The organism is Streptomyces sp. NPDC057249, assembly GCF_042669245.1.
Taxonomy (GTDB): Bacteria; Actinomycetota; Actinomycetes; order Streptomycetales; family Streptomycetaceae; genus Streptomyces.
Genome location: NZ_JBHUXS010000005.1, coordinates 332150 through 389820, shown reverse-complemented (window position 1 = coordinate 389820; position 57671 = coordinate 332150). Strand labels below are relative to the sequence as shown.

Here is a 57671-nt window from a genome sequence, read left to right as displayed (position 1 = left end):
CCTCTCGTCCGGGTCGCGCAGGGAGCGCCGCAGCTCCGGCAGCGTGTCCCAGTCCTTCGGGTCGAGCAGGGCCATCGCGGCCGTGGGCTCACCGCCGCGCAGCACGGCCGGGTCCAGATTGGTGCCGACCAGGAACTCCTTGGTCAGGCGCAGGGCGAGCGCCACGTCCGCCTCGCTCATCCCGCCCACCGCCTTCGCCTCCGGCAGCACGATGGCGTCGGCCCCGGAGGCCCACCGCTCGGCGGGCGACCCCCGGAACGGGTGCGCGCGGTCGGGCAGCCCCGCCCGGGCCGCCGGGGCGGCGTCCGGCCGCGCGGTCTCGGCGGGCAGCGGCGAGGCGTCGGCGCGGTGCCCGGGCAGCCGGTCCAGCAGCAGCGCCGGCCGTACGGCGACCAGGGCGACCCCCGCCACCAGCGCCAGTACGGACACCGTGCGCACCGTCCGGAGCCGGCCCCGCCGCCCGTTCAGCTCCTGCCAGGCGGGACCGGTGCGCCAGCCCGGCGGGAGCACCGGCTCCGGCGCCTGCTTCCGCCGCCACAGCCGCCGGTGCCCCGCCCCCGGCCCCTCGCCGGGTCGGTCGCCGGGATGCTCGGGGGGTATGACGGTGCTCATGGGCGGCTCTTCCGCTGGGAGGGGGATTCAGGGTACGGGGCGGCGCGCAGGCCGGGGCAGTCGCCTTCGGCCCCCGGCGCTCAGGTCATCGTCACGGGGCCAGGTCGGCCGGATGTGTTCCCGGGGGCTCCTCGAAGCGGCCGTACGCCTCCAGGCGCGTGCCCGCGCCGCCCAGCCACGTACCGTCGTGGGGCTCGAAGGCGATCGGTACCTCGCTGTCGGTCTCGGCGATGAACGGCATCTCGACGGTGTCCCGGACGAAGGTGTGCAGGAACGCGGCGAAGCCCCCGTCGAAGAAGGCGAGGTCCGACCCGCGGCCCGGACGGCCCGCGACGGTCCAGGAATCCGGGGCGTCCTCGGACGTGACCCAGTACAAGCCGTCACCGCCCGTGGTGAAGCCCCAGGGCAGCCAGCCGCCCGGCTCCGGGAACAACGGCACACGAGGCGCCGCACCGGTGAGCCGGGCGCGCACTCGGGCACCCTCGTGCGCCGCGGAGAGGTGCGCGGCCAGCTCCGTGTTGCTGTTCTCGACGCCGGGCACGCACACGATCAGATAGTCGTCGAAGCCGCCGGGGCCGAACCAGTACACATACTCCTTGTAGTCCGCCGGCAGCCGCGTACCGACAGCAGCTTCGGCGCGGTCCCAGTCCACCTGGAAGCGACGGGGAGCGGTGAGCCCGGCGTCACGGGCCAGGTGCTCGATGCTCACGGTGTGCCTCCAGCGGCGGGTGGAAGGCCGTTCGGCGTGTTGTACACGGTCCAGTGCGAGAAGGACCCCTTATTGCCCAGAGCGTATAGGTCGATGGTCTTGGGCACGGGATTGCCACCGTCGTACTGCGGGATGGAGGCGTAGAAGATCTTCTCCCCCGCGTCGAGCCTCGCGCGCACGGTCTCCTCATAGGTGACCATCACCTCGGAGTTGGCGGCGTTGTACATCTTGACCAGGTTGCGCCGGTCCCGGCCGTTGCCGCCCAGCTGCCTCCCCACGAGGTGTCCACGTGCCCAGCCACGGGCGCCGTCGAGGTGCTGCCAGCCGGCCGGGTTGGTGCGGTCCGTGCCACGGCCTCGTGCGGTGTCGCCGCCCATGATCTCCGTTTCCTTGTTCGGATCGGCCTTCCTGCCCCGCCCTCGGTAGTCGACGGCATCGGCACCCAAGCAGGCGACGGCTCCCGTGGCCCGGTTTCCGTTCGCGGAGTCGAGCGGCATGTAGTAGATGGAGGACGTGTTGCCGCCGCGCATGCAGTTGCCCGGCTGATCGTTCCACCCGGCCAGGAAGTTCTTGAACTCCTCGCGGAACTCCGCGTTGTCCTTAAGGGTCGGGAAGTACTTGAAGTACCTGCGCAGTTCCTTGTCGGTGAGCCCGAGGTCCTTCTGCGCCCGGGTGAAGGCGTCGTCGACGAACTTCTGGTGCTCCTCGTCGACGGCGGCGTCCGCGGTCGGCCGTGCCGTCTCGGTGGACAGCGCGTCCTTGATCAGCTCGTCCCACGGCGGCGGGGGCGGAGGCGGCGGGGGGCCCTGTTCGACGAAGCAGTTCCAGACGCAGGGGCCGGTGCCTCCGACGCCGATGGCTCCGCCGCCGTAGCCGCCGCCGTATCCACTGCCACCGCCGGAGCTGGAACCGTTGCCGTTGCGACTGCCGCGGTTCGCCCGGGCGGCGGCACGGGCCTGCGCCTCCGCCTGCGCCCGGATCGCGCCCGACAGGTTCGGGAACAGGGAGGTGTAGCCTCCCGGACCGCTCTCCGTACGGTGGGTCTTCTGGCTGCCGAACAGGTTGCGGATGCCCCTCCAGAACAGGCCGGCGCCCCGCTTCTCGTTGTCCCAGGACTGCTTCCAGCTACTGCCCTGGGTCCAGCTCGCGCCCTGCGACTGCTTGGCGCCGGTCCCCGCGCCCGTCGCGACGGCCGTCGCCAACAGCGCCACCGAGAAGCCGATCGCGACGCAGACACCGAAGCAGTGTCCGCTCGGGTCCGTGTTGCCCAGCGGGTCACCGCCGCCGTACCCGTACCGGTTCGCGTTGACGGACGGCACCGGGTTCAGCGTCCAGGAGTCGCGGGAGGAGAAGCCGCCGTTCGCCGGGTCGTACCAGCGGGCGTGCATGTTCACCTGCCCGGTGTCCGGGTCGGTGTACTCGCCCTGGTAGCCGAGCGGGGCAGCCGCCCCCGACCGCGCCGTGATCTCGCCGAACGGGGAGTAGCCCGTCGAGCCGCCCACGGCACCCGTGGCCGCGTCCACGGCGGCGGTCACGTCGCCGTGCAGCGCGTCCGACAGCAGCACGCTCGCGTCGGTGCCGTCGGCGGCGGCCGAGGACACCGCCTCGCCCACGGGGTCGCGGAAGACCAGGCCCGCGGCCGTGGCGACGGGGTTGTTGGACTGGTCGGCGTAGGCCAGGCTCTGACCGTCCCGGGTGACCAGACGGCCCAGCGCGTCGTACGCGTACGCCGTGCCGTCCGCGGAGATCATCCGGCCCAGCGCGTCGAACGTCGCCGCGTGCGTACCGCTCCCGTCCGTGCTGCCGGTGCGGGTGCCACGCGCCGAGTACGTGTACGTGGTGTCCCCGGCCGCCAGCAGCCGGTTGCGCTCGTCGTATGTCGCTGTCACGCCGTCCGCGCCGGTGCGGTTGCCCGCCGCGTCCCAGATGTAGTCGGTGACCGTGCCGTTGACACCGGTCCAGCTGGTGATGCGGCCCGCCCAGTCGTAGCCGTAGGACTGGGTGCCCGAGCCGGCCGTTCCCGTTGTCGTCTTCCCGGTGAGGCGGGACGCCTTGTCGTAGGTGTACGCCGTAGACGCGGTCGTGGTGCCGGCCGGGGACTTCACCTCGTCCGAGGCGGGGCGGTCCAGGGCGTCGTAGGCCAGCGAGCGGGTGGCGCCCGTGCCGCCGTACGCCACCGACGTCAGGCGCGAGGCCCTGTCGTATCCGTACGTCACCGTCGACTGCGTCAGGGGGTCGGCGGCCGTCTTCAGCCGGCCGGCGGTGTCGTAGCCGAAGGTGGCCCGGCCCGCCGCGTCCGTGCGGGTGGTGAGGCGGCCCTCCTCGTCGTAGCCGAAGGTCGCCGTGCCGGAGGGGCCGTCCGCCGACAGCAGGCCGCCGCGGTCGTCGTAGCTGTAGGTGTCCGTGCCGCCGGGCGCGCTCGCCGAGGTGAGACGGCCGGCCGCGTCGTAGCCGAAGGTGTCCGGGGTGGTGGCAGCCTCGGCGCCGGAGCCCGTGGCCTCGGTCAGCCGGCCCAGCGCGTCGAACGTGCGCCGCACCGTGACGCCGCCCGGCTGGAGCTCCTTCACCGGCTGGTCGGCCGCGTCGTACGACGTGGTCCAGGTGCGGTCGGCCAGGTCGGGGTGGGCGGTGGTGGACGGCGCCACCACCGACTCCAGCGATCCGTGGCTGGTGAAGTCGTACCAGGTGGTGTTGTTCCGGCCGTCGGTGAGGCGGGTGCGGTGACCGGTCGCGTCGTAGCCGTACGTCGTCGTGACCGACGTGCCGGCATCGACCGGCTCGACCAGCCGTGTCAGACGGCCCAGTGCGTCGAACGTCTGCGTGACCGTGTGGCCCAGCGCGTCCGTCACCCCGGTCGGGTTGCCGTCCGGGTCGTAGGTGGAGCTCGACGTTCGCAGGACGGTGCCCGCGCTGTCCTCGTCCGTGACCCCGGTCGCCCGGCCCGCCGCGTCGTACGTCGTGCGGGTGGTCCGGCCCTGCGGGGTCGTCACCGTCACGGGCAGGCCGGTGGGACCGTAGCCGTAGGCCGTGACGCCGCCCGCGGTGTCCGTGGCGGTGAGCGGGTCGCCCGCCGTGTTGTACGTCCCGGTCGTCGTCAGGCCGGTCGGGCTCTTCGTCGACCTCAGGTTGCCGGCGTCGTCGTAACCGAGGGTCGTGGTGAACGCGCCCTGCGCCGGGCGGCGTTCGATCTTCGTGGCCGTGACCTGGCGGCCGAGGTCGTCGTACGTCGCCTCGGTGCGGGCACCGGTGGGACCGGTGGCCGACAGTTGCTCGCCCAGCAGGTCGTAGGTGAACGTGGAGACCGGGTGGGCGGCGCCGTCCGAGGGGGCCGGCTCTTCCACCCCGGCGAGGTTGCCCAGCTGGTCGTAGGTGTACGTCGTGATCCTGCCGAGGGCGTCGGTCTCGCTCGCCAGGTCGCCCGCCTCGTTGTAACTGCGGGAGACCTTGCTGGTCAGCGCGGTCGTGGCGCCTGCCGGGGTGTAGGACGGCAGGGTGGTGCCGGTCGCGCGGCCCAGGCGGTCGTACGTGGTGTGCGTGACGCGGCCGTCCGGGTCGCGGACATCCGCCGTCTCGCCGAAGGCGTTGTAGCCGACGGTGGTGGTCGGGCGGACGGTCGCCGCCGGGTCCTGCCGGGTCTCGGCGGTCACCGGGGCCGCGCGCGTCCCGGTCGGGCGGCCAAGGGCGTCGTAGCTGTAGTCCGTGGTGTACGCGGCCGGGTCGGCACCGGCGGCGTTGCCGCGCGGGGAGGTCTCCGAGACCGCGAGACCCCGGTCGTCGACCGTGTACGTGGTGACCAGGTCGTCGGCGCCGTTCTCGACGGTCTGCCGGGTGACCGCGCCGGTGACGTCACGCTCGAAGGTGACCCGTTCGGTGCGGGTGCCGCCCGCACCGGTGGACGTCCGGGTGAGCACGTCACCCGCGGCGTCATACGTGTAGGCGGTGCGGCGCGCCAGGCCCGACGGGTCCAGGACCGCCGCGGTGGTGCGGCCGGCGGCGTCGATCTCGTAGGCGGTGGTGACCTTGCCGTTGCCCGTGGTCTCGCCGACCAGGTGGCCCGCCGCGTCGTACGTGCGGTCGCTCAGCACCAGGTCTCGGGTCGAGCCGTCCGGGTCGTGGAAGCCGACCAGGGTCTCCGCGGCCTGGAGCCCGTCGTCGTAGTACGTGGTACGGGTGGTGCGGCCCATCGCGTCGGTGTGCTCGGCCAGGCGGCCTGCCGGGTCGTACGCGTAGGAGTCCAGCACCACGTCCTGCCCGGTGGACGGGTCGTTCGGGTCGCCCGTGTAGCCGGCGAGCGTCATCGTCGCCAGCTGACCGAGCGCGGTGTACGTGTACCGGAACGTGCCCCGGCCGGGCATCGTGCGGCTGGTCTGGTGGCCGTAGGCGTCGTACTCGTACGTCTCCCGGCCGCCCTCGGGCCCGGTGAGGGTGGCGGGCCGGCCGTGGGCGTCGTAGGTGCGCTCGGTGGTGCGGGTGGCGGCGCCGCCGAGGAGGTCGGCCACCGACTCCGTCAGGACCCGGCCGTCCTCGTCGTAGGTGTAGGTGGTGCGCGCCTGCTGGTCGGTGCCGGTGACCTCGTTGGTGGTGACCGGGCCGGTGGCCGTGGTCGGACGGGACTCCCCGTCGTAGACCGTGGTGGTGTTCACCCCGTCCGGGTAGGCGTCCGAGACCACCGTGCTGCCGGTCTCGCGTCCCAGCGCGTCATAGGAGTACGTGTCGGCGACGCCCGCCGGATCGGTCACCCGCGCCAGGTCGCCCGCCGCGGTGTAGGCCCGCTCGGTCACCCCGCCCCGGGCGTCCGTCGTGTCGGCGAGCAGGCCCGCCGGGACCGTGCCGCCGCCCACCGCGGGCTCGGTGCCGTCGGTGAAGGTGGAGGACTCGGTGCGGCCGGAGGGGAAGTCCGGGGTGGCCGGGGTGGTGGTGGAGACCCGGTCGCCGTGGCTGTCGTAGCCGTACGTCGTCTTGTACGTGTCGTCGGTCGCGTTCGCCGAGCGCGCGTCGCGCACCGCGGTGAGCTGGTCGTTGCGGGGGTCGAGCGGGTCGTCGGCGTTGAGGTAGTAGCTGTAGTAGGAGGTGTGGCAGGTGTCTTCGTCGGCGGCGTCCCGGCAGGTGGTCTGGGAGATCTTGTTGCCGCGATCGTCGTTGCCGAAGCGGGTGACGATGCCGTCGGGGCCGGTGGTGGCGGCCAGGAAGCCGCCGGTGTCGTAGGCGAAGGTGCCGGTGTGGCCCGCCGTGTCCTTCTGGCTGATGAGGCGGTTGCCCTGAAGCGGGTCGTAGGTGTACGCGGACGTGCGCTTCTGGGGGTCGGTGACCGTGACGGTGAGGGTGCTGGTCCCGGCGGTGGCGGCCTGGTCGTCGGTGGCGGGCTTGGCGTCGGTCCCGGTCGCCGCGAGGTCGGAGAGCGTGTAGCCGCCTCCGTTCGCGTCGGTGTACGAGGACACCCGGTCGTGCACGGTGTCGTACGCGACCGCCGAGTGCACGCGGCCGCTGGGCAGGGTCACCCCGGTGAGCTGCTGGGCGACCTGGGCGGCGGCGTGGTGCTGGGCGATGGTGCTCGCGCCGAGGGGGCGGCTGTAGACGGCCGCCTCGTCGATGTCGCCGGTGAGGTGGCCGATCGTGCCGGTGGTGGCGGGCCAGCCGTTCCAGTAGCCGGCGCCGAGGTAGACGAAGCGCTGGTCGTACTGGGTGATGTCGCCGCTGAGGCTGCCGGCCTTCTTGCCGTCGAGGTAGAGCGTCTGCGTGTTGCCGGCGGCGGTGAGGGCCGCGTGGTGCCAAGTGCCGTCGTTGACGGTGGTGGCCGAGGTGATGGGGGCGGCCTTGCCGTTCCAGAACTCGCCGCGCAGCTTTCCGTCGGTGCCGACGTAGAGGGCGGGGGTGTTCTTGCCGGTGGTGGCCTCTTCGAGGGTGTGGTCCTGGTAGCTGAGCAGGACGCCGCTGCCGGTGGTGCGGAACCACAGTTCGGCGGTGAGGTACGGGGTGTCGGAGATCAGCTGGTCCGGCAGCTGCACGTAGGACGTGGTGCCGTTGAAGGTGGCGGCGGTGTCGGTGCTGCCCTTGAGCGCGCCGGGGGTGCCGAGCTGGACGTCCTGGTACGTCGCGGCGTGCTCGTCGCGGTCGAGCGGGAGGTCGCTCGCGGCGTCGGTGGCGCCGTCCTTCTCGTCCAGGCGCCAGTACGAGAACGGTCCGGCGTCGTGGACCACGGTGCGGTGGTGCGAGCCGTCGCCGTAGCCGTAGGCGGTGCAGTGCCCGGTGGTGTCCTCGGGCCCGCAGACCTCGGTCAGCCGGTCGCCGTCGTAGGTGTACGTCCAGGTCAGCGGGTCGGCGCCGGTCGCCGGGGCGTCGGTGGTGACCGTCTTGACGTGGCCGCCGGACCAGGTGAGGTGCAGGGCGCGTCCACCGGTCGCGGTGACGGTGGTCAGCTCGCCGGAGGTGTTGTACGTGAGGGTCTGGGCGCGGTCGCGGTAGTCGGTGACCCGGGTGAGGCGCCCGTCGCCGTCGAAGACGTACGAGGTCTGGTCCTTGTCGGTCAGCGTCCAGCCGCCTCCGGTGACGGAGGTGAGGGTGGAGAAGCTGCCGTAAGGGGGTGCGTAGCTGCCGTCGGGGTTCTTGCCGAAGCGGACCTGTCGACCCGTGGGCAGGGTGGCGACGACGTTGCCGGTCCCGTCCCCGTCGGGGGCGATCCGCATGTCGTAGCGGGTGGTCCAGCCGGCCCCGAAGGCGTTGTCGGAGCGCGGGTCGCGGCTGTTGTAGGTGCGGGCCACGGTCAGGCCGGGGCCGGTCGTGGCGACGGTGGCGTCGGTGTCGGTGGTCGTGTAGTTGCCGATGCCGGGGTCGACCTCGCGGCCGTCGCCGGCCGGTCCCTGACCCCCGAGGTGCGAGGTGATCGCGGGCTGCTCGACGGCGGTAGTGAAGGTGTAGAAGGGGCTGAGCGCGGTCGCCAGGCCGTTCTCGCGGGCCTTGACGCGCCAGATGTACTGCTTGCCCCAGGTCAGCTCGGAGGCGGGGACGTTCCAGGTCCGCTTGGCCTGCCAGCCGGAGTTGACGCAGTCCGTGGGCGTGGCCGCCGTGCCCGAGCAGACCTCGAAGTAGTGGTCGATCGCGGCGCCGGCCGGGTAATGGTCGACGGTCTCGGTGTCCATGAACAGCGTCGGGGTGAGGCTGCCGACCTGTCCGCCGGGGTGCGGGTAGACGTCGGTGACGCGAGGGCCGATGTCCTGGGAGGTGACGGTGACGGTGGCGACGGGGACGCTCTCGGTGGAGAACCACTTCTGGTCGCGCAGCCGCTGCACGTCGAAGTTGAGTTTGTACTTGCCCGGAGGGAGCGGGGGTATCCGGGCGCTCAGTGTCGAGTCGTCGCCCGGCGTCAGGCGCTCGTTGAGGCGGGTGAACGCCTTCTGCTCCATGAGGGCGCCGGTGCTGTAGTTGCGGACGCGGGTGCCGAGGCGGACCTCGTTCCAGCCCTGCGGCTCCCAGGTGAAGTCGCCGAGGTTCTTGACGGTGACGTTCACTTCACCGCTCTGGCCGCCGGTCAGCGGGGCGGTCTGGGACCCGACGGTGTACTGCGCGCCGTAGGCGCTGTGGGTGACGCTGAGGTACGGCTTGTTGGCCGAGTTGGCGCTGCCGAAGCGCTTCCAGGGGCCGGAGCTCTCGAAGTCGGCCCAGATCGCGAGGCCGTTGTTGGTGATCGAGCCGTCGACCCAGCCCTGGACGAGGTCGACGCCCTTGTTGCCGAGGTCGATGGTCCGCCACTTCGAGCCGCCGCAGTTCTCGCCGTACGCGAACGAGTCGGTGGCGACCAGGTGGTCCAGGCTCGGCGGGCGGTTGTTCCAGGTGACCGTGGTGGAACTCCACGAGCCGGTGACCTGGTTGACCGTCATCTTCTGGGCGCTGCAGCTGGAGGACCAGACGTTGAACAGGCCCAGGTCGGCGTTGAGGATGTACCGGTTCTTGAGCTTGCTGGTGACGTTGTTGAACCGCATATAGCTGATGGCGCGGTTGGTGCCGCCGTCGTAGCTGCCGATCTTCAGCTCGTCGTCGCCGGCGAAGTTGCTGTCCGGCCAGGAGTCCTGGACGAAGGCGTCACCGTTGCTGTCGATGTCGTCCACGCTCGGGTCGACCTTGACCGGGTAGACGCGCTCCGGCGCGTCGAGCCACGCGTCGTCCAGTTCGACCTTCAGCGACCAGTGGCCGTCCTGCTCGGTGAGGGCGTAGTCGACGTCGCCGGAGAGGGCGGGGCCGCCGGTCTCCGGGTCGTGCGAGGAGTCCTCCATCCAGCCCTTGGGGATGACGGCCTGGGCGGCGCCGTCCGCGTCCTTCAGGAGGACCGCGCCGTGCTCGTCCAGGGAGGGGGTGAGCCCGTCGAGGGCGAGCGGGAACGTCCAGACGTGCGGCGCGTCGGACGAGTCGAGGACGAGGGTCTCCTTGACCGCGCCGTGCGTCGCCTGAAGGGTCACGTCCGCGCCCGGCCGGATACCGGCGTAGTGCGCGGTGTCGCCGTCGACCCGCGCGGTGGTGTCCGACGCGCCGTCGAGCCCGAAGCCGACCGCGTGCTCGCCCTCGTCCAGGGTCAGCCGGGCCAGGGCCGGGTCGTCGCCCTGCGGGGCGAGCGTGAGTCCGGTGTCGTCGGAGGCGGCGGCGAGCCGGTCGCCGTCCGCCTTCGCGGCCTCGGGGGCGCCCTTGGCCTGGTCGGCCGGGACCAGCGAGGTGTCGATGTCCTGCCAGGTCCCGGCGGCGTCCTCGTAGTGCACGGGCTCGGTGTAGACCCGGGTGGTGCGGGTGCCGTCGGGGTTGCCGAACTCCTTGGACGTGGCCGTCCGTTCAGCGGGTATCTCGATGCTCTTGTCCGGGTCGTAGCCGGTCGCGCCGTCCGCGTCGGCGGTCTCGGTTCCCGGTTCGAGGGCGGTCTGCGCCGCCTCCGGCTCGACCGTCGTGAACCCGTTGCCCCCGTCGTGCAGCGGCAGGGCGCCGTCACCGGCCTCCAAGTCCGCCGGGTCCAGGTCGTTGCCGCCGGTGGCGTCGGTGCGGGCGGCGGCGACCTCGTGGTCGCGGCCCGCCGCGGTGCCGGTGCGCTGGGCGGGCGGCTCGGTGTCGGACCAGGGCGCGGCGGCGTCGGCGGCGCGCGCGAACGGCGTCAGGGCGGGGGCCGGCAGCAGAGTCGCGCCGAGCGCCAGGAACACACTGCCGGCCGTCAGGGCGGCGGCGCGCGAGGAACGCCACCGGAGGGGGTGCCGGAAGACCGCATGCGGACGGGGGCGGGGGCGGCTGGGCACGGAACTCCTTCAAACCGAAGACCGACCGCCCACCCATGGGGAGCGATCGGCCGGAAGCAGGGAGCCGGGGCCGGGCGAAGATCAGGGGACCTCGGCGGCGTACACGTTAAGTGATCAACGGACGCCTGAACCATGGCCATGACAACGGATTTATAACGACATGTAGCCCCAAGTCTGTGTCACACACAGCCTCCACGCCTCCTACACAGGTCCAACTACCCATCCCTGCCTGCGACAAACGGACTCGGCCAGCCTCGATTCACTGCCTCGCGCAACCGTCCGACCGTGATCAAGTCGAGATGATCAGCGGGATAGCCTGCGGCGTCGATCGCGCGGACCGCAACCGGACCACACCGTTCCCGCCCTCCGTGTGAGGCGCTCATGGTGCAGGAACCGGCCATGGGAGCGAACTCGGCATGCCCCGGATACGAGTGAAGGACAGTCATGGCCGCAGAGAAGGCAAAGAAGCGTCGGCCCAAGGCGTGGCATGCGGCCGTCGCCCTGCTCGCCTCCGCCGGTGTGGTGGCGACGATCGCCCTCACGGCCGGCTCCGGTCATGCGGCCAAGCCCTACGACTTCAACGGCGACGGCAAGCCGGACCTCGTCATCGGCATGCCCGGCAACACCGTGTCGGGCCACGCGGGGGCGGGTTCGGTCGTCATCGCCAACGGCACCTCCACCGGGCCCTCCCACAGCGCGGTCCGCATCGACCAGGCGTCTCCGGGCGTATCGGGCGACCCGGAAGCCGACGACGCCTTCGGCCAGTCGGTGGCCAGTTGCGACTTCGACAACAACGGCTACGCCGACCTCGTGGTGGCTTCACCGATGGAGGCCCTCGGGGATGTCGAGGGCGCCGGAATGCTGACAGTCCACTACGGCAGCTCCGGCGGGATCTACAACTCCACGACCGAGGTGTTCAGCGAGGACACCGATTCCTACCCAGGTGCCGCCGCCAAGGACGAGATATTCGCCTACTCCCTGGCCACCGGAGACATCAACGACGACGGCTTCTGCGACCTCGCCGTCGGCCAGCCCCTCGACAACGCGGGCGGTCTGGCCAACGCCGGCACCGTGAAGATCATGTTCGGCACATCCACCGGCCTCAACGCCAAGGACACCGTCGCGGTCGACCAGGACACGGCCAACGTTCCCGGCGTCCCCGAGAAGGGGGACCGCTTCGGTGAACAGCTCGCCGTGGCCGACGTCAACGGCGACGGTGTCGGCGACCTGATTTCCGCCACCATCGGCGAGCAGATCTCCGGAAGCTCCGACCGGGGCTCGATCCACATCCTGTACGGCCCGTTCAAGAGCGGCGCCCCGGCAGCCGGCGGATTCGTCGACTCCGGCAGTGTGGACGGCATCGGCGAGTTCGCGGGGAGCGCACTGGCGGTGGGCCACTTCAACGACGACGACTACGCGGATGTCGCCGTCGGCGTGGCCGACGAGCAGGTCGGCGGAAAGGGCGCGGCCGGACGGCTCGCGGTCTTCTACGGGGGCTCCCAGGGCCTGTCCGCCACCAGCCGCGTGAAACTCTTCGACCAGGACTCCCCCGGTATCTCCGGCGCCCCCGAGATGGAGGACTACTTCGCGTCCGGCCTCGCCGCGGGCGACTTCGACGGCGACGGCACGGACGACCTCGTCGTCGGCATGCGCAGTGAGGCGCTCAACTCCGCGTACGGCGCCGGCGCCTCCATGATCCTCTTCGGCAACGCGACCGGAGGCGTCACCACCAAGGGGGCGCTCTGGATCGACCAGGACACCGACAAGGTGCCTGGCGTCATAGCCGCGCACGACCACTTCGGCTGGACGGTAGGCGCCCTGGACACCGATGGCAACGGCCGCGTCGAGCCTCTGGTGGGCGCCCCCGGCAACGCGGCCGGCACCGTCACCGTGCTCAAGGTCCGGCCCGGCACCCTGGAAGCGGCCGCCGCCCTCGGCGAGGGGGATCTCGGCCTCCCGGCCGGCAGCGACGGTGACGCGTTCGGAGCGGCGCTGCCGCACTGACGCGCGCGCGTTAATCGGTCGTACGGACGAGCCCCCGCCCCTACAGTTTCCGGCCGGGCACGACGGACGGTACGGGGGCGGAAGATCATGCGGACGCACTATCCACGGACCCCTCATCTGCCCTGGTCGCCCGGCGCCACCTCCGACGATGTGCGGATGACAGATCTGGCGGCACTCGCCGGGACCGAGGTCGTCGTCACCGAGAAGCTGGACGGCGAGAACACCACGTTGTACGCGGACGGGCTGCACGCCCGTTCGCTGGACTCGGCGCACCATCCGTCGCGGACCTGGGTGAAGGCCCTCCAGGCCCGCGTCGGACCCCGCATCCCGGCAGGGTGGCGGATCTGCGGGGAGAACATGTTCGCCCGGCACTCCCTCGCGTACGACGCCCTGAAGAGCCACTTCTACGGGTTCTCCGTGTGGGACGGCGACCGCTGCCTGGGCTGGGACCGGACCGTGGAGTTCCTGCGCTCCCTGGGCATCCCGACGCCCCCGGTGCTGTGGCGCGGGGTGTTCGACGCGAAGGCGCTGCGCGCGCTGAAGCCGGACACGGGGCGGCAGGAGGGGTACGTCGTGCGCCCGGCCGCGAGCTTCCCGGCCGCGCTGTTCGGCCGCCTCGTCGGCAAGTGGGTGCGGCCGGGCCATGTGGTGACCGATACGCACTGGATGCACGCGGAGGTCGTGGAGAACGGGCTCGCCCCTGCGGCGGCGCTGTGGGCGGTACGGAGCGGGGCGCCGGTGGACGCGGCGGGCCTGGCGGCGGCGGTGGGTGCCGGTCCGGCGGACGGGCCGGGCGCCTCGGAGCACGCGGGTGCGGGCGTGAGCACGGGCGGGCCCGGCGCCGTGGCCATCGGGGAGCAGGCGGGCTCCCCGGAGCACGCCCTCGCCGCCGCCGACGCCCTCGACGCCCTCGGCCGCACCGGCGACGACCGCCTCGCCGGCGTCCTCGCCGCCCTGCTGCACACCACCCGCCGCACCGCTCTCGCCCCGGCCCTCGCGGGCCGCATCGGCATGCCGCTCGCCCGCCGCGTCGCGGACCTCGTCGGGCTGGCCCCCGGGCTGCACCGCCCCTACCCCGACGAGGAGCGGCGCGCCGGGCTGGCCCGGATGGCGCTCGCCGCCGACCTGTCCGTGCTGCACGCGGTGTCCGGGGTGCTGGCGGACACCGCCGAAGCGCGGGAGCAGGTCGAGTGGTCGGCCCTGCACGCGGAGGAGGTGCGGGAGCCGGACGGGCTGGCCGGGGCGTTCACGGATCTCGGGCCGGAGGCCGCCGCGCGCTGCCTGGCGCAGGCCCGCGAGGCGTACGCGGACGGGCGCGTCGCCACCGCCGAGGAGGCGGTCGCCGCGACCTGGCGGTGGCGGTCCGGGGACTTCCCGCGCCTGGTCCAGCTGGCCGGCCCCTCGGGCAGCGGCAAGAGCACCTTCGGCCGGGGCCTGCCGGGGGTCGCCTCGTACCTTTCGCTGGACGACCTGCGCCTGGCCCGGGGCTCGCGCGCCGACCAGAGCGCCAACGGGGACGTGCTGCGGGAGGGCCTGGACCGGCTGGACGCGGCCCTCGTCCCCGGTGCGACGGTGGTCTGGGATGCCACCTCGCTCAACGCGCACCAGCGCTCCCTGGTCCACGCGGTCGCCCGCCGCCGGGACGCCCTGGTCACCCATGCCGTGGCCTGGATCGGCGAGGCGGAACTGGCCGCGCGCAACGGACGCCGGGAGCACCCCGTACCGCCGCAGGTGCTGGCGTCGCAGCTGCACCGGTTCGTGCCCCCGTACCCCGGCCAGGCGCACCGCACCTGGTACATCGGCACCAGCGGAACCGTGGAGGACCGGGCCTGATGCGCACGAGCGAGGAGATCTACCACCGCGTCCGCTGGGACGCCCGCTTCGACCCGGCGCGCTTCGTGCTGGGCGTGGCGCAGCGCGGCCGGGAGCCGAAGCGGGTGCCGCTGGACCGGTTCACACCCGGCGGCGACATCCCCTGGCACCGGGTCCTCTTCTTCGAGGCGGACGGCGAGGTGGTCTGGGACCGGGCCACGGGCACGGACCGCATCGACGCGACGGACGCCGGCCGGATACGGGAGGCGCGCCGCCTGCCTTCCCCGTACTTCACGGCCCGAACCCCGCACGCGTACTCCCCGGCGACGGGCGCCTGGGAACCGGCGCCCACGGGCACGAAGAGCCCGTCCGGCCCGCTGACGGTGCTCACCTGGAACACCCTCTGGGACCGCTACGACAGCGACCGCATCGACACCGCCCGCCGCCGCCCCCTGCTGGCCGAGGCGCTGCGCGCGGCGGACGCGGACGTCATCGCGCTCCAGGAGGTGGAGCCCGCGCTGCTGAAGCTGCTCCTGGGCTGCGAGTGGGTGAGCGCTCACTACACCCTCGCGACCGATCCGACCGGGCACGACGTCCCCGACACCGGCCTGCTGCTGCTCAGCCGTCTGCCGGTGAGCGAGACGGCAGTGCACGTGCTGGGCCCGCACAAGGCGGTCGCGGCGGCGGTCGTGGAAATGGCGGAGGGCCCGGTCACGGTGGCCGTCACGCACCTCAGCAGTGACCACTCCCCCGAGGGCGCTACCCGCCGGGACGCGGAACTGACGGACCTGGCAACGGGGTTGGCGGCGGTGGCGGGCGAACTGATTCTCGTCGGCGACTTCAACGACGGCGGCGACCACCCGCAGACCCGTCTGGCGATGACGGACGCGTGGACGGAGGTGCACGGCCCCGCCGACGACACCCCGACCTTCGACCCGTCGGCCAACCCCCTGGCCGCGATCTCGTCCCTCTCGGGGCGGGTGTCGCGTCTGGACAGGGTGCTGCTGCGGACTGACCGGCTGCGGGCGCGTACGGCGGCCCTGCTCGGGGAAGAGCCCGGGCCGGGTGGGCTGCATGTGTCGGATCACTACGGGGTACGGGTGGGGCTCGGCGCGGCTTCCCGGGCGGCGACCGCCGAAACCGCGCGCTCCACCCCGGAAGCGGCCGCCGTAACCGCCCGCGTCGCCGCCGCCCTCCCCGACGCGCAGGTCCACGTCGTCGGCTCCCGGCGCATGGGCTGCGCGCTCCCCGGCGCCGACCTGGACCTGGTGGCGGCGCTCCCCGACGTCACGGGCGTACGGAACCGGCTCGCCGCCGCCTTCCCGGAGGCGCGGGATCTGCGCGAGGTGACGGGCGCCCGGGTCCCCGGCCTGCGGTGGTACGTGGACGGCCTGCGGGTGGACCTGGTCACCGTGGGAACGGGCCCGCTGCCGCCGGCCGAAGCGGTCGCCCGCCGAGCAGAGTTGGGCGAGGCGGCGGCGGTCGCGCTGAGCGCGGTGAGCGACGCGGAGGCGGTCCTCGCGGCGGCGGAGCCCCACCGGAAGGCGTTCACCGCGCTGGCCCGGCAGGTCAAGGAGTGGGCGGCGGCGAGGGGCCTGGACTCCGCCCCGTGCGGCGGCCTCCCCGGTCTCGCCTGGACGGTGCTCGCGGCGCGTACGGCCCACGAGGGCGGCGGCCTGCGGGACTTCTTCGCGACCTGGGCCGCATGGGACTGGCGCACCCCGGTGGGCCAAGGCCCGGCGACGGGCGACCCGGTCACGGTCTACACCCCGACGCCCCCGGTCCGCTCCTGCACGCCCCAGGTCTCCCCCGCAGGCCGCGACCTGCTCACGGCGGAACTGTTCCGGGCCTGGGAACTCCTGGACACGGAGCCGGACGCGCTCTGCGCCCCGCCCGCGCTCACGGAACACACCGCGTGGGCCCTGGCGTCGGCGGACCCCGCCGAGGAGGGCCGCCTACGCGGGCGCCTCCTGGCTCTGACCGCTGCCCTGGCGGAGGCGGGCGCCCCGGACTGCCGCGTGTGGCCGCGCCCGATCACGGCGACCGGTCACCCGGGTTACGCGATCGGCCTGGGGGCGACACCGCCGGAGCCGCATCGGCTGGCGGAGATCGGGGCGGAGGTGCTGCGGGGGATCAGGGGGGCGTCGCTCGGGCCGGCCGACAGGCCGACGATGTAGGGCCCTACGGGCCGGGACGCGGGCCGGCGTCTCGATCGCCGGACCGGCTTGAACAGGCCCCGGAGCACCGCGCATCCCCCTTAACCTTCTCCCAGGGGTTCAAGGGGACAGGGAGCGGGAGTGCAATCGATGACGGACGTGGCCGTGGAGACCGAACGGGCTGAAGCCGACGCCCCGGAGGATGGCGCCCCACCCGCTCACGGCCAGCTCGTCACCGTACGCAACCGCCCCTGGGTGGTCTCCGGGGTCGCCCGCTCCGCGGTCTCCGCCGAGGACCCGGCCCGAACGGCGGCGGCGTCGGCCACACACCTGGTCGACCTGGTCTCCGTCGAGGACGATGCCCGGGACGAGGAGCTCCGGGTGATCTGGGAGCTCGAACAGGGCGCGGTCGTCCATCAGCGGTACGAGCTGCCCTCGCCCGCCGACGGCATCGACGCACCGGAGCGTCTCGACGCCTTCCTGGACGCGGTGCGGTGGGGTGCGATCGCCTCCGCCGACAAGACCGCCCTGCAGGCTCCCTTCCGTTCCGGCGCCGAGATCCAGGACTACCAGCTGGCGCCGGTCGTGCGGGCGCTGTCCATGCCGCGTACGAATCTGCTCATCGCCGACGACGTCGGCCTCGGCAAGACGATCGAGGCGGGCCTCGTCATGCAGGAGCTCATGCTGCGCCACCGGGCCCGCACCATGCTGATCGTCTGTCCCTCGGGCCTGACCCTCCAGTGGCAGGACGAGATGCGGGACAAGTTCGGTCTGGACTTCCGCATTGTGAACAGCGCCTTGCTCAGGGAACTGCGCCGGTCCCGGGGTCCGCACGCCGCCAACCCCTGGCTGCACTACCCCCGCCTCATCGTCTCCGTGGACTGGCTGAAGCGTGAACGGCCGATGCGGATGCTGCGCGAGGTACTGCCGCACCTGCCGGAGTACCCGCGCGCCTTCGACCTGCTGGTCGTCGACGAGGTCCACACCTGCGCACCCTCCGGGACCGGCCGGTACGCCGTCGACTCGCAGCGCACGAAGGCAATCCGGGCCCTCGCACCACACTGCGAACACCGGCTCTTCCTCTCCGCCACCCCGCACAACGGCTTCCTGGAATCGTTCACGGCGCTCCTGGAGCTGCTGGACGACCACCGTTTCGCGCGGGGCGTGAAGCCCTCGGACGAGCAACTGCGCCGCGTCATGGTCCGCCGCCTCAAGTCCGAACTGCCGAAGACGTGGGACGGCCGGCCCCGCTTCCCCGAAAGGGTGGCCCACGCCCTGGAGGTCAGGTATGAGACCGAGGCGCGTGCGGCCTACGCGAAGCTGTCCGCGTACGCCCGTTCCCGCCGGGAAACCGGCGACACCGGGACCGCCCGCACCGCGGCGGACTTCGTCACCACCCTGCTCAAGAAGCGGTTCCTGTCCTCCCCCAAGGCCTTCGCCGAGACGATCGACGTCCACCTGAAGACCATGACCGAAGGGCCGGCCGCCGAGCGGGCTCCCAGCGAGAAGGTCCTGCGTCCCCTCATCGAGCGGGTCGAGGAGACCGCGGAGGACGACGAGGAGCACGCGGAGGCGGCGGAACGGGCCCTGACCGCCGCGCGCCAGGCCTCGCGCTCCCTCACCGCGGCCGAGCACACCCAGCTGAAGGAGCTCTCCGCCTGGGCCCGCACGGCGGTCAAGCGGCCCGACGCGAAGTTCACCGCGCTGCGCGGCTGGCTCGACGCCGTGGTCCGCCCGGACGGCCCGGCCGGGGACTGGGCGCCGGACCGGGTGATCGTCTTCACCGAGTACCGGGACACCCAGCGCTGGCTCTTCGACCGGCTGATCGCCGCCGGCTACCCCGCGGAGCGGATCGCCCAGCTCTACGGCGGGCAGAAGCCCCAGGAACGCGAGCACATCAAGACGGTCTTCCAGGAGGATCCCTCCCTCTCCCCGGTCCGCATCCTGTTCGCACGGACGCCGCCAGCGAGGGCATCAACCTCCAGGCCCACTGCCACCGCCTCCTGCACTGGGAGATCCCGTGGAACCCGAACCGCCTGGAGCAGCGCAACGGCCGCATCGACCGGCACGGCCAACGGGCGGACCAGGTGGACGTCTTCCACTTCGTCCCCGAGGGCTGGCAGGGCTTCACCGCCGTCGACGACGCCACCGCCTCCCTGCACACGGACGGCACCCTGGAGGACGAGCTCCACTTCCTGGCCGTCGCCGCCCGCAAGACGGAGCAGATCCGCGAGGACCTGGGCAGCGCGGGCGAGGTCATCGCGGCGCAGGTCGAGCAGAAGATGCTGGGCCGTCGCTCCGACTGGACGACGGCAGACGCCGAGATCAGCCGGCGGTCCGGCCAGGCCGTGCTCAAGACGGACCGGGACCTCGCCAGGGAGCTGGAGAAGCTCGTCTCCCGGCTCGCCGGCAGCCGCGACACCCTGCACCTGACGCCCGAGACGGTCGAACGCGTGGTGCGGACCGGCCTCGGCCTGGCCCACCGCAAGGATCTGACCGAGATCCCCGACCCGGCGGGCGGCCCGTCCCCCGCCCGGTGCTTCCGCCTCCCGGAACTCCCGGGGGCGTGGGCGCACGCCCGCAACGACGGTCTGCGTCACCCCCTGACCGGCGAGGAGCGGCCGGTGGTCTTCGACGAGCGGGACGCCCGCCGGCGCACGGACGTGGTCCTGCTCCACCTGGGCCACCGTCTCGTCCAGATGTGCCTGCGGCTGCTGCGCGCGGAGCTCTGGGCCGGCGGTCAGGAGGCGAAGCTGTCCCGCGTCACCGCCCGCGTGGTGCCCGGTGATCTGCTGCGCACGCCCGCCGTCGTCGCCCACGGCCGGGTCGTCGTCTCCGGACGCGGCGGCACCCGGCTCCACGAGGAGATCATCACGGCGGGCGGCGCGGTCGTCGGCGGCAAGCTGGAGGCGGCCCGCCAGGACGAACTGGACGCCTGGCTCGCGGCGGCGTCGGAGGAACTGCCCGCCGCGGACGTCACCGACCGGCTCACCGCGCTCTGGGAGCCGCAGCTGGAGGAGAAGCTCTCCCGCGCCCTCGGCGCCCGTGCGCGCACCAGGTTCAAATCGGTGGAGAAGCTCCTCGCGGCCCGCTGCGAGGAGGAGGTCGACGGGGTACGGAAGGTGCTCGCCGAGCTGGAGCGCTCGATCCGGGACCGGCTCGCCGATCACGGATACTGGGAGCAGGGATCGCTCTTCGACATCGACGAGGAGCGGCGCCAGCTGCGCGCCGACCGCGAGGCCCTGACCGAACGGCTGGACGCGATCCCCGCCCTGGTCGAGTCCGAGTCCGAGGCGCTCCGCAGTCGCTGGGCCGACCCGACCCCCCGGTGGTTCCCCGTCGCCGTCACCTTTCTCGTCCCGTCCGCCCTCGCCCGTGGAGACCAGCGCTGATGCCCCCCGCCCCTCGCCGTGTGATCGCGGGCCACATCCCCTCCCCCGCGGACCAGCACACCGACTGGCTGCGGCTGCTCCGCCCGGACGGCCCGTTCATCTCCCTGCCGGTTCTGCTCGACGTGTGGCCGCAGGGCCTGGACACCGTGTCGAAGGACACCCTGCCGCGGCTCCGTCAGGCGTGGGACGAGGTCCAGGAGGACCCGGACGTGCTGCGCCACGGCTGGGAGCGGCTGGTCCTCGGTGAGCTCCTGGGCTGGACACCGGGCCTGCGGGAGGGCGCCGCGCTGCCCGAGTCGGTGCGGGCCGGTGCGAACACCCCGGACGCGGTCCTCATGGGCCCGGGCCCGGACGGTCCCGCGCCCCGTGTCCTCTTCTTCCGCACGCCCGAGTGGGGCGCGTCCCTCGTCAAGGCGAAGGACGGGGCCCCCTCCGCCGTGGACCGGGCCGCCGATCTCGCCCGCTGGCGTGAGGTGCCGATCGCGCTCGTCACGAACGGCCGCGAGTGGGCCCTGGTCCACGCCCGCCCGAAGGAGGCGACCACCGTCGCCGTCTTCGACGCCGACCTGTGGCGGGAGGAGCCGCTGCTCCTGCGCGCCTTCGCGAGCCTGCTGCACGCCCGGCGGACCGTGCCTCCCGCGCTGGACGCCGCGGGCGCCCCCACCTCCTCGCTCGCCGCGCTCTTCGCCCGCACCGCCGACCAGCAGGCCGACGTCACCGACACCCTCGGCAAGCAGGTCCGCGCGGCCGTCGCACTGCTCGTCGCGGAACTGTCCCGGCTGGACCGCGAGTCGGACGGCCGGCTGCTCGCCGGGGTCCCCGGGAAGCCGCTGTACGACAGCGCGCTCACCGTGATGATGCGGCTGGTCTTCCTGTTGTACGCGGAGGAGCAGCGGCTGCTCCCGTCCGAACTCCGCCTGTACAAGGAGTCGTACGCCGTCGCCCCGCTGCACGAGGCGCTGGACGCCGAGCGCTCCCTGTACGGCGGCGAGCTCGGCGACCGCCGCGCCGCCGCCTGGCCCCGGCTGCTCGCGGTGTTCGCCGCGATCCACGGCGGCTCGACCCACGACGAGCTGTGGATTCCCGCGTACGGCGGTTCCCTCTTCGACCCGTCACGCTTCCCGTGGCTGGCGGACGCGAAGGTCACGGACCGGGTGGTGTACGAGATCCTCGACGCGCTGCTGGTCCTGCGCCGCAAGGGGCGGGGCCGCGAGGCCATGTCGTACAAGGGTCTGGACGTCGAGCAGATCGGCCATGTCTACGAGGGTCTGCTGGAGTACGGCTGCGAGCGCGCCGAGGAGCCGTATCTCGGGATCGCCCTCGGCCGCGACAAGCAGTACGAGGCGGTGCTGCCGCTCGCCGGCCTGGAGAAGTGGCGGGCGGACGGCTCGATCGAGCGCGAACTGAAGGAGGCCACGGGCGTCACGTCGGTCGCCCAGGTCCGCAAGGCGCTGGACCAGGGCGGCGCGGTCACCGCCGAACTGCACGCCTCGGCCGGCAACGACGACGCGCTCGCCGCCCGCATCGCCCCGTTCGCCGGTCTGGTCGACGACGACCTGAGGGGCGAGCCGAGGGTGTTCCCGGCGGGCTCGATGGTGATGGTGCGTTCCGGCAACCGCCGTGACACGGGCACGCACTACACCCCGAAGAAGCTCGCGGAGGAGGTCGTCGAGCACACCCTCGCCCCGCTGTGCTTCTCTCCCGGCCCGGCGGAGGGCGCGGCGGCCGGGGTCTGGAAGGCGAAGCCGGCCGCCGAGCTCCTGAAGCTGCGGGTGCTGGACCCGGCGATGGGTTCCGGGGCGTTCCTCGTCTCTGCCTGCCGCTACCTCTCGGACCGGGTGGTGGACGCCTGGCTCCGGGACGGCCTGCCGGACGAGGTCCGCCGCGATGTGGGCGCCGACGACCGGGACGAGCTGCTGCGGGTGGCCCGCCGCCTGGTCGCCGACCGCTGCCTGTACGGGGTGGACCGGGACCCGATGGCGGTGGAGCTCGCCAAGCTGTCGCTGTGGCTGGTCACCCTGGCGAAGGGCCGCCCGTTCTCGTTCCTGGACCACGCGCTGCGCTGCGGCGACTCGCTGGTCGGCGTGACCGACGTGGAGCAGATCAAGGCGTTCCACCTGGAGGCCGGCGCCCGGCAGCTGAGCCCCGAGGTGTCGCGGGCCCTGGACGTGACGGAGTCGCTGCTCTCCCGGGCGGCGGTCCTGCGCCGCGAGATCGAGGCGACCCCGGTCCACGACATCCGCAGCGTGCACGCCAAGACGGAGAAGCTGCGCCGAGCGGAGACCCTGGCGGACCGCCTGCGCCTAGCTGCGGACGCGGTCGTCGGTGCGGCGCTGGCGGCGGAGGGCATCTCCGACGAGGAGGCGTCCGACCTCACCGGTGAGGAGAAGGTGGGCGGCAAGCGGGGCGCGGCGCAGTTCCGGGACGCGAAGGAGGACGCGAAGCAGCGGGCGTACCGGAACCGTCTGGATTCGGTGGCGGGGCTGGTCGCGACCGCGCTGGAGGAGGACGCGGACGTTCCCGGGTCGTCGGTGGCGGGTGACCGGGCGCGGGGCGTGGTGGCCCGGTGGCTCAAGGGTGAGCGGGCGGCGGCGGTAAGGCCGTTGCACTGGCCGCTGGAGTTCCCGGAGATCATGGGGGTGGGCGGTGCGTCGGGCTTCGACGCGATCGTGGGAAACCCGCCGTTCATCGGGGGCCAGAAGCTGACGGGGGCCTTGGGGACGGACTACCGTGAGTACCTGGTCAACCGCATCGGCCGGGGGCAGCGGGGTAGCGCGGACCTGTGCGCGTACTTCCTGCTGCGGAACCTCACGCTGGCACCGGGGCGGCGTACGGGGATCATCGCGACGAACACGATTGCCCAGGGGGACACGCGCGAGGTCGGACTCGATCAGGCCACGGCGGGCGGATGGTCGGTCTACCGGGCGATCAAGTCCCAGCCCTGGCCAGGGACGGCCGCGCTGGAGGTGTCGTTGCTGTGGCTGGGTGGCCGCATGGGCGAGGGCGAACAGCCGGTGCTGAACGGGGGCGAAGTGCGGGGGATCACCTCGTGGCTCGACCCTCAGTCCAGCGTGAGCGGCAAGCCGTACCGGCTGGCGGCGAACGCGGGGCAGTCGTTCATCGGGTCGTACGTACTGGGTAAGGGCTTCATCCTTCAGCCGGAGGCGGCCCAGGCGCTGATCGAGAAGGACCCGCGCAACGAGGAGGTGCTGTTCCCGTACCTCAACGGGGAGGACCTCAACTCGCGACCGGACTGCTCGGCAAGCCGGTGGGTCATCAACTTCCACGACTGGTCGGAGGAGAGGGCGGCTACGTACGAGGACGTGTTCGCGATCGTGGAGCGAGACGTGAAACCCGACCGAGCTAAGAACAACAACAAACAGCGGCGTGAGATCTGGTGGCGGTTCACACGGCCAGCCCTGGACTTGTACGAGGCAATCGCAAACCTGGACCGGTTGATCGTGCTGGCGCGGGTCAGCAAGACCGGCATGCCGGTACGCATTCCGACCGGTCAAGTAGTGAGCGAGCAGATCGTCGCTTTCCCTACCGATGCTTCGGGACAGCTCGCCGTCTTGTCGAGCTCGATGCACTACTGGTGGGCGCTCCGGTACTCAGGGGACATGCGAGGCGATCTCCGCTACGCGCCCTCCGACGTGTACGAAACGTTCCCCCGCCCCCGCGAGACTGCACGCCTGACCGCAGCGGGAACATCGCTGGAGAAGGCTCAGCGGGACGCCATGGCTTCCCGCTCCATCGGATTGACCAAGCTCTACAACCTGGTCCACACCAAAGACGAGCACGCAAACGACATCGCTTCCGTGCGCGCCGCTCACATCGAGGTGGACGCAGCCGTCGTTCAAGCGTACGGCTGGGACGAAGTCACGCTGGTGCACGGAGTCCAGGAGACTCCGCGCGGCCCTCGATTCACCATCACACCAGCCCTCCAGACCGAAGTCCTGGACCGCCTCCTGCTGCTGAACCACGCGCGCTACAGGGAGGAACAGGCAGCCGGTCTGCATGTGCCGGGCGCGAGGAAGAAAACCACCCGTAAGCGGGCGGCGAAGCCGAAGGCCGAGCCCAAGCCGGAGGAAGGCGTCCAGGAAGAGTTCTTCTGACAGCACCCGGCCCCCCGCCCCGGCATCGGCCGACAGGCGGGGGCGCAGGTGCTCTCAGGCTTAGCAGTCGGCGGCGTACGAAATAAATCCCACCCACGCGGTCGTGCCGAAGGCGAGCTGCGGCGCCGACAGGTCCTTGGAGTCACGAACGTGCACCGCGCCAGGCGTCGCCGCGATCTCGACGCACTCGTTACTGTTGCCGTTGTCGCTGTAGCTGCTCTTGACCCACTCCAGCCGAGAAGCGTCGCCGCCAGAGTTCCTGCTGATCATGTCTCTCCCAGTACTTGCTCGATGAAGGCCCGCGACTCCCGAGGTGTGAGGGCCTGAGCCCGCATGATCCCAGTTCGCAGCTCGATGACGCGCACGCGCTTCGGGTCAGCGACCGGGCGGCTGCCGAATTCGCCTTCAGAACGCCCCACCGCCGAACCGTCCTTGAACTTCAGCACCTCCATCACGCCCCCCATTCCCGCGTGGTCCTCGCGGCTGGTCGGCATCACCTGGATCTCAACGTTCCGCAGCTCCGCCACTTCCAGGATGTGTTCCAGCTGGCGACGCAGCACCATTCTGCCCCCGAGAGGCCGTCGCAGCGTCGCTTCTTCCTGCACAAAGCTGAGCTCCGGCGCAGGCGAGCGACCAAAGATGGACTTTCGGGTCATACGGGCAGCAACCAGCCGATCGACTTCGTCGGGTGAGAAGGCGGGCCGCCGCATCCCGAACAGCGCCCGCGCGTACTCCTCCGTCTGCAACAGACCATGGATGTTGTGGCTTCCGTAGGCCGAAAGCTCAACGGCCTGCGCCTCCATCTTCGCCAGCTCACGCATCTTCTTCGGATACCTCACCGCCGCCAGGTCCTGCTTCATCGCGGCGATCTTCCCGCCCGCCCCGCACACCTGATCCGCCAAGTCCAGGAACTCCGGCCGAGGAATCCGCCGCCCGCCCTCCACCTTGTAGACCAGGTTCTCCCCGTACCCCAGCCGCGACCCGAACTCAGCTGCCGTCAGCCCCGCCGCTTCCCGCCACGCCCGGAGCTGCCGCCCCACCGCAGCGACCACCGCGACGCCCGACTCGTCGTCCGGGTCCACGTCCCAGCCCGGCTCGTCGGCGCCCGCGTCGGGCTGCCACTGCGTACCGATCTCGTCCACACTCATCCGTGCCCCGCTTCCGCGCGCGTGCCGTTCTTCCTCAACCGTGTACGTCCCCCGGGCGTCACCCCGTACAGCGGGGACAGCGCTGGACAAGCTGGGGACAATGACCGTACGTAAGCACCGAGTCACTGTTCACGGTAGGCGCCCACGGCCACGCTGAGTAGCGTGAATCGAGAAATCACCCGAACCGAACGTTCCGCTCCCGCCCGGCAGTTCGCCGTACTGCTCTCCCCCACGCGCCGGGGCGCACGCCTCGCGCGGCTGCTCACCACGGCGCACCTGGGCGACTGGGGGCTCCCCACCGAGGCCGCCGCGCACATCGTCGCCGAGCTGGCCACCAACGCCGCCGTGCACGGACGCGTGCCGGGCCGGGACTTCCGGCTGTCGCTCGCCGTGGACGACGCCTCGCGGCTGCGGATCGAGCTGACCGACACGCGGAGTGACCGCCTGCCCGTCCCCGACTCCCCCGGTCCGTACGCCGAGAGCGGGCGCGGACTCCTCATCGTCGCGGCGCTGGCGGACCGCTGGGGCGTCGAGGAGGGACCGGTGCCGCGCAAGACGGTGTGGGCGGAGCTCGACCTCATGCCGTGACCGTTCCCACCGGGTCGCGGCCGGCCGCGACCCGGTCCGCCGGGTCGCGGTCCGCCACGACGTCATAAAGGCCTTTAAAGAACCCGGGAAAGAACCAAACCCAACCCCACCCACACCGTTCTGACCTGCATCACTCGCGCGAGTGAACTAGGCCAACTGGGCTGGATTCGGCACAGGTTGCCTGGCATATGCTCGCCGCGACAACCCCACACAACGTGACGGCCCCCGGCGAGACGCCAATCTCCACCAGGGGCCTGACCAGCACGGAAGAGATCCCTTCCTGATGGCTACCCCGCAGGTTATCGCGCCCCCGCGCGCCCCGTCCGGTTCCCCCGGGCCCAACCCCGACGTCACGCCGACTTCCGGCGTCATCCACGTCAACGTTCGCCACCTTTCCGGCTTCACGGTCATCGGCAACCATCTCGCCCAGCACGCGAAGCTCTCGCTCACCGCGATCGGACTCGCCGCGCACATCCAGTCGCTGCCCACCGGGGCCAGGGTCGGCATCAAGGCGCTCGTGGCCCGCTTCCCGGAGAGCGAGGCCCGCATCGCCTCCGCACTGCGCGAGCTGGAGGCCGCCGGTTACCTCCACCGCACCCGCCTGCGTCTCCCGGACGGCCGCGTCGTCACCCGTACGACCTCGTACAACCACCCCGGCAAGGCCGCCGCACCCGCGACCACGCCCGCACGGCAGACGCCCACACCGCGCCCCGCCCAGGCCCCCCCGCCGCCCGCCGCACCCGCGCCCGCACCGCCCCCGGCCCCGGCCGACCCGCCCCCACCGCTCCCTGACCCGCACACCCCGGCCGGGGAACGGCACCGGGCGGCGACGGCACTCCTCGCCGGTCTCCGCCGTCAAGCACCGCAACTCGTGCTCTCGGAGAAGGCCATCCGCGAGCTCGCCCCCGCAGTCGCCACCTGGCTCGAACGCGACATGCACCCCGCCACCGTCCAGCACGCCCTGACCAGCGACCTCCCGCCTGCCCTCACGCACCCGGCCGGGTTCGTGCGCACCCGGCTGACCGCCCTCCTGCCACCCCCGCTCCCCGCCGCACCGGAACCGGCCCCGGGGGCCGTCCCCCTCCAGGACTGCGACCGCTGCGACCGCGTCTTCCGAGCCTCGCAACCGGGCCACTGCCGCGACTGCCGAACCGATGAACCCGCCCACCGCCGGCAAGCCCAGGCGTGCTGAGCGCGCCGGGATCGATGTGTCCACAGAGACGGCTTGTCCGTCGCTTCTGTTTCCGACCGGATACGGTGCCGATACCGTGAACGCTCCGGACATCCGGCTGAAAGCATGATGGGGGAGCCGCCTGTGCTGCTGGACTTCACTGCGGACGGGTTTCTGCCGCCCGGGCGCTTCTCGGTGACCATGGACGAGGCTGAGTATTTTCTGGTGGACAACCCCCTGTTCGCCCAGTCAGTGCGTCGCCCCACTCTGTGGGACGGATTCCAGCAGTACCTCGGCCACTTCGTGACACTTGAGGACAGCTATCCCGAAAAGTTGCAAGGCCGGGCTCTGGTCCACCGAGTCTGGCTCGGCGGAAGCTTCGTCAGTGCGAAGCAGGACCCCCGGAACATCGATGCGACCGTCTTCATCGATGTGGCAGCCGAGGCTTCAGTCAGAGGAAACCCTGGCTCGAAGTGGCTCACCAACGCCTTCAAGAGCCGAGACCCCATGCTGCGTAAGTTCGGCGTCTCACCCCTCCGTGTGGGATACCGTCCAGTAGCGTCGGCTTTTGAACTGCAAAGCGTGTCCCCGGAAGACCAGACATACTTCTTGCACCGTGGGATCTGGGACGACTGGTGGCAACGGTGCCGCCTCCCGGCCGGAGACGACCAAGCTCCTAGTGAAGCGAGTGCGGCACCCGTGCGTGGCTACCTGGAGGTGCGACTGTGAGCGAGAGCAGCTGGCGCAGGCGCATGCGTGCGGCCCACGCCCAGGATCCGGACGTCACCGCACGACTGCTGGACGAGCTGGGCACGGAAGACCGGGACGCCGCCGAGATCGAAGCGGACCATCGCATGAGCCGTCTCGAAGCCATGCGGGAATACCAGCCAGGGGCCACCCTTCAGGAAGAGCTTCGCCTCCGACTCAGCGGTCCGGAGGCCGAGCGCGGAGCACTGCGCTTCCAGTGGGGGAACGCGCTCCTGGACCCCGTCGAGAGGGCGGTTTCCAAGGCCGCGGGCACACCTGTCGAGCTCGAGGTCACCGGGCTGTCGCGGGGCAGCACTGTCGTCCATGCCCGCCCGGTCGTGTCGGTCGCGCCTGATCCGGAAGCGCTCGGGGGCCCCGTGGCCACAGCTGCGGACAAGGGGGCACGCACGTTCGCCCGGCTCCTCACCGCCCTGGAGGAGGGGAACGACGTACGGGAATGGGCCCAGCTCTTCGATTCGGTGGACGCCTTGTCCAAAGCGCTGGATCACCTACAGCTGAACCTCGGTCTGACCTGGTACGCCGCGGACGGAGGAGTATGGCAGGCAGACCTGACGCAGCGAGGAGTGCAATACGCCAAACGCCTGCAGGCCACACGGGACGATGACCAGGAGCTCACGATCTCCGGCCACATCACCGAGCTGCGCAGCAGCGGTGTGGTCAAAGTGAAGTCCGGGCTGCCGCAGAACGCTGCCGCGTATGACGTACGCGTCGAACCGGAACAGCTCTACCGCATGCGCTTGGTTCTGGGGGACAACGTGCATTTCCGGGTGCGCTACAGGCGCAAACTCGATGCCGTCGGCCGTACCAGGGTGTCGGAGTACCACTTCCTCGACATGGCCGCAGAGGAGCTCACTCTCGACGTCGCCGTCGACCCGCCATCCGGCCGAGAAAATTCGACCGAGCACCTGGATTAGGCGCTTCCCCAAGGTGTGGCAGAAGCTGGATGAGGCAGCCGGCCTGCGGCGTCTCCAGCCTGACCGGCCATGACGGCAGCCGTCGCGGCGCTCACGGGCCTCGGCCACGGCCTCGATGTCCTGGCCGAACCGCAGACGGCCACGGACTGCGGCTCGCCCTGCTGAGGCGGCTTACGCCGGGGGCGCCTCGGACCGCGAGTGCGCCGATGTGACCGGCGTACCCCGAAGCGGCAATCCTCACCGGAAAGGAGCACCGCAGGCGACCGCCTCACTCCGACACGTGGCGCACGGTGAACGAGGAGATGTTCTCCATGGCCGAGACGCCGCTCTGCGCCATGACGTCGCCGCGCACTATCACTTCGTCCCCCTGGCGATGGGCCTCGGCGGCCCTCCCGTAGGCATGCGCGTCCAGCGTCATCCTGACCCTGCGGGCCCTGCGCTCGTCCCGGTCGTCGAAATATCCGGCGATGGTGACGGCACCCGGCCCATGGGGCATCTCCCGGTGCAGGCGTACCACCGAGCCCACCAGCGTCATGTTCCTGCGCCCCAGCCGGACCCGCAGATCCTTGGCTCCCGCGTCCAACGCCTCCAGCTGGGGCCGGCCGAGCCGGATGCGCTCGGTCGTCTGCTCGACCGGCAGGTCCGCGGACCAGGTGAAGTCGAGCGAGAAGCCTGGCCCGTCCTCGCCACCGATCTTCACCAGGGCCTCGCAGAGGTTCGCCGACAGCCCCCCTGGCGTGAACTGCGAGAAGTCGGCCAGCTCGTCGCGCCGAAGCGTCAGGTCGGCGGCCTCCCTGGCACAGATCATCGCCGCGTAGAGGCCCCGCGTGACCCGCCTGGCGAAGGGTTCCCAGCGGTCGCTGTCATCGAAGAGGGACGTCTGCGTGGGCGTCTGCCCGTCCAACGGGGTGTGCACGGCGACGACATAGCTGCCCACCCGAGTCTGGTCCAACCGCACCGAGGCGACATGGTCCTTGACCACTTGGGGCTTGTTGGCGGGCTGCACCGGCTGCGGCTCGGGTGCCGCGACGGCCGCCGCCGCCGACGTCATCAGGTCACGCAGGCCGGCGAGCGCGGGAACCAGCTCCACCAGGGGAGCGGTGCCGGAGGGGCCGGGCGGCGTGAGGCGGAGGAACTGCCAGTCGGCGGATGGAAGCGCCATCTCACGCAGCACATCGGCCGGGCGCCGGGCCTCCACGGTGGACAGGGTCTCCACGAGATCGGCCACGCGGTCCGCGTAGTCACGGGGACCGCGGTCCAGCGGCACCATCACCTCGTACGGCTCACCGGGATCGCCCGGGGTCTCCAGGACCCAGAGCTGCCCGCGGCCGAAGTCCCTGGCGGGGGTCCAGCCACGGCCCCGCAGATAGCGCAGCAAAGAGGACGTCGCCAGGTCGTTCACCTGGCTGAACTCCGCATCGGAAATCGCGATCACGACACCCCCAGCTTCTCTCGGAACTCAGGGCCGAAGAGACCGTGCAGAGTCTCCGTTGTCAGCAGATTGGCCTTCGGCACCGGCACCGTCAAGCGGCTCTCCCGGGGCCGGTCCGTGTTCTCCTGATCGTGGAAACACGCCCAGTAGGCGGCGTGCTTCAGCAGCAGCCCTTCGTGGGTCGCCTCCACCCACTCGTCGGAGTCCTCCGGCACCACGACCAGGAAGAGGAAGCGCGGAACGTAGAAGTCCCGGCCCGACAGCAGGTTGTAGTTGTGGACGCGCAGCGGATAGCGCCAGAAGTCGCCCGCGTCCACCGGCCGGTTCCAGCACTTCACCTGGGCCTGGATCTGCGGGTACTTCCGGGTGCCGCCGCGTCCCGGATAGGTCAGCTCCCAGTCGACGCCCAGACGGTCCCGGGAACTGGAGATGTTGAGATTCGCCGCCGTCGCCAGCGATCGGACGAACTGCTCGCCGAAATCACCTTTGTGGTTGTTGTCCCCCATCGCCACAGGCTCCAGCCAGGGTTGCGGCCCGCCGAGCGCGTCGACGGGGCCCGCCGGGTGCGGAACTCCGTACGCGGTCACGCCGTCCGGCGCACCATGCTCACCGGCGGTGCTCCGCAACGGCACGCCGTAGGAGCTGCCCTCCGCCGGACGCTCGTTCATCCACACCCCCATGTCGCGCTGGGCTCCGACCGGTAGCACAGCGTATCCGTGACGTCGGACAACGCGGCAGAGGATGATCGAATTCCGGCCGGATCCGGTGCTGTTGTCAGTGGGCGCGCCTATCGTGAGCCCTGTGAGTGAGCGACACGTTTCCCCGTCCGTGGCCGGCGGCGACGCCGGGCCCGTCCTCGGCGCGCCCAGCCGCCAGCAGCTCCGCGACGAGCTCGCCGAGCTCGTCGTCACCGACCTGCTCGGACCCATCGGAGGCCCCGAGGAGGAGCTCAAAGGCGATCCCGCCGAGCACTACATCATCGGACGGCTGGCCCCCGGCGGCGTCCGCGTCGGAAACGGGGACGGCAACGGGGACGGGACCAGCCTGGCCGGGATGCCCCTGGACCCCGACCGGTTCGACGAGGCTCCCCTCGCCGGCGTGCCCGACGCGGAGGAGGGCGACCCCGACCCCGCCTCGCCCAACGTTCCCTCGCTCCAGCCCTCCAGCCTCGGGCTCACCTTCCGGGTCGAGCAGTCCACCGACGAGGTGCAGGTGCACTGCTCCTGGGCGCAGTACAAGCGCGGCCCCTCCCAGGACCCCGAGTACACGGGCACCCGCTCCGTCTGGCACCGGAAGGCGTACGCGAAGACGCTGCCCGTGAAGCTCCTCGCGGACGGCAGTATCGCGGCCCAGGATGTGCTGCCCGGGGAGTATCCCGGCGTGTTCGTGCGCGGGCGCGTGCGGACGCACGAAGGCGGTCGACTGGTCTCGCTCTTCCTCGTCAACGGCCAGGACACCGAAGGCGGTTCGCGTAACTGGCTGTTCCAGGCCGAGCTCGCCGTCAGCGGCTCCCCGGACAGCGCGCCGTTCCTGCCCCGCCGCGCACCGATCGGTGCCGGCACCGATCCGGCCGAGCGGGCCGAGCGGCGTTCGCTCGCCATGGGATACCGCTTCCTCCCGGAGTTCGCGGTCGGCCACGGCACCGGCGTGCACGCCGAGGCGGACCCGGACGACCCGATGCGGGCCGTCCGGATCGGGACCACTCCCGCCCCTACCTACGAGATCCCGCACACCGACGTGCCCGACCCGCTCGGTCCGTATGACCAGGACCTCGTCGAACTGCGCGGCCTGGTGCTCGACATGCGGGTCCTGTCCGAGCTGCCCGCCGACGCGTTGCGCACCGCTCTCATGCCTCTGGTCGACGGTTACCGCGAGTGGATCGAGCGCGCCGGCCGGGACATCGACGATCCCGCCGCCCGGCTCAACGGATTCGAGAAGGAAGCCCGCGAGAACCTCAGGCGCGCCACCACGGCCGCCGCCCGCATCGAGGCGGGCATCCGCCTGCTCGACGAGGGCCCGGCGCTCGACGCCTTCCGCTTCGCCAACCGCGCCATGTGGCAGCAGCGCGTCCACACCATCGCGGCCGCCGCCCGCCGCCGTGAACCCGAGCTCCCCTTCGATGCGGCGGTGCACGCCGCCGACCAGCCCGAGAACCGCAGCTGGCGCCCCTTCCAGCTCGCGTTCATCCTGCTCAACCTGCCGGCCCTGGCCGACCCCGGCCACGGCGAACGCACCGACGAGGGACAGACGGCCCTCGCCGACCTGCTCTGGTTCCCCACCGGCGGCGGCAAGACCGAGGCCTACCTCGGGCTCACCGCGTTCACCCTCGCGATAAGGCGCCGGCTGCCCCGGCTCGGCGGCCTGGACGCCGAGCACGGCGTCGCGGTCCTGATGCGCTACACCCTGCGGCTGCTCACCATCCAGCAGTTCCAGCGCGCGGCGGCCCTCATCTGCGCGTGCGAGACCATCCGGCGTTCCGATCCCGGGCTGTGGGGCACCGTCCCGTTCCGCATCGGCCTGTGGGTCGGCGGCGGGGTGACACCGAACACCACCGACCAGGCGAACGCATGGCTCAAGGACCACCGCAAGGACAAGGGCCGCGGCAGACGCAGCCGGTCAGGATCGCCCCACCAGCTGACCAGTTGCCCGTGGTGCGGCACCAAGATGGAGGCCGGCCGGGACATCACCGTCGACACCACACTGCGCCGCACCTTCATCACGTGCCCCGACGTCTTCGCCTGCCCGTTCGGCGAGGGCGCCTTCGGCCTGGCACCTGACGAACGAGGGCTCCCGGTCCTGGTCGTCGACGAGGAGATCTACCGGCTGCCGCCCGGCCTCGTCATCGCCACCGTCGACAAGTTCGCCCAGCTCCCGTGGAAGGGGGAGACCCAGGCGCTCTTCGGCCGGGTCTCCAAGCGGTGCACCCGTCACGGGTACGTCACGGCGGACGCCGTGGACAGCGAGTGGGAACGGCACAGCCACCCTGCCCACGGGAACCACCCGGCGGCCACGACGGTCGACACCCCGCGGGTGCGCCCGCCGGACCTCATCGTCCAGGACGAGCTTCACCTGATCTCCGGCCCCCTCGGTTCCCTGACCGGGCTCTACGAGGCGGCGATCGACCGGCTCTCCTGCTGGGAGGTCGAGCCCGGGCGAATGGTGCGCCCCAAGGTCATCGCCTCCACGGCGACCGTCCGCCGGGCGGAGCGGCAGATCAACGACCTGTTCAGCCGCAGAACGGCGGTCTTCCCGCCCGCCGGTCTCACGGCCGACGACAACTTCTTCGCGCGGCGCCGGCCGGTGAGCGAAAAGCCCGGCCGCCGGTACGTCGGCATCTGCGCCCAGGGCGTACGCACCAAGTCCATGGCGATCCGGGTGTACGTGGCCCAGCTCGCCGCGGCACAGTTGCTCCACCACCGCTACGGCCGCACCGAGCTCACCGACCCCTATATGACGCTCGTCGGGTACTTCAACAGCCTCCGGGACCTGGGCGGCATGCGCAGGCTGGTGGAGGACGACATCTCCACGCGGCTCACGCGGGCGGACCGGCGCGGCCTCGCCACCCGTTTCCTCGCGGAACCGGCGGAGCTCACCTCACGGATGTCGTCGGACGCCATCCCCGACATCCTGGAGAGGCTCGAACTCCCCTTCGAGGGCACCAGAAAGAAGGGCACGCCCCGGCCCATCGACGTGCTCCTCGCCACGAACATGATCGCGGTCGGCGTCGACGTGTCCCGCCTCGGCGCCATGGTGGTCAACAACCAGCCCAAGTCCACCGCCGAGTACATCCAGGCGACAAGCCGCGTGGGACGCAGCTCCCCGGGGCTCGTGTTCACCGTGCTCAACTGGGCCCGTCCCCGCGACCTGTCCCACTACGAGACGTTCGAGTCCTTCCACGCCACCATCTACCAGCACGTCGAGGCGCTCTCCGTCACGCCGTTTGCCGACCGGGCGCTGGACCGGGGACTCACCGGCGTGCTGGCCGCACTGGTCCGCAACCTCAAGCAGCAGTACAACGGCAACCGCGGCGCCCAGTTCTTCGACATCCGAAGCGAACTCGCCGACCACGTCGTGGGTTCCCTGCAGCGGCGTGCCGAGGACGTAACGGCAGTCCAGCATGCCGGCCGCGAGCTCGGCCTCCGGCTGAAGCAGCGGCTCGATCACTGGGACCGGCGCCGGAAGGCGCCGGGGGCCGTACTCGGCTACAACAGCGCCTCGCGGCAGGGCGATGTCACCGCCCTGCTCAAGAAGCCCGACGGCGGCCGGTGGCAGCTCATGACCTGTCCGACGTCGCTCCGGGAGGTCGAGCCCCCGGTCCGACTGATGTTCCTGGGTGACGTCGGGCAGGACCCCGTTTCCGAGCCACCGTTCGAAGCACGCCCGCAATCCGACTCCGCCGATCCCTCCCACACCCTCCCGGAGCAGCAGTGAACACACCGGCCAACGGACCGCTGCGCGTGGGCGAGCTGCGCCCCAGCCAGCTGCTGCACACCTACGGCGTAGGAGCGGTCGCGGACCTGCCCAACCTCTCCACGATGGTGCTGGGACTGGACCACTGGGAACTCACCTCGGCGACCCCGCTCACCGAGGACCGTCTGCTCGCGGCCGTGCGCAGACGCCTGGGCGCCCAGGTCACCGCGCTGCGGACGCCACCGCAGATGCAGGAGACCACCGACCCGTTCGGCGAGTGGACCCGGGTGGGTGTTCCCGTGGCGCTCTTCCCGCGCTGGCTGCGATGCTCGCGCGAGCAGTGCAACCAGCTGTCCCCCGCCTCATCGGGCCTCTTCGAGCTGGAGGAGCACTTCTTCCGCCCCGAGAACACCCGTTACGTCCACACCTGTTTCGGTACCGGCCGCGGCCGTCCCACAGCGGTACCCGCTCGGTTCCTGATCGCCTGCCCCGACGGCCACATGGACGACTTCCCGTGGCAGTACTTCGTCCACCGGGGCGGTACTCCCGCGCACGAGTGCACGCTCAGCCTCGTCGAACGGGGCACGACGGGCGAGGCCGCCAACATCTTCGTCCAGTGCTCGTGTCCGGGTGTGGCCGACCGGTCCATGGCGGAGGCCATGGGCAAGCGAGGTGAGGAGGAACTTCCCGCGTGTCGGGGACACCACCCCCACCTGGGCACCTTCGAGGCCTGCGGCGAGCACGTCCGCACCATCGCCCTCGGAGCGACCAACAGCTGGTTCGCCTCCCAGTTGAGGGTCTTCAGCCTGCCCCGCGCCGACGAACCACTGACTCAGGCGGTCCGGGAGCACTGGGAGTTCCTCGCGCCGCTGGCCGGCATCCCGGCTGACGCGGCGAGGATGCTGCTGCCCACCCAGGCATGCTGGCCGGCGCTTGAGGAGTACGGCGTCGACAAGGTATGGAAGGCGGTCACCGAAGAGGCCGCGGCCACCGGCCACGCGTCCGGTGCCGACTTCGCGGCGGACGACGAAGAGTTCGACCTGGCGACGCCGGAGTGGGAGGCCTTCACCGCGTCCCACCGGTACGACCTGCCCGACTTCACCACGGAGCCCGAGAAGGTACCGGCCGCCGCGACCCGATGGCTGGAACGCGTCATTCTGGTCCACCGTCTGCGCGAGGTGTCGGCACTGACGGGGTTCACCCGCATAGACGCCCCGGAATGGATGCCGCAGGACGACGAGTCCACGGTCAAGGCCGCGCCCCTCTCCAAGGAAGCCCCCTCATGGGTCCCCTGCGCCGAACTACGGGGTGAAGGGGTCTTCCTCGCCTTCAAGGAGGAGCTTCTGGGCGAGTGGGAGAAGCGCCCGGATGTGATCGCCCGAGAGAAGGACCTGAAGGCCGCGCACGTGACCTGGTGCCTGGCCCGCAACCTCGAACCCCAGTGGCCCGGAATCCGCTATGTGCTCCTTCACACCTTGGCGCACGTCCTGATCCGGGGTTTCGCCCTGGAATGCGGTTACGGGGCCTCCGGCATCGCGGAGCGCGTGTACGCGCGGTCCGGCAAAGCCCCCATGGCCGGCATCCTCCTCTACACCGCGGCCCCGGACAGTGAAGGCACTCTGGGCGGCCTTGTGTCCCTGGGGATGAAGGACCGTCTCGGTCCCGTCATCGAGCAGGCCTTGGAGGAAGCCCGGCTCTGCAGCTCCGACCCGATGTGCGCGGAACACGACCCCCGTGTGCACGGGCGCCTGCACGGGGCCGCCTGCCACGCCTGCCTCTTCGCCGCCGAGACCTCGTGCGAACGCGGCAACCACTACCTGGACCGCGCGTTGCTCGTCGAGACGCTGGCCGGTGATCTCGGCGCGTTCCTGCCATGACCGGGCGGCTGCCCGTACTCCTGGCGGGGCTGGCCCGGCGACTCCCGCCGGACCGGCTGGCTGATCTCCTGCACCGGCTGGACGAGGTGGAGGGCCCCGACAGCCCGCTGCTTGACCGATGGTCCTCCGACCACCCTGCGGCGGGCCTCGCCGTCGAACTGAGCGCTTTGCGCCAAGCCTGGCGGGAAGAGCGTCCCCTGTTGCCCGGAGCAGCCCTCGCCCTCTCGCTGGCCTCCGCGACAGCCGCCGGATCGGCGGTGGCTCCGCCGGCCGAGCTCGTGGTCAGCGGTCCGACGAGCCCGGCCATCCCGGTCCGCCTGACGAGCGCCATCGCCACCGACGTCATACGCTCCGCCCGGACGTCACTGCTCATTGCCAGCTTCGCCGCCTACGACATCCACGAGATCGTGGGAGAACTCCGCGGAGCCGCCGCACGCGACGTCCGGATCGACCTGCTTTTGGAAGAGTCGACGTCGGCGGCGCGTGCCTTCGGCCCCCTCAGGAAGCACGTCCGCGTGTGGCACCGCGCAGATCGCGGCAACCGAACAGCCCTTCACGCGAAAGTGATAGCGGCGGATCGCCATACGGCTCTGCTGGGCAGTGCGAATCTGACGGGCCGCGGTTTGGAGCGCAACATCGAGATCGGCGTCATCCTCAACGACTCCCCCACGGTCGGCCGACTGGTCGACCACCTGCGCTGGCTGACCGGCCCCGAGGGCCTGCTCCGCCAGGTCTGACGTGCGCGGGCCCGCCTGCGGCCGCTACGACGAGCACCGGGTGTGGCGGCTGCACGATTCGAACGTCCTCCACCGCCCATCCCGGTCGAGACGCGGCACCGGGCCGCCGCGGACCACCTCGCGGGGCTCCGCCGCCACGCGCCTCAACTCACGCTGTCCGCACGGGACATCGGCGAACTCGCTCCCGAGGTCACCGCCTGGCTCGACCGCGACGTACACCCCGCCGCCGTCCGGCACGCCCTGACCATCGACCTCCCGCCCGTCGTCAGGCATCCGGCCGGATTCCTCCGGACCCGCCTGACCGCCCTCATCCCACCCCCGCTCCCCGCCGCACCGGAACGGACGGCCCCCGGGGCCATCCCGCTCCAGGACTGCGACCGCTGCGAACGCGTCTTCCGGGCCCCGGAGCCGGGCCACTGCCGGGACTGCCGCGAAGCGGAATCGCACAGAGCCGCCTGAGGGCGTCGAAAGCGCTGGTTGTCGGCGTGGCGTCACCGAAAACGGCATGCGGTCCTCGCTCGGTCGTGCTGGTATCGATCCCGATGAATGACTACTTTCTCGATGAAGCCGACCTGACGGACAGGATGGAACGGAACCTGGCGGAACACGCCTGCCATCTGCACCGGAGCATGCCGGGTGCGACCGTCGCGGAGACCGGCGACCTCCTGGTCGCGGACAGCGGCCTGGACGACGACACCTTCAACATCGTCGCCGCGGCCCGCTTCACCACCGGCGACGCCGCGGCCCGCATCTCCGAGACCGTCCGGACGCTGACCGGCACCGGCCGCGGTTTCTCCTGGTGGGTGGGGCCCGCCTCGACACCGGCAGACCTCACCGCCCTCCTCACCGCCGCCGGCCTGCCGGTGTCCGAGCGTGAGACGGCATGTGGGCCGAGCTGGACGACACCCTGCCGAATCCCCCTGTCCCGGGTCTGGACATCCGAACGGTGACCACGCCCGAACAGCTCGCCGACTACGCCACGGTCCTCGCCGCGAACTGGAATCCACCCGCCGAAACCGTCCTCGACTTCTTCCCCCGGGCCGCTTCCCAGGCGCTGGCCGCCACCTGCCCGGCCCGGTACCTGGTGGGCTACGTGGAGAACCGTCCGGTCTGCTCCGCCGAGGTGTTCCACCACGCGGGAGTCGTCGGCATCTACAACATCTCCACCTTGGCCGCCCACCGCCGACGCGGCTACGGCGGAGCCATCACGCTCGCCGCCCTTCACGCCGCCCGCGAGCGCGACCACGGCATCGCGGTCCTGCAGGCGTCGGCCGAAGGGGAACCCGTGTACCGCCGCCTGGGGTTCCGCGACTGCGGCCAGTTCGTCGAACACGCCATCAGCACCTGACCGCCGCGACCGGAGGAGCGACCGCCGCACGGCAGGCCCCTCACCCCCTCGCGTCCGCGACCCCTGAGGCGTCCATGTAGTCGCGTACGCGCGTCAGCAGCCCCTCCCCGACGTGCAGCACCAGCAGCCCGGGAACGGTGAACTCGCCGGCCCTGCCCGGCAACGCGCCCACCACGACATGCTCCGCGACGATCACGCCCGGCTCGGCGGCCTCGTACACCGCGATCCGCCGCACCTCCCGCACCTCGGCGGGACTCGCGCCCCACACCGCCCGGTATCCGGCGCGCACGGCCTCGCGGCCCTCGAAGCGGGGCGGGAAGCCGGGCGAGGCGAACGGGAACTCGTGCACCGCGTCCACGGCGTAGAGGTCGGCGAGACCGTCCGGCGACTTGTCGATCATGGCTTGGTAGTAGCGGTTCAGCGCCTCGCGAGGCGTGCGCACGGCAGGCGCTTCCGAATCCGGCACGGGAACACTCCCATTCGCTCAACAACCGTTGACCCAGTCACGGTAGGCCCGGCCCGCCTGTTCGGTCAACGGCTGTAGAGTGAACGGGGTGACCACTCCCCACCAGTCCCGCGCCGACCGCCGCCGGGCGACCGAGGCACGCATCCTCGGGAGCGCCCGGGAACTGTTCGCCGAGAAGGGCTTCGAGCGCACCACCATCCGCGCGGTGGCGACGGCGGCGGGCGTCGATCCGGCTCTGGTCATGCAGTACTTCGGCTCGAAGCGGGATCTGTTCGGGCAGGCCGTGCAGGCGCTGCCCGCCCCGCCGGCCGCCCCGGACGCCGACGGGCTCGCCGATCAGCTGCTGGCCTCGCTCGGTCTCAAGCTCGGCGGTCTGCCCGAGGGCACGCTCGCGGTGATGCGGTCGATGCTCACCGACGAGGCGGCGGCCGACCACGTCCGTGCCGCCCTCGGCCGACAGATCGACGGCGTCGGCGCCGCCCTGCCGGAAGCCGACGACCCCGAACTGCGTGCCGCGCTGATGGTCACTGCACTGCTGGGCGTAACCATCGGCCACCAACTCCTCGGCCTGACCGTGCTCCGTGAGGCATCGGCGGAGCACATCGCCGCGCTGCTCCGCCCCGCGATCCGGGCCCTCTCAGACCCGATCGTTGAGGATTGAAACTTCCCGCCCCGGCCACGCGTCTTTCCCCACATGGACACCGCACACACGAACCCCCGCCGCGAAGCCCTCACCGGCGCCGCCGGGCTCCTCACGGCGGCACTCGGCGCCCTCGCGGGCCTCGCGGTCTGGCTTCCGTACGGCCGGAGCAGCCTCTCCGGCGCCTTCGAGAGCGAGCGCAACACCAACGTCCTGTTCCTGGGCCTCCCGCTCCTCCTCCTCGGCGGCACCCTCGCGGCCCTGGCCGCCTTCGCCGCCGTACGCGGACGGTGGCGCACCGCCCTCGCCCTGGCAGCATCCGTCGCCGCACTCACGGCCCTCGGCTACGGCCTCGACGTCCTGGCCGAACCCCAGGCGACCACGGACTGCGGCTCGCCCTGCTGAGCGCCGCAGCAGCCTGGGCTCTCGCGGCGCCCCCTCAGTCAACGCAAGTCAGCGGCGGCCAGCCGCATTCGTTCCGCAACACGCTCAGTCAACGCGACATCGTCGGCGCGGGCACTCGACGCTCGAGGGCTGGAGAGGTACACCGCGATGGCCGTCGGCCCCGCCCCCTCCGAGGGAGCGAGGGAAACGGACCACGCCACCGACTCGCCGCCGCTGTCCACATCCCACTGCCGCACCCACCCAGTCACACCATTGGACGAGGTCCGCAGGGCCGACTGCAGCTGTTCGGCAGTCCGTTGCGCCACCACTCGGCAGCTATCGTGCTGGGCGAGGTCCCTCGGCGGCTCCACGCTGCCGTCGGCACGGACCACCTTCGTGACCAGTTGCGGAAACACCTGTTCGCCGCCGCCCGCGATGACGGCCATCACCCGTGCCATCTGGACGGGCGTGGCCGTGACCCCAGCGGTTCCGTTGGCCGCAGCGACCAGGTCCGCCGCGCTTCGCGCACGCGTGTAGCCGCTCGGGTTGACGCGTGTCGGGATGCGCAGCTCGTCATCGTTGAAGCCGAACGACTCGGCTGTCGCGGCGAGCTCCGCATCCCCCACCTCGACCGCCAGCCGCGCGAAGACGTTTCCGCACGCATAGTGCAGCGCAGTGCGGATGGAGGCGTTCACACAATGGGCGCCGTCACCGGTCAGCGTCTTGCCTCCGCCGGGCGGAGTGTAGGAGGCCGCGGTGTGCGTGGCCTCGTCCACCGAGGAGTAGAGCCCTTTCTCCAGCGCCGCTGCTGCGACGATGAGATGAAAGGTCTCACCCGGGGGCGCGGTCTCCGCTCTGGTCCGGTTCTTCAACGGTGCGTGCTTGTTGTGAACCAAATTGATCCAACTGCGGCTGTCCCCGAACGCATTGCCGCTGAAGGTGGCGGGGTCGTACGACGGGGTACTGACCAGCGCACGGATACGTCCGGTCCGCACGTCCACAGCGACCGCGGCGCCTTCCCGGCCACGCAGCCCATCCGCGGCGGCGCGCTGGACGGCCGGCGAAATGGCCGTGACCACGTTGCCCGGCCCGCCACCCCGGGAGGACGCCCCGGGGTTCAGAATGTCGTCGTACGCCGATTCCAGCTCGTCCCGCCCGTACGCCACCGACCGGTACCCCGTAACGGCCGCGTACAGCTCGCCATCCGTGTACGTACGCCGGTACGGGACTTTACGGACGCCGGACGGCCGGTTACCGGTGATCGCCCGCCCCTCGACGACGATGTTGCCCAGACCGGCCTTGGGGGGGCGTGGCAGCGACCGGCTGCCCCCCGACGCGTCGGCGCCCTTCCCCGCGCCGGTATCGCCGTTCCCGTCTGTCGCGCACCCCGACAAGGAGACGAGCAGGGTGAACAGCACGGCCAGCGACGCCCGTTGGCGCTTTGTCGTAGGCATGCGATCATCCTAGGGCGGGCGAGGGCCGAGCCATGTGGCGCCCGAGGGGATCTTCGACGCCTACCCGCCGGGATCAGCCATACCGCCCTCCCCATTCGGCCGACGCAAGACCCCTCAGGCATCCTCCGGATGCGCCTCCCGCCACGCCCGCATCGACCGGTCCCACTCGTCCCCCGTCAGCGCCGTGAGCGACGCCGGGAACAGGCCGTCCTCCTCCTTGGCGATGTGGTGGTGCAGCTCCTCCACCGCCGCGCGCAGCCGGACGACGTCCTCGTCGCGGCTCAGGTCGATCCCGCGCAGGAACGCGCCGAGTTCGCGGTGTTCGCGTACGAGCGCGTCGATGTAGTCCGCGTACTCCGGGTCGGCGCTCATCACCGCGAAGAGGCCCTGCTCCTCGCCCCGCCAGTGCGCCACGAGCTCGCGCTCCATCCGGGCCACCAGCTCGCCGACGACGCCGTGGTCCCCCTCGTCCAGCGCGCGCAGGGCCGCGCCCGCCGTGTCCGTCACGGACTCGTGCTCCGCGATGAACTCCTTGATCAGCGGAATCTCACGGCAGCCGCAGTAGTGGCACATGGGCGCCACCCTGCCAGACGCGCCCCGGCCGGCCCCGCTCTGACAGACTCCCGCCATGCATGTACGTACCACTCAAGCGTGGGCCCTGCGCCCCGCCACCCCCGGTGACCTGGACGACATGGTCGAGCTCCGGGCCGTCGTGATGCGCCCCGACCTGGTCCGCCTCGGCCGCTTCGACGAGCACCGGGTGCGGCAGCGGATGCGCGACTCGTACGTCCCCGAGCACACCTCGGTCATCGTGGTGGACGGCCGCTTCGCGGGCTGCGTGACGCTGCGGCCGTACGGGGACGGCGACTGGTGCCTGGAGAGCTTCTTCGTGGACGAGGCGCTCCAGGGGCGGGGCATCGGCTCCGGCGTACTGCGGCACCTGCTGGCGCGTACGGACGCCGAAGGGGTGCCGGTGCGGCTGAACGTGCTCCAGGGCAGCGCCGCGCGGCGGCTGTACGAGCGGCACGGCTTCGTGACCGAGCGGGAGGACCCGGTGGACGTGTTCATGATCCGGCGGACGTGAACGCCTGACACGCCGAAGGGCCCCGCCCCACCGCGTGAACGGTGGGACGGGGCCCTTCTTGGTGCTCTGTGCGGAGCTACCAGGTCAAACCAACAAGGACTTACTTGTTGATCTTGGTGACCTGGCCGGCGCCCACGGTCCGGCCACCCTCACGGATGGCGAACTTCAGGCCCTCCTCCATGGCGACCGGCTGGATCAGCTGGACCGACATGACGGTGTTGTCGCCCGGCATGACCATCTCGGTGCCCTCGGGGAGGGTCACGACGCCGGTCACGTCCGTGGTACGGAAGTAGAACTGCGGGCGGTAGTTGTTGAAGAAGGGGGTGTGACGGCCACCCTCGTCCTTCGACAGGATGTAGGCCTGGGCCTCGAACTCGGTGTGCGGCGTGACCGAACCGGGCTTGATGATGACCTGGCCGCGCTCGACGTCCTCGCGCTTGATGCCACGGAGGAGCAGACCGACGTTCTCACCGGCCTGGCCCTCGTCGAGCAGCTTGCGGAACATCTCGATGCCGGTGACCGTGGTGGTGGTCTTCTCCTGCTTGATGCCCACGATGTCAACGGTCTCGTTGACCTTGAGGACACCACGCTCGATGCGGCCGGTGACGACGGTGCCACGACCGGTGATCGTGAAGACGTCCTCGATCGGCATCAGGAACGGCTTGTCGACGTCGCGCTCGGGCTGCGGGATGTTCTCGTCCACGGCCTTCATGAGCTCGAGGACGGTGTTGCCCCACTCCTTGTCGCCCTCGAGGGCCTTGAGCGCCGAGACCTTGACGACCGGCAGGTCGTCGCCCGGGAACTCGTACTCGGAGAGCAGCTCGCGGACCTCGAGCTCGACGAGCTCCAGGATCTCCTCGTCGTCCACCATGTCGGCCTTGTTCAGGGCGACGACGATGTACGGAACGCCGACCTGGCGGGCCAGGAGCACGTGCTCCTTGGTCTGCGGCATCGGGCCGTCGGTGGCGGCGACCACGAGGATGGCGCCGTCCATCTGCGCGGCACCGGTGATCATGTTCTTGATGTAGTCAGCGTGACCCGGGCAGTCGACGTGAGCGTAGTGACGCTGCTCCGTCTGGTACTCGACGTGCGCGATCGAGATGGTGATACCGCGCTGGCGCTCCTCGGGAGCCTTGTCGATCTGGTCGAAGGCCGAGGCCTCGTTCAGGTCCGGGTACGCGTCGTGCAGCACCTTGGTAATGGCGGCCGTGAGGGTCGTCTTACCGTGGTCGATGTGACCGATGGTGCCGATGTTGACGTGCGGCTTAGTCCGCTCGAACTTCGCCTTCGCCACTGGGTCCTCCTGTGGAGTGGTTCTGTACGCCTTGCTTCATCGGCGCCAGGGTGATCTTTGCTGGGATGCCGGCCCCCGGGGGCATTCTCCGCGAAGTGTGAACTGCGCGACGAATGCCCCACGGGCTCCGGTGACAAGCCTAAAGCGTGAGCTCGGGAGAGTTACTCGCCCTTGGCCTTCGCGATGATCTCCTCGGCGACGTTCCGCGGAACCTCGGCGTAGGAGTCGAACTGCATCGAGTAGCTTGCGCGACCCGAGGTCTTGCTGCGGAGGTCTCCGACGTAGCCGAACATCTCCGAGAGGGGCACGAGGCCCTTCACGACGCGAGCGCCGCTGCGCTCCTCCATGGCCTGGATCTGGCCACGGCGGGAGTTGAGGTCGCCGATGACATCGCCCATGTAGTCCTCGGGCGTGGTGACCTCGACGGCCATCATCGGCTCGAGGAGCACGGGGGACGCCTTGCGGGCACCCTCCTTGAACGCCTGCGAACCGGCGATCTTGAAGGCGAGCTCCGAGGAGTCGACCTCGTGGTAACCACCGTCGATCAGGGTGACGCGGACGCCCACCATCTCGTAACCGGCCAGGACGCCGAACTGCATGGCTTCCTGGGCACCCGCGTCCACCGAGGGGATGTACTCACGGGGGATGCGGCCACCGGTGACCTTGTTGACGAACTCGTACGACGCGTCGCCGCCCTCGAGGGGCTCGATGGCGATCTGCACCTTCGCGAACTGGCCGGTACCACCAGTCTGCTTCTTGTGCGTGTAGTCGATGCGCTCGACGGCCTTGCGGATCGTCTCGCGGTACGCGACCTGCGGCTTGCCGACGTTCGCCTCGACGCGGAACTCGCGCTTCATGCGGTCGACGAGCACCTCGAGGTGAAGCTCGCCCATACCACCGATGATGGTCTGGCCGGTCTCCTCGTCGGAGTGCACCTGGAAGGACGGGTCCTCCTCGGAGAGGCGCTGGATGGCGACACCCAGCTTCTCCTGGTCACCCTTGGACTTGGGCTCGATGGCGACCTGGATGACCGGCGCCGGGAAGTCCATGGACTCCAGGATGACCGGGTTCTTGTCGTCGCACAGCGTCTCACCGGTGGTGGTCTGCTTCAGGCCCATGACGGCGATGATGTCGCCGGCGCCCACCGAGTCGATCTCCTCACGCTTGTTCGCGTGCATGCGGTAGATCTTGCCGATGCGCTCCTTCTTGCCCTTGACGGAGTTCAGCACCGCGGTGCCGGCGTCCAGGCGACCGGAGTAGATCCGGACGAAGGTGAGCTTGCCGAGGTGCGGGTCGCTCGCGATCTTGAACGCCAGAGCCGACAGCGGCTCCTCGTCCGAGGGCTTGCGCTTCACGACGGTCTCGGGGTCCTTGGGGTCGTGGCCCTCGATGGCCTCGACGTCCAGGGGGGAAGGCAGGTAGCGGACGACCGCGTCGAGCAGGGGCTGGACGCCCTTGTTCTTGAACGCGGTGCCACAGAACACCGGGGTGACGGTGACGGAGTCGGCGCCGCCCTTGGAGGCCAGGGTGATGCGACGGATCGCCTCGTGCAGCTGCTCCTGGGTGGGCTCGGTGCCCTCCAGGTACAGCTCCATCATGGCGTCGTCGTTCTCGGCCACGGCCTCGAGCAGCTTGCCGCGCCACTCGTCCGCCTGCTCCTGGAGCTCGGCCGGGATGTCAACGATGTTGTACATCTCGCCCTTGGCGGCCTCTTCGGGGTACACGAAGGCCTTCATCGACACGAGGTCGACGACGCCCGTGAAGTCCGCCTCGGCACCGATCGGCAGCTGCATGACGATCGGGGTCGCGCCGAGGCGGTCCACGATCATGTTGACGCAGCGCAGGAAGTCGGCACCGGTGCGGTCGAGCTTGTTGACGAAGCAGATGCGCGGCACGCCGTAGCGGTCCGCCTGACGCCAGACGGTCTCGGACTGCGGCTCGACGCCGGCCACACCGTCGAACACGGTGACGGCGCCGTCGAGGACGCGGAGCGAACGCTCCACCTCGACGGTGAAGTCGACGTGACCCGGGGTGTCGATGATGTTGATGGTGTGGTCAACATCATTGAGCGGCCAGTGGCAGGTCGTCGCGGCGGACGTGATGGTGATGCCGCGCTCCTGCTCCTGCTCCATCCAGTCCATCGTGGCAGCGCCGTCGTGGACCTCACCGATCTTGTACGAAACGCCGGTGTAGAACAGGATCCGCTCAGTGGTGGTCGTCTTGCCCGCGTCGATGTGGGCCATGATCCCAATGTTGCGGACCTTGGCCAGGTCAAGCGAAGTGGTGGCCATAAGGCTCAGTCTTCTCTCGGTCTCGATGGGGGTAGCGACTACCAGCGGTAGTGCGCGAAGGCCTTGTTGGACTCGGCCATCTTGTGGGTGTCCTCACGCTTCTTGACGGCAGCGCCAAGACCGTTCGAGGCGTCGAGCAGCTCGTTCATGAGCCGCTCGGTCATCGTCTTCTCGCGGCGGGCGCGGGAGTAACCCACGACCCAGCGGAGCGCCAGGGTGGCGGCGCGACCGGGCTTGACCTCGATCGGCACCTGGTAGGTGGCGCCACCGACACGGCGGGACTTGACCTCGAGCGAGGGCTTGACGTTCTCCAGCGCGCGCTTCAGCGTGATGACCGGGTCGGCGCCGGTCTTCTCACGAAGACCCTCCATGGCGCCGTACACGATCCGCTCGGCGGTGGAACGCTTGCCGTCGAGCAGGATCTTGTTGATCAGCGACGTGACAAGAGGAGAGTTGTAGACCGGGTCGATGATGACCGGGCGCTTCGGGGCGGGGCCCTTACGAGGCATTCTTACTTCTCCTTCTTGGCGCCGTAGCGGCTGCGGGCCTGCTTGCGGTTCTTGACACCCTGGGTGTCGAGCGAGCCGCGGATGATCTTGTAACGAACACCCGGCAGGTCCTTCACACGGCCACCACGCACGAGCACGATGGAGTGCTCCTGCAGGTTGTGTCCCTCACCCGGGATGTAGGCCGTGACCTCGATGCCCGAGGTCAGACGCACACGTGCGACCTTCCGGAGCGCGGAGTTCGGCTTCTTCGGGGTGGTCGTGAACACACGCGTGCAGACGCCGCGGCGCTGGGGCGAACCCTCGAGTGCGGGCGTCTTGTTCTTCTCGACCTTGTCCTGCCGGCCCTTCCGGACCAGCTGCTGGATCGTAGGCACTACTTCTCCGGTTTCTGTGTGCCGTCGGTGAAACTAACCTGGAACGTCGCCGACCCACGCGGTCGGGTGTGTCGAATCCTGCGAGCCCGTACCGGAACGGCATGAGGAGCACGGATCACGGTGGCCGAAGACAGGCTCGCCATGCGGTTGAGGACACGCACACGAACCCAGGCACACCCCAGGCACAAGGTCTGAGCGTACCTACCTCACGGACCTGGGTCAAAACAAATGGCGTCCAGCCCGGGGGCCCGCCCCGTGCGCCCGGCTTGTCCCGACCCGTACGGATGCCCTACGACCCCCTGAGAGCGCCTCTGAGGCCGTACGAGCCCCGCCCCGGGCCCCCGGGGCCCGGCCGGACGTGCGCGGCGCTGTGACGTATCACACGCCGGAGGGCGGCCACCCCGCAACCGGGATGACCGCCCTCCGGGCGTATCAAGCGACTCGCTTACTGGTTGTACGGACCGTAGTCGTAGTCCTCCAGCGGAACGGCCTGGCCGGAGCCCGTGCCGAACGGCGAGTAGTCGATGTCGTCGTAGCCGACGGCCGAGTACATCGCGGCCTTGGCCTCCTCGGTCGGCTCGACCCGGATGTTGCGGTAGCGGGACAGGCCCGTACCGGCCGGGATGAGCTTACCGATGATGACGTTCTCCTTGAGGCCGATCAGGGAGTCGGACTTGGCGTTGATCGCCGCGTCCGTCAGGACCCTGGTCGTCTCCTGGAAGGAGGCCGCGGACAGCCACGACTCCGTCGCCAGCGAGGCCTTGGTGATACCCATCAGCTGCGGACGGCCGGAGGCGGGGTGACCGCCCTCGGTGACCACGCGACGGTTCTCGGTCTCGAACTTCGAGCGCTCGACGAGCTCGCCCGGCAGCAGCTCCGCGTCACCGGACTCGATGATCGTCACGCGGCGGAGCATCTGCCGGATGATGATCTCGATGTGCTTGTCGTGGATCGACACGCCCTGCGAGTTGTAGACCTTCTGGACCTCGCCGACCAGGTGGACCTGGACCGCGCGCTGGCCGAGGATGCGCAGCACGTCGTGCGGGTTGGTGGCACCCACGGTGAGCTTCTGGCCCACCTCGACGTGGTCGCCCTCGCCGACCAGGAGACGGGCGCGCTTCGAGATCGGGAAGGCGATCTCGTCGCTGCCGTCGTCCGGGGTGACGACGATCTTCTTGGTCTTCTCGGTCTCCTCGATGCGGACGCGGCCCGCGGACTCGGAGATCGGGGCGACACCCTTGGGCGTACGCGCCTCGAAGAGCTCGACGACACGCGGCAGACCCTGGGTGATGTCGTCACCGGCCACACCACCGGTGTGGAAGGTACGCATCGTCAGCTGGGTACCGGGCTCACCGATGGACTGGGCGGCGATGATGCCGACCGCCTCACCGATGTCGACCAGCTTGCCGGTGGCGAGCGAACGGCCGTAGCAGAAGGCACAGGTGCCGACCGCGGACTCACAGGTCAGGACCGAGCGGGTCTTGACCTCCTCGACGCCGGCGCCCACCAGGGCGTCGATCAGGACGTCACCGAGGTCGACGTTGGCAGGCGCGATGACCTTGCCGTCCACCACGACGTCCTCGGCGAGCATGCGGGCGTAGACCGAGGTCTCGACGTCGTCCGTCTTGCGGAGGACGCCGTCGGCACCCTTGACGGCGATCTTCAGCTTGAGGCCGCGGTCGGTGCCGCAGTCCTCCTCGCGGATGATCACGTCCTGCGAGACGTCCACCAGACGACGGGTCAGGTAACCCGAGTCGGCGGTACGCAGGGCGGTGTCCGCCAGACCCTTACGGGCACCGTGCGTGGAGATGAAGTACTCCAGAACGGTGAGGCCCTCACGGAAGGACGCCTTGATGGGACGCGGGATTGTCTCGTTCTTGGCGTTGGACACCAGACCACGCATACCGGCGATCTGACGCATCTGCATCATGTTTCCTCGGGCACCCGAGTCAACCATCATGAAGATGGGGTTCGTCTTGGGGAAGTTCTCGTTCATCGCCTCGGCAACCTCGTTGGTCGCCTTGGTCCAGATGTTGATGAGCTCCTGCGTGCGCTCGTCCTTGGTGATCAGACCGCGCTCGTACTGCTTCTGGACCTTCTCGTCCTGCTCCTCGTAGCCCTTGACGATGGCCTTCTTGGCCTCGGGCACGACGACGTCGGAGATGGCCACGGTGACGCCCGAACGGGTCGCCCAGTGGAAGCCGGCCGCCTTCAGGTTGTCGAGCGTCGCCGCCACGATGACCTTGGGGTAGCGCTCGGCGAGGTCGTTGACGATCTCGGAGAGCTGCTTCTTGCCGACCGAGTAGTCGACGAACGGGTAGTCCTCGGGCAGCAGCTCGTTGAAGAGCGCGCGGCCCAGGCTCGTCCGCAGCCGGAAGGTGTCACCCGGCTGGTACTCGGGCTCGCCCTCCTCGGCGACCGGCGGCACCCAGCCACGCGGCGGGATGGTGCCCACCGGGAAGCGGATGTCGACGGACGACTGGAGCGCCAGCTCGCCGGCGTCGAACGCCATGATCGCCTCGGCCGTGGAGCCGAACGCGCGGCCCTCGCCTTTGGTGTCACGGAGGTCGCCGTCGGTGGTCAGGAAGAACAGACCCAGCACCATGTCCTGGGTCGGCATCGTGACCGGGCGGCCGTCGGCCGGCTTGAGGATGTTGTTCGAGGACAGCATCAGGATGCGGGCCTCGGCCTGCGCCTCCGCGGACAGCGGCAGGTGCACGGCCATCTGGTCACCGTCGAAGTCCGCGTTGAACGCGGTGCAGACGAGCGGGTGGATCTGGATGGCCTTGCCCTCGACCAGCTGCGGCTCGAAGGCCTGGATGCCGAGGCGGTGCAGCGTGGGCGCACGGTTCAGCAGCACCGGGTGCTCGGCGATGACCTCTTCGAGGACGTCGTACACCACGGTGCGGCCGCGCTCGACCATGCGCTTGGCCGACTTGATGTTCTGCGCGTGGTTCAGGTCGACCAGGCGCTTCATCACGAACGGCTTGAACAGCTCCAGCGCCATCGCCTTCGGCAGACCGCACTGGTGCAGCTTGAGCTGCGGACCGACGACGATCACGGAACGCGCGGAGTAGTCCACACGCTTGCCGAGCAGGTTCTGACGGAAGCGGCCCTGCTTGCCCTTCAGCATGTCGCTGAGCGACTTCAGCGGGCGGTTGCCCGGTCCGGTGACCGGACGGCCACGACGACCGTTGTCGAAGAGGGCGTCCACGGCCTCCTGGAGCATGCGCTTCTCGTTGTTCACGATGATCTCGGGCGCGCCGAGGTCGAGAAGCCGCTTCAGGCGGTTGTTGCGGTTGATCACGCGGCGGTACAGGTCGTTCAGGTCGGAGGTCGCGAAGCGGCCACCGTCCAGCTGCACCATCGGACGGAGGTCCGGCGGGATGACCGGCACGCAGTCGAGCACCATGCCCTTGGGCTTGTTGCTGGTCTGCAGGAACGCGGAGACGACCTTGAGGCGCTTGAGCGCACGGGTCTTCTTCTGGCCCTTGCCGGTGCGGATGATCTCGCGGAGGCGCTCGGCCTCCTCGTCGAGGTCGAAGGACTCCAGGCGCTTCTGCAGCGCGGCGGCGCCCATGCAGCCGTCGAAGTACGTGCCGAAGCGGTCACGCAGCTCGCGGTAGAGCAGCTCGTCGCCCTCCAGGTCCTGGACCTTGAGGTTCTTGAAGCGGCTCCACACCTCGTCGAGGCGGTCGATCTCGCGCTGCGCACGGTCGCGCAGCTGCTTCATCTCGCGCTCGGCACCTTCGCGCACCTTGCGGCGCACGTCGGCCTTGGCGCCCTCCGCCTCCAGCTCGGCCAGGTCGGTCTCGAGCTTCTTGGCGCGGTTCTCCAGGTCGGAGTCGCGGCGGTTCTCGATCTGCTGGCGCTCGACGGAGACGTGGGCCTCCAGGGAGGGGAGGTCGCGGGTGCGGCGCTCCTCGTCCACGAACGTGATCATGTACGCGGCGAAGTAGATGACCTTCTCGAGGTCCTTCGGCGCGAGGTCCAGCAGGTAGCCCAGACGCGACGGGACGCCCTTGAAGTACCAGATGTGGGTGACGGGAGCGGCGAGCTCGATGTGGCCCATGCGCTCACGGCGCACCTTGGCGCGCGTGACCTCGACGCCACAGCGCTCACAGATGATGCCCTTGAAGCGGACACGCTTGTACTTGCCGCAGTAGCACTCCCAGTCCCGGGTCGGACCGAAGATCTTCTCGCAGAAGAGTCCGTCCTTTTCGGGCTTCAGGGTGCGGTAGTTGATGGTCTCCGGCTTCTTGACCTCGCCGTGGGACCAGGTACGGATGTCGTCCGCGGTGGCAAGGCCGATCCGCAGCTCGTCGAAGAAGTTGACGTCGAGCACTTGTCGTCAATCCCTCTTTCGGGGGTTCGAGCCCCCTCGCGTCACGCGAGTAAATCGGGGCACTTCAGCAATGGTCTGAACGGGTCCGGGGAGAGCCGGCCGGATCACGGAGATCCGGCCGGCCAACCCGTCAGACCTCTTCGACGCTGCTCGGCTCGCGCCGGGACAGGTCGATACCGAGCTCCTCCGCCGCGCGGAAGACGTCCTCGTCCGTGTCGCGCATCTCGATGGACATACCGTCCGAGGACAGCACCTCCACATTGAGGCAGAGCGACTGCATTTCCTTGATGAGCACCTTGAAGGACTCGGGAATGCCCGGCTCGGGGATGTTCTCGCCCTTGACGATCGCCTCGTAGACCTTCACGCGGCCGGTGACGTCGTCGGACTTGATCGTCAGCAGTTCCTGGAGGGCGTAAGCGGCGCCGTAAGCCTCAAGGGCCCACACCTCCATCTCACCGAATCGCTGCCCACCGAACTGCGCCTTACCACCCAGCGGCTGCTGCGTGATCATGGAGTACGGGCCGGTCGAACGGGCGTGGAGCTTGTCGTCGACCAGGTGGTGCAGCTTGAGGATGTACATGTAGCCGACCGAGACCGGGTCCGGGAACGGCTCGCCGGAGCGGCCGTCGAACAGCTTGGCCTTGCCGGAGGGCTGCACCAGACGCATGCCGTCGCGGTTCGGGATCGTGGCCTCGAAGAGACCGGAGATCTCGTCCTCGCGCGCACCGTCGAAGACGGGCGTGGCGACGTTGGTGCCGGGGGCGACCTGGTCGGCGCCGATGGCCTGCAGGCGCTTGGCCCACTCGTCACCGAGGCCGGAGACGTCCCAGCCGCGGCTGGCGAGCCAGCCGAGGTGGATCTCCAGGACCTGTCCCGGGTTCATTCGGGACGGGACACCCAGCGGGTTGAGGATGATGTCGACCGGGGTGCCGTCCTCCAGGAACGGCATGTCCTCGATCGGCAGGATCTTCGAGATGACGCCCTTGTTGCCGTGGCGGCCGGCGAGCTTGTCACCGTCGGTGATCTTGCGCTTCTGCGCGACGTAGACGCGGACCAGCTGGTTCACGCCCGGCGGCAGCTCGTCGCCCTCTTCGCGGTCGAAGACGCGGACGCCGATGACCTTGCCGATCTCACCGTGCGGCACCTTCAGCGAGGTGTCGCGGACCTCGCGCGCCTTCTCACCGAAGATCGCGCGGAGCAGGCGCTCCTCGGGGGTCAGCTCGGTCTCGCCCTTGGGCGTGACCTTGCCGACGAGGATGTCGCCGGCGACGACCTCGGCACCGATACGGATGATGCCGCGCTCGTCCAGGTCCGCGAGGACCTCCTCGGAGACGTTCGGGATGTCCCGGGTGATCTCCTCGGGGCCGAGCTTGGTGTCACGGGCGTCGACCTCGTGCTCCTCGATGTGGATCGAGGAGAGGACGTCGTCCTGCACGAGGCGCTGCGACAGGATGATCGCGTCCTCGTAGTTGTGACCCTCCCACGGCATGAACGCCACGAGCAGGTTCTTGCCGAGCGCCATCTCACCGTGCTCGGTGGCCGGACCGTCGGCGAGGACCTGGCCCTCGATGACCCGGTCGCCCTCGGAGACGACGACCTTCTGGTTGACCGAGGTGCCCTGGTTGGAGCGCATGAACTTGGCGATGCGGTACGTGGTGTACGTACCGTCGTCGTTCGTGACGGTGATGTAGTCCGCGGAGACCTCCTGGACCACACCGTCCTTCTCGGCCTTCAGGACGTCACCGGCGTCGGTGGCGCAGCGGTACTCCATGCCGGTGCCGACGAGCGGCGCCTCGCTCTTGATGAGCGGAACGGCCTGGCGCATCATGTTCGCGCCCATGAGGGCGCGGTTGGCGTCGTCGTGCTCCAGGAAGGGGATCATCGCGGTCGCGACGGACACCATCTGGCGCGGCGAGACGTCCATGTAGTCGACCTCGCCACCGGGGACGTAGTCGACCTCGCCGCCACGACGGCGGACCAGGACGCGGGGCTCGGTGAAGCGCAGGTCGTCGGAGAGCGTCGCGTTCGCCTGGGCGATGACGAAACGGTCTTCCTCGTCGGCGGTGACGTAGTCGACCTCGTCGGTGACCTGGCCGTCGACGACCTTGCGGTACGGCGTCTCGATGAAGCCGAACGCGTTGACGCGGCCGTACGAGGCGAGCGAACCGATCAGACCGATGTTCGGGCCTTCGGGGGTCTCGATCGGGCACATGCGTCCGTAGTGGGACGGGTGCACGTCTCGGACCTCGAAGCCGGCCCGCTCACGGGACAGACCACCCGGGCCGAGCGCCGACAGACGGCGCTTGTGGGTGAGACCCGACAGCGGGTTGTTCTGGTCCATGAACTGCGACAGCTGGCTGGTGCCGAAGAACTCCTTGATGGAGGCGACGACCGGCCGGATGTTGATCAGGGTCTGCGGCGTGATCGCCTCGACGTCCTGGGTCGTCATGCGCTCGCGCACGACGCGCTCCATACGGGCGAGACCCGTACGGACCTGGTTCTGGATGAGCTCGCCGACGTTGCGCAGGCGGCGGTTGCCGAAGTGGTCGATGTCGTCGGTCTCGACGACGATCGTCCGGCCGGACTCGCCGACCGTCTCGGTCTCACCGGCGTGCAGCTTGACCAGGTACTTGATGGTCGCGATGACGTCGTCGGTGGTGAGCACGCCGGCGTCCAGCGGCTCGTCGGCGCCGAGCTTCTTGTTCACCTTGTAGCGGCCGACCTTCGCGAGGTCGTAGCGCTTCGGGTTGAAGTAGAGGTTCTCCAGCAGCGTCTGAGCGGCCTCGCGGGTGGGCGGCTCGCCCGGGCGCAGCTTGCGGTAGATGTCGAGCAGCGCGTCGTCCTGGCCCTGGGTGTGGTCCTTCTCCAGGGTGGCGCGCATGGACTCGTACTCGCCGAACTCCTCCAGGATCTGCTCGGTGCTCCAGCCGAGCGCCTTCAGGAGGACGGTGACCGACTGCTTGCGCTTGCGGTCGATGCGGACACCGACCATGTCGCGCTTGTCGATCTCCATCTCCAGCCAGGCACCCCGGGAGGGGATGATCTTGGCGGAGAAGATGTCCTTGTCGGACGTCTTGTCGATCGACGAGTCGAAGTAGACACCCGGCGAGCGGACCAGCTGCGACACCACGACACGCTCGGTGCCGTTGATGACGAAGGTGCCCTTGTTGGTCATGAGCGGGAAGTCGCCCATGAAGACCGTCTGGGACTTGATCTCGCCGGTCTCGTTGTTGGTGAACTCGGCCGTGACGAAGAGCGGGGCGGCGTACGTGAAGTCGCGCTCCTTGCACTCGTCGATCGAGTTCTTCGGGGGCTCGAAGCGGTGGTCGCGGAACGTGAGCGACATCGACCCGGAGAAGTCCTCGATCGGGGAGATCTCCTCGAAGATCTCCTCGAGGCCGGACTTGGTGGGGACGTCTTGTCCACTGTCCAGAGCAGCCTCGACGCGAGCCTTCCAGGCGGCGTTGCCGAGGAGCCAGTCAAAGCTCTCGGTCTGCAGCGCGAGGAGGTTCGGAACCTCGAGGGGCTCCTTGATCTTTGCAAAAGAGATGCGCAGCGGGGCGGTGCTGGCGCCGTTGTTCGTATTCGCGGTCGAGGCGTTGCGCGAGGCGGCCAAGAGGGGGTCCTTCCGAGGGCTCGGACTCACTACGCGCGTACCGGTCCCAAAGTGGACATGAGGGCAGAAAATCCCTGGTCGGGGATGATCTGTCCACGATGCTCAAGATGGGTATGCCCCTGGTGACGGGCAGGAGGCAGCTAACAGGCAGCGCAAAGGGTCAGTGTAGCCAAGTGCCACACTGATGTCCAGTCGGGGTTTTCAGAGACCCACGTTGCTCTCAACAGCTCTTCTCAACACCTATGTCCAGCCCTGCGCGGGGTGCGCCCTTCTTTACTGCCCGCTCCGCCATCGATCCATGCCTCGGATTCGGATCGATTCGGCGACGCGCCTTGAGAATTGCGCGCCGCGTGCGGTTCGTCAAGGGCCCCCTCGGCCTCGCCCGCCCTCGGGCCCCACGGACCACCGCCCGCACGCCCCACGAGAGACGCACGGCGAAGATCACCCTACTCGTCAACGCGGGAAGGGCAAGGCACCCGCCTCCGGTACGCCGAAAGGCGACCACCCGAACGGGTGATCGCCTTTCGCGATGTGACTCCGCGCCTCGCGGCACGGGGGTCCTGAGGAGTCAGAAGACTCCCTGGGTCACTTGACCTCGACGGAGGCGCCGGCGCCCTTGAGGGACTCGGCGGCCTTGTCCGCGGCGTCCTTCGCGACCTTCTCGAGGACAGGCTTCGGGGCGCCGTCGACGAGGTCCTTGGCCTCCTTCAGGCCGAGGGAGGTCAGCTCGCGCACGACCTTGATGACCTGGATCTTCTTGTCACCGGCGGCGGTGAGGATGACGTCGAACTCGTCCTTCTCCTCCTCGGCCGGGGCAGCCGGGCCACCCTGGGCCGGGCCCGCGACGGCGACGGCCGCGGCGGCGGTGACGTCGAACTTCTCCTCGAAGGCCTTCACGAACTCGGCGAGCTCGATGAGGGTGAGCTCCTCGAACTGAGCGAGCAGGTCTTCCTGGGACAGCTTCGCCATGACAGGCGTCCTTCCACTATTCGGCAGGTGCCGGATGTATGTGTCGGCGGGCGTACACGGTGCCCGCTGGACCGCTGAGCGTGATTACTCGGCGGCCTCGGCGGGAGCCGGCGTACCGGCACCGCCCTGCTCCTCCAGCTTGACGCGAAGCGCTTCCGCGGTGCGGACGAACTTCGACGGCAGCGCCTGGAAGAGCTGCGCAGCCTGAGTCTGCTTGCCCTTCATGGCACCGGCCAGCTTGGCGAGCAGAACCTCGCGGGACTCGAGGTCCGCGAGCTGCTTGATGTCATCGGCGGACAGCGCCTTGCCGTCAAGGACACCGCCCTTGATGATCAGGTTCGGGTTGTCCTTGGCGAAGTCACGAAGACCCTTCGCCGACTCCACCGGGTCACCGGTGACGAAGGCAACCGCCGTCGGACCTGCGAACAGGTCGTCCAGCGTGTCGATCCCGGCCTCGTTGGCCGCAATCTTGGTCAGCGTGTTCTTCACCACGGCGTACTGGGCGTTCTCACCGAGCGAACGGCGCAGCTGCTTGAGCTGTGCCACGGTGAGACCCCGGTACTCGGTCAGCACGGCGGCGTTCGAGCTGCGGAACTGGTCCGCGAGCTCGGCTACCGCAGCAGCCTTGTCGGGCCTAGCCATAGCGTCGGCCTCCTTCCGGGTGATGAGGACCGCTCGAAAGGGACCGGAAAGACGAAACGCCCCGGCGCAGGCGCCAGGGCGTAGCTCGACCGAAACGAAGTCCGGGAGCTCTCCACAGTCACCTGCGCAGGTCGTCCGCATCAACGGAGCCTTCGGTTGCCCGAACCCCTGAGGGATTCAGAACAACGACCAGCGGTCTTTGGCTTCTGCAGAAGAGTACGCGACTCGGGTCGCGCAATACAAATCCGTCCCGCTTCGGGTGGTCCCGGGAGGTTTGAACTCCCCGGAGCCGGGCTAGGAGGCCGCTCCCGCGGTGGCTCCCTGCTGCTGCTTCATCATCTCGGAGAAGTCGACGGTCTCGGCGGCCGGCGGGCGCTCGACCGACACCTTCGTGCCGTAGTCGCTGTAGAACACCGTGGAGTTCAGCTCGCCGGTCTTCATCTCGCCGCGCTCGGTCTTCTTCACCAGCAGGTCGTTCTCGTCGACCCAGATGTCGATGGTCTCCGTGGTGATCCCGGCGTCGGCCAGCTGCTTCTTGAGGGCGGCGACCTCGTCGGCGTCGAGATTGCTGCTCTTGGCGGTCAGATCGGCGACGTCGACCGTGCCCGAGTAGTGCGTGGTGCTGACGCCGCGGACGTCCTCCTGGCCGACCTTCTTGACGTCACCGGAGGCCAGCAGCGACTTGACCCCCTGCTCGGGGGTGCTGTTCTGCATCTGGTCCTTCATCACCTCGCCCGAGGCGCCGGCCATCTCGGCCAGGTCGTCGTAGCTGTAGTTGATCCAGCGCTTGCCGCCGGTCTGCTGGGCCAGGGCCTCGCCCATGTCCGCCGCGTACCCGTCCTTGAAGTAACGGGCCTCCATCGTGCCGCTGCCACCGGCCTGCTTCAGGGTGTCGGCCATGGTGCCGCCGGTGTACGTGATCTTCATGGTGCCGGTGATCCCGTCGGACCAGTCCATGACACCCGTCTGCTTCATGGACATCACGCTGCCCATGGTGGTCTCGCCCTCGACCCGGGCCGACTGCGCCTGGCCGGTCTTCTTCTGCACGGCGACCAGCGCGGCTATCGGGTCGACCTTCACCACGGAGTCGCCGCGGCTCCCGGTCTTGCCCGAGCCCTTGCTCGTACCCCCGTCGTCCGATCCG

Annotated in this window: 36 protein-coding genes and 1 pseudogene (2 of these 37 running past the window's edge); 18 read left to right on the top strand and 19 right to left on the bottom strand. The window is 70.2% G+C overall.

Translation table 11 applies throughout. The features are described from left to right. The 3 genes from ACFUJY_RS12520 to ACFUJY_RS12510 form a co-directional block, all read right to left on the bottom strand. Window positions 1–612: the 5' portion of a hypothetical protein gene (locus ACFUJY_RS12520; protein WP_383298016.1), read on the bottom strand. The gene continues 447 nt to the left of window position 1, outside the view; the window shows 612 of its 1059 coding nt (coding positions 1–612); the start codon lies at window positions 610–612; its stop codon lies beyond the left edge, outside the window. A 91-nt stretch (window positions 613–703) separates the two neighbouring features. Then, window positions 704–1321 (bottom strand): hypothetical protein, encoded by a 618-nt coding sequence (locus tag ACFUJY_RS12515; protein ID WP_383298014.1) that lies wholly within the window; start codon window positions 1319–1321, stop codon window positions 704–706. After that, window positions 1318–10587, bottom strand: coding sequence for a DNRLRE domain-containing protein (locus tag ACFUJY_RS12510; RefSeq protein WP_383298012.1), 9270 nt, complete (start codon window positions 10585–10587; stop codon window positions 1318–1320). Before ACFUJY_RS12510 ends, ACFUJY_RS12515 begins: the two co-directional genes overlap by 4 nt. Before the next feature lie 444 nt (window positions 10588–11031). On the opposite strand from ACFUJY_RS12510, the gene ACFUJY_RS12505 reads away from it, so the two are divergent. The 6 genes from ACFUJY_RS12505 to ACFUJY_RS12480 all read left to right on the top strand — a co-directional run bounded on the left by ACFUJY_RS12505 (window position 11032) and on the right by ACFUJY_RS12480 (window position 24066). Continuing rightward, window positions 11032–12591: a VCBS repeat-containing protein gene (locus tag ACFUJY_RS12505; RefSeq protein ID WP_383298010.1), complete on the top strand. Its 1560-nt coding sequence runs from the start codon at window positions 11032–11034 to the stop codon at window positions 12589–12591. Between the two features lie 87 nt (window positions 12592–12678). Continuing rightward, window positions 12679–14424, top strand: a complete 1746-nt coding sequence (locus ACFUJY_RS12500; RefSeq protein WP_383298008.1) for an RNA ligase family protein — start codon at window positions 12679–12681, stop codon at window positions 14422–14424. Next, the gene (locus tag ACFUJY_RS12495) at window positions 14424–16580 is read left to right on the top strand and encodes an RNA repair domain-containing protein (RefSeq protein WP_383298007.1); all 2157 of its coding nucleotides are present in this window, start codon (window positions 14424–14426) and stop codon (window positions 16578–16580) included. The genes ACFUJY_RS12500 and ACFUJY_RS12495 overlap by 1 nt, the downstream gene beginning before the upstream one ends. A 129-nt stretch (window positions 16581–16709) precedes the next feature. After that, the gene (drmD, locus tag ACFUJY_RS12490) at window positions 16710–18992 is read left to right on the top strand and encodes a DISARM system SNF2-like helicase DrmD (RefSeq protein WP_383298005.1); all 2283 of its coding nucleotides are present in this window, start codon (window positions 16710–16712) and stop codon (window positions 18990–18992) included. Next, on the top strand, window positions 18908–19951 hold the full coding sequence (locus ACFUJY_RS12485) for a hypothetical protein (protein WP_383298003.1): 1044 nt from the start codon (window positions 18908–18910) through the stop codon (window positions 19949–19951). Before drmD ends, ACFUJY_RS12485 begins: the two co-directional genes overlap by 85 nt. Continuing rightward, entirely contained in the window at window positions 19951–24066 is a 4116-nt protein-coding gene (locus tag ACFUJY_RS12480; protein ID WP_383298001.1) for an Eco57I restriction-modification methylase domain-containing protein, read from the top strand. The genes ACFUJY_RS12485 and ACFUJY_RS12480 overlap by 1 nt, the downstream gene beginning before the upstream one ends. A gap of 60 nt (window positions 24067–24126) precedes the next feature. Here ACFUJY_RS12480 and ACFUJY_RS12475 read toward each other — a convergent pair whose 3' ends face one another. Both ACFUJY_RS12475 and ACFUJY_RS12470 read right to left on the bottom strand, forming a co-directional pair. Beyond that, window positions 24127–24336 carry a DUF397 domain-containing protein gene (locus ACFUJY_RS12475; RefSeq protein WP_383297999.1) on the bottom strand — a complete coding sequence of 70 codons (210 nt, stop codon included), beginning with the start codon at window positions 24334–24336 and terminating at the stop codon, window positions 24127–24129. After that, the gene (locus ACFUJY_RS12470) at window positions 24333–25214 is read right to left on the bottom strand and encodes a helix-turn-helix domain-containing protein (RefSeq protein ID WP_383297997.1); all 882 of its coding nucleotides are present in this window, start codon (window positions 25212–25214) and stop codon (window positions 24333–24335) included. The genes ACFUJY_RS12475 and ACFUJY_RS12470 overlap by 4 nt, the downstream gene beginning before the upstream one ends. 162 nt (window positions 25215–25376) lie before the next feature. On the opposite strand from ACFUJY_RS12470, the gene ACFUJY_RS12465 reads away from it, so the two are divergent. From ACFUJY_RS12465 to ACFUJY_RS12450, 4 genes are all read left to right on the top strand, one after another. Continuing rightward, window positions 25377–25802 (top strand): ATP-binding protein, encoded by a 426-nt coding sequence (locus ACFUJY_RS12465; protein ID WP_383297995.1) that lies wholly within the window; start codon window positions 25377–25379, stop codon window positions 25800–25802. Window positions 25803–26085: 283 nt separating this feature from the next. Beyond that, window positions 26086–26994: a helix-turn-helix domain-containing protein gene (locus ACFUJY_RS12460; protein ID WP_383297994.1), complete on the top strand. Its 909-nt coding sequence runs from the start codon at window positions 26086–26088 to the stop codon at window positions 26992–26994. Window positions 26995–27117: 123 nt separating this feature from the next. Continuing rightward, complete coding sequence (locus ACFUJY_RS12455) at window positions 27118–27702, top strand: DUF6932 family protein (protein ID WP_383297992.1); 585 nt, start codon at window positions 27118–27120, stop codon at window positions 27700–27702. Continuing rightward, the gene (locus ACFUJY_RS12450; RefSeq protein ID WP_383297991.1) at window positions 27699–28655 is read left to right on the top strand and encodes a hypothetical protein; all 957 of its coding nucleotides are present in this window, start codon (window positions 27699–27701) and stop codon (window positions 28653–28655) included. The genes ACFUJY_RS12455 and ACFUJY_RS12450 overlap by 4 nt, the downstream gene beginning before the upstream one ends. 268 nt (window positions 28656–28923) lie before the next feature. Here the strand turns inward: ACFUJY_RS12450 and ACFUJY_RS12445 are convergent, their stop codons facing one another. Together ACFUJY_RS12445 and ACFUJY_RS12440 are read right to left on the bottom strand one after the other, a co-directional pair. After that, entirely contained in the window at window positions 28924–30090 is a 1167-nt protein-coding gene (locus tag ACFUJY_RS12445) for a hypothetical protein (protein ID WP_383297989.1), read from the bottom strand. Next, window positions 30087–30755: a DUF4365 domain-containing protein gene (locus ACFUJY_RS12440; RefSeq protein WP_383297988.1), complete on the bottom strand. Its 669-nt coding sequence runs from the start codon at window positions 30753–30755 to the stop codon at window positions 30087–30089. Before ACFUJY_RS12440 ends, ACFUJY_RS12445 begins: the two co-directional genes overlap by 4 nt. Window positions 30756–30888: 133 nt before the next feature. On the opposite strand from ACFUJY_RS12440, the gene drmA reads away from it, so the two are divergent. The 5 genes and pseudogenes from drmA (at window position 30889) to ACFUJY_RS12415 (ending at window position 38459) form a co-directional block, all read left to right on the top strand. Next, window positions 30889–34518, top strand: coding sequence for a DISARM system helicase DrmA (gene drmA / locus ACFUJY_RS12435; protein WP_383297986.1), 3630 nt, complete (start codon window positions 30889–30891; stop codon window positions 34516–34518). Next, entirely contained in the window at window positions 34515–36374 is a 1860-nt protein-coding gene (drmB, locus tag ACFUJY_RS12430; protein ID WP_383297985.1) for a DrmB family protein, read from the top strand. Before drmA ends, drmB begins: the two co-directional genes overlap by 4 nt. Next, on the top strand, window positions 36371–37111 hold the full coding sequence (drmC, locus tag ACFUJY_RS12425; protein ID WP_383297983.1) for a DISARM system phospholipase D-like protein DrmC: 741 nt from the start codon (window positions 36371–36373) through the stop codon (window positions 37109–37111). The genes drmB and drmC overlap by 4 nt, the downstream gene beginning before the upstream one ends. 42 nt (window positions 37112–37153) lie before the next feature. Next, window positions 37154–37570, top strand: a complete 417-nt coding sequence (locus tag ACFUJY_RS12420) for a hypothetical protein (protein ID WP_383297981.1) — start codon at window positions 37154–37156, stop codon at window positions 37568–37570. Window positions 37571–37695: 125 nt separating this feature from the next. Beyond that, a pseudogene (locus ACFUJY_RS12415) lies at window positions 37696–38459 on the top strand (GNAT family N-acetyltransferase). Window positions 38460–38499: 40 nt separating this feature from the next. Here the strand turns inward: ACFUJY_RS12415 and ACFUJY_RS12410 are convergent. Beyond that, window positions 38500–38925: a nuclear transport factor 2 family protein gene (locus tag ACFUJY_RS12410; protein ID WP_383297979.1), complete on the bottom strand. Its 426-nt coding sequence runs from the start codon at window positions 38923–38925 to the stop codon at window positions 38500–38502. A gap of 88 nt (window positions 38926–39013) precedes the next feature. On the opposite strand from ACFUJY_RS12410, the gene ACFUJY_RS12405 reads away from it, so the two are divergent. Both ACFUJY_RS12405 and ACFUJY_RS12400 read left to right on the top strand, forming a co-directional pair. Beyond that, window positions 39014–39586 (top strand): TetR/AcrR family transcriptional regulator, encoded by a 573-nt coding sequence (locus ACFUJY_RS12405; RefSeq protein ID WP_383297977.1) that lies wholly within the window; start codon window positions 39014–39016, stop codon window positions 39584–39586. Window positions 39587–39619: 33 nt separating this feature from the next. Further along, on the top strand, window positions 39620–39970 hold the full coding sequence (locus ACFUJY_RS12400; protein ID WP_383297975.1) for a hypothetical protein: 351 nt from the start codon (window positions 39620–39622) through the stop codon (window positions 39968–39970). Between the two features lie 38 nt (window positions 39971–40008). On the opposite strand, the gene ACFUJY_RS12395 is transcribed toward ACFUJY_RS12400, so the two are convergent. Continuing rightward, window positions 40009–41403: a penicillin-binding transpeptidase domain-containing protein gene (locus ACFUJY_RS12395; RefSeq protein ID WP_383297973.1), complete on the bottom strand. Its 1395-nt coding sequence runs from the start codon at window positions 41401–41403 to the stop codon at window positions 40009–40011. 114 nt (window positions 41404–41517) lie between these two features. After that, a complete protein-coding gene (locus ACFUJY_RS12390; RefSeq protein ID WP_383297971.1) occupies window positions 41518–41976 on the bottom strand; it encodes a hemerythrin domain-containing protein in 459 nt (152 codons plus the stop codon). 55 nt (window positions 41977–42031) lie between these two features. Here ACFUJY_RS12390 and ACFUJY_RS12385 point away from each other — a divergent pair, with 55 nt between their 5' ends. Next, window positions 42032–42487 carry a GNAT family N-acetyltransferase gene (locus tag ACFUJY_RS12385; protein WP_383297969.1) on the top strand — a complete coding sequence of 152 codons (456 nt, stop codon included), beginning with the start codon at window positions 42032–42034 and terminating at the stop codon, window positions 42485–42487. A 100-nt stretch (window positions 42488–42587) separates the two neighbouring features. Here the strand turns inward: ACFUJY_RS12385 and tuf are convergent, their stop codons facing one another. From tuf to ACFUJY_RS12340, 9 genes are all read right to left on the bottom strand, one after another. Beyond that, entirely contained in the window at window positions 42588–43781 is a 1194-nt protein-coding gene (gene tuf, locus ACFUJY_RS12380; RefSeq protein ID WP_136317104.1) for an elongation factor Tu, read from the bottom strand. Between the two features lie 161 nt (window positions 43782–43942). Next, window positions 43943–46072 (bottom strand): elongation factor G, encoded by a 2130-nt coding sequence (fusA, locus tag ACFUJY_RS12375; protein ID WP_383297968.1) that lies wholly within the window; start codon window positions 46070–46072, stop codon window positions 43943–43945. A 38-nt stretch (window positions 46073–46110) separates the two neighbouring features. Further along, entirely contained in the window at window positions 46111–46581 is a 471-nt protein-coding gene (gene rpsG / locus ACFUJY_RS12370) for a 30S ribosomal protein S7 (RefSeq protein WP_073964452.1), read from the bottom strand. Window positions 46582–46583: 2 nt separating this feature from the next. Further along, entirely contained in the window at window positions 46584–46955 is a 372-nt protein-coding gene (gene rpsL / locus ACFUJY_RS12365) for a 30S ribosomal protein S12 (protein ID WP_003948652.1), read from the bottom strand. A 445-nt stretch (window positions 46956–47400) separates the two neighbouring features. Further along, window positions 47401–51300, bottom strand: a complete 3900-nt coding sequence (locus tag ACFUJY_RS12360) for a DNA-directed RNA polymerase subunit beta' (RefSeq protein ID WP_383297965.1) — start codon at window positions 51298–51300, stop codon at window positions 47401–47403. A 130-nt stretch (window positions 51301–51430) separates the two neighbouring features. After that, the gene (gene rpoB / locus ACFUJY_RS12355; protein ID WP_383297963.1) at window positions 51431–54916 is read right to left on the bottom strand and encodes a DNA-directed RNA polymerase subunit beta; all 3486 of its coding nucleotides are present in this window, start codon (window positions 54914–54916) and stop codon (window positions 51431–51433) included. Window positions 54917–55501: 585 nt separating this feature from the next. After that, complete coding sequence (rplL, locus tag ACFUJY_RS12350; protein WP_073964461.1) at window positions 55502–55885, bottom strand: 50S ribosomal protein L7/L12; 384 nt, start codon at window positions 55883–55885, stop codon at window positions 55502–55504. A gap of 84 nt (window positions 55886–55969) precedes the next feature. Then, window positions 55970–56527, bottom strand: coding sequence for a 50S ribosomal protein L10 (rplJ, locus tag ACFUJY_RS12345; protein ID WP_018101258.1), 558 nt, complete (start codon window positions 56525–56527; stop codon window positions 55970–55972). A gap of 294 nt (window positions 56528–56821) precedes the next feature. Continuing rightward, window positions 56822–57671, bottom strand: the 3' portion of a protein-coding gene (locus ACFUJY_RS12340; RefSeq protein WP_383297961.1) for a hypothetical protein. Its footprint extends 77 nt past the window's final position; the window shows 850 of its 927 coding nt (coding positions 78–927); its start codon lies beyond the right edge, outside the window — the gene reads right to left on this strand; its stop codon occupies window positions 56822–56824.

Excerpts from the sequence above, each read along its gene's own strand:
- rpsG (WP_073964452.1), bottom strand. The coding sequence starts at position 46,581 with ATGCCTCGTAAGGGCCCCGCCCCGAAGCGCCCGGTCATCATCGACCCG.
- ACFUJY_RS12470 (WP_383297997.1), bottom strand. The coding sequence starts at position 25,214 with ATGAGTGTGGACGAGATCGGTACGCAGTGGCAGCCCGACGCGGGCGCC.
- ACFUJY_RS12400 (WP_383297975.1), top strand. The coding sequence starts at position 39,620 with ATGGACACCGCACACACGAACCCCCGCCGCGAAGCCCTCACCGGCGCC.
- rplL (WP_073964461.1), bottom strand. The coding sequence starts at position 55,885 with ATGGCGAAGCTGTCCCAGGAAGACCTGCTCGCTCAGTTCGAGGAGCTC.
- fusA (WP_383297968.1), bottom strand. The coding sequence starts at position 46,072 with ATGGCCACCACTTCGCTTGACCTGGCCAAGGTCCGCAACATTGGGATC.
- drmD (WP_383298005.1), top strand. The coding sequence starts at position 16,710 with ATGACGGACGTGGCCGTGGAGACCGAACGGGCTGAAGCCGACGCCCCG.
- ACFUJY_RS12440 (WP_383297988.1), bottom strand. The coding sequence starts at position 30,755 with ATGAACGAGCGTCCGGCGGAGGGCAGCTCCTACGGCGTGCCGTTGCGG.
- rplJ (WP_018101258.1), bottom strand. The coding sequence starts at position 56,527 with ATGGCTAGGCCCGACAAGGCTGCTGCGGTAGCCGAGCTCGCGGACCAG.
- ACFUJY_RS12500 (WP_383298008.1), top strand. The coding sequence starts at position 12,679 with ATGCGGACGCACTATCCACGGACCCCTCATCTGCCCTGGTCGCCCGGC.
- ACFUJY_RS12475 (WP_383297999.1), bottom strand. The coding sequence starts at position 24,336 with ATGATCAGCAGGAACTCTGGCGGCGACGCTTCTCGGCTGGAGTGGGTC.
- ACFUJY_RS12460 (WP_383297994.1), top strand. The coding sequence starts at position 26,086 with ATGGCTACCCCGCAGGTTATCGCGCCCCCGCGCGCCCCGTCCGGTTCC.
- ACFUJY_RS12505 (WP_383298010.1), top strand. The coding sequence starts at position 11,032 with ATGGCCGCAGAGAAGGCAAAGAAGCGTCGGCCCAAGGCGTGGCATGCG.
- ACFUJY_RS12390 (WP_383297971.1), bottom strand. The coding sequence starts at position 41,976 with ATGTGCCACTACTGCGGCTGCCGTGAGATTCCGCTGATCAAGGAGTTC.
- ACFUJY_RS12480 (WP_383298001.1), top strand. The coding sequence starts at position 19,951 with ATGCCCCCCGCCCCTCGCCGTGTGATCGCGGGCCACATCCCCTCCCCC.
- ACFUJY_RS12395 (WP_383297973.1), bottom strand. The coding sequence starts at position 41,403 with ATGCCTACGACAAAGCGCCAACGGGCGTCGCTGGCCGTGCTGTTCACC.
- ACFUJY_RS12385 (WP_383297969.1), top strand. The coding sequence starts at position 42,032 with ATGCATGTACGTACCACTCAAGCGTGGGCCCTGCGCCCCGCCACCCCC.
- drmC (WP_383297983.1), top strand. The coding sequence starts at position 36,371 with ATGACCGGGCGGCTGCCCGTACTCCTGGCGGGGCTGGCCCGGCGACTC.
- ACFUJY_RS12495 (WP_383298007.1), top strand. The coding sequence starts at position 14,424 with ATGCGCACGAGCGAGGAGATCTACCACCGCGTCCGCTGGGACGCCCGC.